Origin of the sequence: Variovorax boronicumulans (assembly GCF_009811375.1) — a bacterium.
Lineage (GTDB): Bacteria > Pseudomonadota > Gammaproteobacteria > Burkholderiales > Burkholderiaceae_C > Variovorax > Variovorax boronicumulans.
Map to the genome: position 1 here is coordinate 3,532,711 of NZ_BKDH01000001.1, position 57,671 is coordinate 3,590,381.

Annotated in this window: 45 protein-coding genes (2 of these 45 only partly in view); 29 read left to right on the top strand and 16 right to left on the bottom strand. The window is 68.1% G+C overall.

Features of this window, described 5'->3' with window-relative positions:
- The 12 genes from VHAB30_RS16270 to VHAB30_RS16325 all read left to right on the top strand — a co-directional run.
- Positions 1-13, top strand: partial view of a formate dehydrogenase gene (locus VHAB30_RS16270; protein WP_159277703.1) — the 3' end only. It extends 212 nt beyond the left edge of the window; the window shows 13 of its 225 coding nt (coding positions 213-225); its start codon lies off the left edge, out of view; its stop codon occupies positions 11-13.
- A 9-nt stretch (positions 14-22) separates the two neighbouring features.
- Positions 23-2,998, top strand: coding sequence for a formate dehydrogenase subunit alpha (locus VHAB30_RS16275; protein ID WP_159277705.1), 2,976 nt, complete (start codon positions 23-25; stop codon positions 2,996-2,998).
- Between the two features lie 9 nt (positions 2,999-3,007).
- Positions 3,008-3,628, top strand: a complete 621-nt coding sequence (gene fdh3B / locus VHAB30_RS16280) for a formate dehydrogenase FDH3 subunit beta (RefSeq protein ID WP_062470938.1) — start codon at positions 3,008-3,010, stop codon at positions 3,626-3,628.
- A complete protein-coding gene (locus tag VHAB30_RS16285; protein WP_082817975.1) occupies positions 3,625-3,876 on the top strand; it encodes a hypothetical protein in 252 nt (83 codons plus the stop codon). The genes fdh3B and VHAB30_RS16285 overlap by 4 nt, the downstream gene beginning before the upstream one ends.
- 12 nt (positions 3,877-3,888) lie before the next feature.
- Positions 3,889-5,145 carry a formate dehydrogenase subunit gamma gene (locus VHAB30_RS16290; RefSeq protein WP_159277707.1) on the top strand — a complete coding sequence of 419 codons (1,257 nt, stop codon included), beginning with the start codon at positions 3,889-3,891 and terminating at the stop codon, positions 5,143-5,145.
- Positions 5,142-5,531, top strand: a complete 390-nt coding sequence (locus VHAB30_RS16295; RefSeq protein WP_159277708.1) for a hypothetical protein — start codon at positions 5,142-5,144, stop codon at positions 5,529-5,531. Before VHAB30_RS16290 ends, VHAB30_RS16295 begins: the two co-directional genes overlap by 4 nt.
- A 150-nt stretch (positions 5,532-5,681) precedes the next feature.
- Positions 5,682-6,935, top strand: coding sequence for a molybdopterin molybdotransferase MoeA (locus tag VHAB30_RS16300; protein WP_159277710.1), 1,254 nt, complete (start codon positions 5,682-5,684; stop codon positions 6,933-6,935).
- Positions 6,932-8,851, top strand: coding sequence for a molybdopterin biosynthesis protein (locus VHAB30_RS16305; RefSeq protein WP_159277712.1), 1,920 nt, complete (start codon positions 6,932-6,934; stop codon positions 8,849-8,851). The genes VHAB30_RS16300 and VHAB30_RS16305 overlap by 4 nt, the downstream gene beginning before the upstream one ends.
- Before the next feature lie 42 nt (positions 8,852-8,893).
- Positions 8,894-9,718: a substrate-binding domain-containing protein gene (locus VHAB30_RS16310; protein ID WP_159277714.1), complete on the top strand. Its 825-nt coding sequence runs from the start codon at positions 8,894-8,896 to the stop codon at positions 9,716-9,718.
- A gap of 76 nt (positions 9,719-9,794) precedes the next feature.
- The gene (locus VHAB30_RS31345; RefSeq protein ID WP_159277716.1) at positions 9,795-11,288 is read left to right on the top strand and encodes an ABC transporter permease; all 1,494 of its coding nucleotides are present in this window, start codon (positions 9,795-9,797) and stop codon (positions 11,286-11,288) included.
- Positions 11,289-11,510: 222 nt separating this feature from the next.
- Positions 11,511-12,296, top strand: coding sequence for an exodeoxyribonuclease III (xth, locus tag VHAB30_RS16320; protein ID WP_159277718.1), 786 nt, complete (start codon positions 11,511-11,513; stop codon positions 12,294-12,296).
- 5 nt (positions 12,297-12,301) lie between these two features.
- Positions 12,302-12,832 (top strand): hypothetical protein, encoded by a 531-nt coding sequence (locus VHAB30_RS16325; RefSeq protein WP_159277719.1) that lies wholly within the window; start codon positions 12,302-12,304, stop codon positions 12,830-12,832.
- A 27-nt stretch (positions 12,833-12,859) separates the two neighbouring features.
- Here VHAB30_RS16325 and ntrC read toward each other — a convergent pair whose 3' ends face one another.
- From ntrC to VHAB30_RS16385, 12 genes are all read right to left on the bottom strand, one after another.
- The gene (gene ntrC / locus VHAB30_RS16330) at positions 12,860-14,380 is read right to left on the bottom strand and encodes a nitrogen regulation protein NR(I) (protein ID WP_159277721.1); all 1,521 of its coding nucleotides are present in this window, start codon (positions 14,378-14,380) and stop codon (positions 12,860-12,862) included.
- Positions 14,381-14,406: 26 nt separating this feature from the next.
- Positions 14,407-15,486, bottom strand: a complete 1,080-nt coding sequence (gene glnL, locus VHAB30_RS16335) for a nitrogen regulation protein NR(II) (RefSeq protein ID WP_159277722.1) — start codon at positions 15,484-15,486, stop codon at positions 14,407-14,409.
- Positions 15,487-15,500: 14 nt separating this feature from the next.
- Positions 15,501-16,031, bottom strand: coding sequence for a hypothetical protein (locus tag VHAB30_RS16340; RefSeq protein WP_070059802.1), 531 nt, complete (start codon positions 16,029-16,031; stop codon positions 15,501-15,503).
- A gap of 146 nt (positions 16,032-16,177) precedes the next feature.
- On the bottom strand, positions 16,178-17,593 hold the full coding sequence (gene glnA, locus VHAB30_RS16345; protein WP_062470904.1) for a type I glutamate--ammonia ligase: 1,416 nt from the start codon (positions 17,591-17,593) through the stop codon (positions 16,178-16,180).
- A 147-nt stretch (positions 17,594-17,740) separates the two neighbouring features.
- Entirely contained in the window at positions 17,741-18,541 is an 801-nt protein-coding gene (locus VHAB30_RS16350) for a competence/damage-inducible protein A (RefSeq protein ID WP_167394999.1), read from the bottom strand.
- Positions 18,538-19,443: an EI24 domain-containing protein gene (locus VHAB30_RS16355; RefSeq protein ID WP_159277724.1), complete on the bottom strand. Its 906-nt coding sequence runs from the start codon at positions 19,441-19,443 to the stop codon at positions 18,538-18,540. The genes VHAB30_RS16350 and VHAB30_RS16355 overlap by 4 nt, the downstream gene beginning before the upstream one ends.
- 57 nt (positions 19,444-19,500) lie before the next feature.
- Positions 19,501-20,475 (bottom strand): sterol desaturase family protein, encoded by a 975-nt coding sequence (locus VHAB30_RS16360; RefSeq protein ID WP_159277726.1) that lies wholly within the window; start codon positions 20,473-20,475, stop codon positions 19,501-19,503.
- 16 nt (positions 20,476-20,491) lie between these two features.
- Positions 20,492-21,322 carry a polysaccharide deacetylase family protein gene (locus tag VHAB30_RS16365; protein ID WP_159277728.1) on the bottom strand — a complete coding sequence of 277 codons (831 nt, stop codon included), beginning with the start codon at positions 21,320-21,322 and terminating at the stop codon, positions 20,492-20,494.
- Positions 21,306-22,319 (bottom strand): YncE family protein, encoded by a 1,014-nt coding sequence (locus tag VHAB30_RS16370; protein ID WP_159277730.1) that lies wholly within the window; start codon positions 22,317-22,319, stop codon positions 21,306-21,308. Before VHAB30_RS16370 ends, VHAB30_RS16365 begins: the two co-directional genes overlap by 17 nt.
- Positions 22,320-22,424: 105 nt before the next feature.
- On the bottom strand, positions 22,425-23,165 hold the full coding sequence (locus tag VHAB30_RS16375) for a pseudouridine synthase (protein ID WP_159277732.1): 741 nt from the start codon (positions 23,163-23,165) through the stop codon (positions 22,425-22,427).
- A 61-nt stretch (positions 23,166-23,226) separates the two neighbouring features.
- A complete protein-coding gene (gene ggt, locus VHAB30_RS16380; RefSeq protein WP_070059809.1) occupies positions 23,227-24,963 on the bottom strand; it encodes a gamma-glutamyltransferase in 1,737 nt (578 codons plus the stop codon).
- Between the two features lie 61 nt (positions 24,964-25,024).
- Positions 25,025-26,620, bottom strand: coding sequence for a methyltransferase regulatory domain-containing protein (locus VHAB30_RS16385; RefSeq protein ID WP_159277734.1), 1,596 nt, complete (start codon positions 26,618-26,620; stop codon positions 25,025-25,027).
- A gap of 145 nt (positions 26,621-26,765) precedes the next feature.
- Between VHAB30_RS16385 and VHAB30_RS16390 the strand changes: the two genes are divergently transcribed.
- Positions 26,766-26,972 (top strand): hypothetical protein, encoded by a 207-nt coding sequence (locus VHAB30_RS16390; RefSeq protein WP_159277736.1) that lies wholly within the window; start codon positions 26,766-26,768, stop codon positions 26,970-26,972.
- 150 nt (positions 26,973-27,122) lie between these two features.
- On the opposite strand, the gene VHAB30_RS16395 is transcribed toward VHAB30_RS16390, so the two are convergent.
- Together VHAB30_RS16395 and VHAB30_RS16400 are read right to left on the bottom strand one after the other, a co-directional pair.
- Positions 27,123-27,485, bottom strand: coding sequence for a hypothetical protein (locus VHAB30_RS16395; RefSeq protein WP_159277738.1), 363 nt, complete (start codon positions 27,483-27,485; stop codon positions 27,123-27,125).
- A gap of 140 nt (positions 27,486-27,625) precedes the next feature.
- The gene (locus tag VHAB30_RS16400; RefSeq protein WP_070059812.1) at positions 27,626-28,183 is read right to left on the bottom strand and encodes an ureidoglycolate lyase; all 558 of its coding nucleotides are present in this window, start codon (positions 28,181-28,183) and stop codon (positions 27,626-27,628) included.
- 187 nt (positions 28,184-28,370) lie between these two features.
- On the opposite strand from VHAB30_RS16400, the gene VHAB30_RS16405 reads away from it, so the two are divergent.
- Both VHAB30_RS16405 and VHAB30_RS16410 read left to right on the top strand, forming a co-directional pair.
- On the top strand, positions 28,371-29,696 hold the full coding sequence (locus tag VHAB30_RS16405) for an MFS transporter (RefSeq protein ID WP_062470888.1): 1,326 nt from the start codon (positions 28,371-28,373) through the stop codon (positions 29,694-29,696).
- A gap of 74 nt (positions 29,697-29,770) precedes the next feature.
- Entirely contained in the window at positions 29,771-30,478 is a 708-nt protein-coding gene (locus VHAB30_RS16410) for a FadR/GntR family transcriptional regulator (RefSeq protein ID WP_159277742.1), read from the top strand.
- Between the two features lie 4 nt (positions 30,479-30,482).
- On the opposite strand, the gene VHAB30_RS16415 is transcribed toward VHAB30_RS16410, so the two are convergent.
- Both VHAB30_RS16415 and VHAB30_RS16420 read right to left on the bottom strand, forming a co-directional pair.
- Positions 30,483-30,800 (bottom strand): antibiotic biosynthesis monooxygenase family protein, encoded by a 318-nt coding sequence (locus tag VHAB30_RS16415; RefSeq protein ID WP_159277744.1) that lies wholly within the window; start codon positions 30,798-30,800, stop codon positions 30,483-30,485.
- Complete coding sequence (locus VHAB30_RS16420) at positions 30,797-31,750, bottom strand: alpha/beta fold hydrolase (protein WP_159277746.1); 954 nt, start codon at positions 31,748-31,750, stop codon at positions 30,797-30,799. The genes VHAB30_RS16415 and VHAB30_RS16420 overlap by 4 nt, the downstream gene beginning before the upstream one ends.
- A 354-nt stretch (positions 31,751-32,104) precedes the next feature.
- On the opposite strand from VHAB30_RS16420, the gene VHAB30_RS16425 reads away from it, so the two are divergent.
- The 14 genes from VHAB30_RS16425 to VHAB30_RS16490 form a co-directional block, all read left to right on the top strand.
- Entirely contained in the window at positions 32,105-32,938 is an 834-nt protein-coding gene (locus VHAB30_RS16425; RefSeq protein WP_159277748.1) for a DUF6502 family protein, read from the top strand.
- Positions 32,935-34,281 carry a DUF5666 domain-containing protein gene (locus VHAB30_RS16430; RefSeq protein ID WP_159277751.1) on the top strand — a complete coding sequence of 449 codons (1,347 nt, stop codon included), beginning with the start codon at positions 32,935-32,937 and terminating at the stop codon, positions 34,279-34,281. Before VHAB30_RS16425 ends, VHAB30_RS16430 begins: the two co-directional genes overlap by 4 nt.
- Before the next feature lie 390 nt (positions 34,282-34,671).
- Positions 34,672-35,142, top strand: a complete 471-nt coding sequence (locus tag VHAB30_RS16435) for a hypothetical protein (protein ID WP_062470870.1) — start codon at positions 34,672-34,674, stop codon at positions 35,140-35,142.
- Between the two features lie 377 nt (positions 35,143-35,519).
- Positions 35,520-37,202 carry a sensor histidine kinase gene (locus VHAB30_RS16440; protein ID WP_159277752.1) on the top strand — a complete coding sequence of 561 codons (1,683 nt, stop codon included), beginning with the start codon at positions 35,520-35,522 and terminating at the stop codon, positions 37,200-37,202.
- Positions 37,203-37,239: 37 nt separating this feature from the next.
- The gene (locus VHAB30_RS16445) at positions 37,240-37,926 is read left to right on the top strand and encodes a response regulator (RefSeq protein ID WP_159277754.1); all 687 of its coding nucleotides are present in this window, start codon (positions 37,240-37,242) and stop codon (positions 37,924-37,926) included.
- Between the two features lie 859 nt (positions 37,927-38,785).
- A complete protein-coding gene (locus VHAB30_RS16450) occupies positions 38,786-39,559 on the top strand; it encodes a LuxR C-terminal-related transcriptional regulator (protein ID WP_159277757.1) in 774 nt (257 codons plus the stop codon).
- Between the two features lie 14 nt (positions 39,560-39,573).
- The gene (locus tag VHAB30_RS16455; RefSeq protein WP_159277759.1) at positions 39,574-40,026 is read left to right on the top strand and encodes a hypothetical protein; all 453 of its coding nucleotides are present in this window, start codon (positions 39,574-39,576) and stop codon (positions 40,024-40,026) included.
- 496 nt (positions 40,027-40,522) lie between these two features.
- Positions 40,523-51,517 carry a peroxidase family protein gene (locus tag VHAB30_RS16460; protein WP_159277761.1) on the top strand — a complete coding sequence of 3,665 codons (10,995 nt, stop codon included), beginning with the start codon at positions 40,523-40,525 and terminating at the stop codon, positions 51,515-51,517.
- Positions 51,514-51,828: a hypothetical protein gene (locus tag VHAB30_RS16465; protein WP_159277763.1), complete on the top strand. Its 315-nt coding sequence runs from the start codon at positions 51,514-51,516 to the stop codon at positions 51,826-51,828. The genes VHAB30_RS16460 and VHAB30_RS16465 overlap by 4 nt, the downstream gene beginning before the upstream one ends.
- Before the next feature lie 31 nt (positions 51,829-51,859).
- Positions 51,860-53,542 carry a type I secretion system permease/ATPase gene (locus VHAB30_RS16470; protein ID WP_159277765.1) on the top strand — a complete coding sequence of 561 codons (1,683 nt, stop codon included), beginning with the start codon at positions 51,860-51,862 and terminating at the stop codon, positions 53,540-53,542.
- A gap of 36 nt (positions 53,543-53,578) precedes the next feature.
- On the top strand, positions 53,579-54,916 hold the full coding sequence (locus tag VHAB30_RS16475) for an HlyD family type I secretion periplasmic adaptor subunit (RefSeq protein WP_062470848.1): 1,338 nt from the start codon (positions 53,579-53,581) through the stop codon (positions 54,914-54,916).
- 34 nt (positions 54,917-54,950) lie between these two features.
- Complete coding sequence (locus tag VHAB30_RS16480) at positions 54,951-56,735, top strand: multicopper oxidase family protein (protein ID WP_159277768.1); 1,785 nt, start codon at positions 54,951-54,953, stop codon at positions 56,733-56,735.
- A 29-nt stretch (positions 56,736-56,764) separates the two neighbouring features.
- Positions 56,765-57,418: an SCO family protein gene (locus tag VHAB30_RS16485; RefSeq protein ID WP_159277770.1), complete on the top strand. Its 654-nt coding sequence runs from the start codon at positions 56,765-56,767 to the stop codon at positions 57,416-57,418.
- Between the two features lie 86 nt (positions 57,419-57,504).
- On the top strand, positions 57,505-57,671 hold the start of the coding sequence (locus VHAB30_RS16490) for a TolC family outer membrane protein (RefSeq protein ID WP_095950017.1). Its footprint extends 1,195 nt past the window's final position; the window shows 167 of its 1,362 coding nt (coding positions 1-167); the start codon lies at positions 57,505-57,507; the stop codon falls past the right edge of the window.

The following is a 57,671-nucleotide window of genomic DNA, read 5'->3' on the forward strand; positions in this document are numbered from 1 at the left end:
CACGTCAGCCTGAGGAGACCCCGTGCTTCTGACCAGAAAATCCCCAGGCACCGCGAGCTCGCGGGCCTCCGACGCGTCGCCCTTCGTTCACAGCCTGCGGCGCGGTCTCGCGAACGCCTTGCCGACCATGGACCGGCGCGCCTTCCTGCGGCGCTCCGGCCTGGGTGTCGGCGTGGGCCTGGCGGCCAGCCAGCTCACGCTGATCCAGAAGGCCAAGGCCGCCGACGGCCGGCCCGCGGCCATCGGCGCCGGCAAGATCGAAGTGAAGCGCACCGTGTGCTCGCACTGCTCGGTCGGCTGCGCGTCCGACGCGGTGGTCGAGAACGGCGTGTGGGTGCGCCAGGAGCCGGTGTTCGACTCGCCCATCAACCTGGGCGCCCACTGCGCCAAGGGCGCGGCGCTGCGCGAGCACGGCCACGGCGAGTACCGCCTGCGCTATCCGATGAAGCTCGTGAACGGCAAATACGAGCGCATCAGCTGGGACACCGCGCTGGATGAAATCACCGCCAAGCTGAAGGAACTCACCAAGGCCAGCGGCCCCGACGCCATCTACTGGATCGGCTCGAGCAAGCACAGCAACGAGCAGGCCTACCTGCTGCGCAAGTTCGTGAGCTTCTTCGGCAGCAACAACTGCGACCACCAGGCGCGCATCTGCCACTCGACCACGGTCGCGGGCGTGGCGAATACATGGGGCTACGGCGCCATGACCAATTCGTACAACGACATGCGCAACGCGAAGATCGCGATGTACATCGGCTCCAACGCGGCCGAGGCGCATCCCGTGAGCATGCTGCACATGCTGCATGCCAAGGAAAACGGCTGCAAGATGATCGTGGTCGACCCGCGCTTCACGCGCACGGCGGCCAAGGCCCACGAGTACGTGCGCATCCGCTCGGGTTCGGACATCGCGTTCCTGTTCGGCATCCTGCACCACATCTTCAAGAACGGCTGGGAAGACAAGCGCTACCTCAACGACCGCGTCTATGGCATGGAAGAAGTGCGCGCGGAAGTGATGAGCAAGTGGACGCCGGACAAGGTCGAGGAGGCCTGCGGCGTGAACGAGGCGCAGGTGCTGAAGGTCGCGACCATGCTGCACGAGCACCGCCCCGGCACCGTGGTGTGGTGCATGGGCCAGACGCAGCACAGCATCGGCAACGCCATCGTGCGGGCCTCGTGCATCCTGCAGCTGGCGCTGGGCAACGTGGGCACCTCGGGCGGCGGCACCAACATCTTCCGCGGCCACGACAACGTGCAGGGCGCGACCGACGTCGGCCCCAACCCCGATTCGCTGCCGGGCTACTACGGCCTGGTCGAAGGCTCATGGAAGCACTTCGCCGCCACCTGGGGCGTGGACTTCGAATGGATCAAGGGCCGCTTCGCCTCGCCCGCGATGATGAGCAAGCCCGGCATCACGGTGTCGCGCTGGATCGACGGCGTGCTCGAGAAGAACGAGCTCATCGACCAGGACTCGAACCTGCGCGGCGTCTTCTACTGGGGCCATGCGCCCAACTCGCAGACGCGCGGCCTCGAGATGAAGCGGGCCATGGACAAGCTCGACCTGCTGGTCGTGGTCGACCCGTACCCCTCGGCCACGGCCGCCATGGCCGCGATGCCGGGCCGGCCCGAGGACGCCAACGCGAACCGCGCGGTGTACCTGCTGCCCGCGTGCACGCAGTTCGAGACCAGCGGCTCGGTGACGGCGTCGAACCGCTCGATCCAGTGGCGCGAGAAGGTCATCGAGCCGCTGTGGGAAAGCCGCACCGACCACATGATCATGCAGCAGTTCGCCGACCGCCTGGGCTTCGGCAAGGAGCTCAGCAAGAACTACAAGATGCAGAAGGTCAAGGGCATGGACGAGCCCGTGCCCGACGACATCCTGCGCGAGATCAACAAGTGCTGCTGGGCCGTCGGCTACTCGGGCCAGAGTCCCGAGCGGCTGCAGGCGCACATGCGCAACATGGCCGCCTTCGACGTGCGCACGCTGCGGGCCAAGGGGGCGGTCAAGGACAAGGTCAACGGCTACGACATCTCGGGCGACTACTTCGGCCTGCCCTGGCCCTGCTACGGCACGCCCGAGCTCAAGCATCCCGGCTCGCCGAACCTGTACGACCCGTCCAAGCACGTGATGGACGGCGGCGGCAACTTCCGCGCGAATTTCGGCGTGGAGCGCAACGGCAAGAACCTGCTGGCCGAGGACGGCTCCCACTCGCTGGGCGCCGACATCACCACCGGTTACCCCGAGCTCGACCACCTGCTGCTCAAGAAGCTGGGCTGGTGGGACGAACTCACCGAGGCCGAGAAGCCCAAGGCCGAGGGCAAGAACTGGAAGACCGACAGCTCGGGCGGCATGATCCGCGTGTTCATGAAGAACCACGGCTGCCACCCCTTCGGCAACGCCAAGGCGCGCGCGGTGGTGTGGAACTTCCCCGATGCGATCCCGCAGCACCGCGAGCCGATCTACGGCACGCGCCCCGACCTGGTCGCCAAGTACCCGACGCACGACGACAAGATGGCCTTCTGGCGCATGCCCACGCTCTACAAGACGGTGCAGCAGAAGAACATCGCTGACAAGATCGCCGAGAAGTTCCCCTACATCATGACCTCGGGCCGGCTCGTGGAGTACGAGGGCGGCGGCGAGGAAACCCGCTCCAACCCCTGGCTGGCCGAGCTGCAGCAGGAGATGTTCATCGAGATCAACCCGAAGGTGGCGGCCGAGAAGAACATCCGCAACGGCGAGCGCGCCTGGGTGCACACGCCCACGGGCGCCAAGCTCAACGTGCAGGCGCTGGTGACCGAGCGCGTGGGGCCCGACACGGTGTTCATGCCCTTCCACTTCTCGGGCCGCTGGCAGGGCGAAGACCTGCTGGCCTATTACCCGAAGGGCGCGGCGCCCATCGTGCGCGGCGAGGCCATCAACACCGCCACCACCTACGGCTACGACAGCGTCACCATGATGCAAGAGACCAAGACCACGGTCTGCAACATCGAGAAAGCATAAGGAATCACCATGGCAAGAATGAAGTTCGTCTGCGATTCCGAGCGCTGCATCGAGTGCAACGGCTGCGTCACGGCCTGCAAGAACGAGAACGAGGTGCCCTGGGGCGTGAACCGCCGCCGCGTGGTCACGCTCAACGACGGCCTGCCGGGCGAGAAATCGATCTCGGTGGCCTGCATGCACTGCTCCGATGCGCCCTGCATGGCGGTGTGCCCCGTGCAATGCTTCTACCGCACCGACGAAGGCGTGGTGCTGCACGACAAGGACGTGTGCATCGGCTGCGGCTACTGCTCGTACGCCTGCCCCTTCGGCGCGCCCCAGTTCCCGTCGCAGGGCACCTTCGGCGCACGCGGCAAGATGGACAAGTGCACCTTCTGCGCCGGCGGCCCCGAAGCCAACGGCTCCGAAGCCGAGTTCGAGAAGTACGGCCGCAACCGCCTGGCCGAAGGCAAGCTGCCGGCCTGCGCCGAGATGTGCTCGACCAAGGCCCTGCTGGCCGGCGACGGCGACGTGGTGGCCGACATCTTCCGCACCCGCGTCGTGCACCGCGGCACGGGCGCCGAGGTCTGGGGCTGGGGCACGGCCTACGGCTCGCAGCAGGCCGGCACGCCGCCCACCGGAGGCACCAAGTGAAGCGCGCGGTCGTGATGCTCGTCGCGCTCGCCTCGGGCGCGATGTTGCTGGCGGCCTGCAGCGAGAAGCCGCAGACGAACGCCGAGGGCGTCAAGCACGACGCGGTGCCCTGGAGCGGCACGGGCACGCAGGCCAACACCGGCACCGCCTTCACCGCGCCCGGCTGGAAGGTGGGCGACAAGACGGCGTGGGAGCAGCAGATCAAGACGCGCTCCAACGGCCAGAACGAGTACACCCGAGAAAACTGAACCGGAGGCCGCATGAGCGTCACCATTCGCACCAGGCACGCGTTCCACGCGCTGCTGGCGACCGCGCTCCTGGGCTGGGCGGCGGTGGCGCCGGCCCAGGAGGCCAAGCCGGCCGCGAGCGGCGCCGTGACCGCGGCGCCCGCCCCTGCTTCGCCTGCTGCAGCCTCCGCAGCGGCACCGAAGGCCGAGGGCGGCATCCGCAGCCAGAACATCTTCGACGTCAAGCCCGAGGCCAGCGCCGACCCCAACTACCTCAACCAGACCAACGGCGAGCGCAACAAGGTGCAGCCCGGCAACAACGCGCCGATGTGGCGCCAGGTGAGCGGCGGCGTCACCGGCTACAGCAGCCTGCCGGTGAGCCAGGCGCCCGAGGCCGGCAACCTGATCCAGCGCTTCGTGCAGTACCCGGGTTCGCGCTTCACCAACGCGGGCGAGGCCTGGCGGCAGGTGCGCAACGACTGGATCATCCCGTACGGCGCGGCGCTGCTCTTCGTGACGCTGCTGGCGCTGGCCATCTTCTATTTCACGCGCGGGCCGATCCGCCTGCACGGCACCGAAACCGGCCGCAAGATCGAGCGCTTCACGCCCTTCGAGCGCGCCACGCACTGGTCGAACGCGCTGGCCTTCGTCACGCTCGCGATCTCGGGCATCGTGATGGCCTTCGGCAAGTTCTTCCTGCTGCCGGTGCTGGGCAGCGCGCTGTTCGGCTGGCTCGCCTACGTGCTCAAGACCGTGCATAACTTCGTGGGGCCGCTGTTCGTGGTGACCACGCTGTTCATGATCTTCACCTTCATCCGCAGCAACTGGCCGAGCAAGGACGACTTCACCTGGCTGCGGCACGGCGGCGGCCTGTTCGGCGGCAAGGAGCCCGCGTCGCACCGCTTCAACGCCGGCGAGAAGGCGGTGTTCTGGGGCGGCGTGCTGTTCCTGGGCAGCATCGTCATCGCCTCGGGCCTGTTCCTGGACAAGCTGCTGCCCGGCTTCGTCTACACGCGCGGCGAGATGCAGATCGCGCACATGGTGCACGCGGTGGCCACGCTGCTCATGATGGCGATGATCATGGGCCACATCTACATCGGCACGCTGGGCATGGACGGCGCCTACAAGGCGATGCGCGAAGGCTATGTCGACGAGGCCTGGGCGCGCGAGCACCACAAGCTCTGGTACGACGACATCCAGGCCGGCAAGATCCCCGCGCAGCGCTCGCAACCGGCCGGCGCACCCGAGCCCGCACGGCCGGCGACGGCGCAGCAAGGAACCTCCGCATGAAGCACACGCTGACCCTTCTTCTGTGCGCATTCGCTGCGACCTCCGCTGTCGCCAAGCTCCCCCCGCCCACGCCGGAAGCGCAGGCCAAGGCCGCCGAGGCCGCGGCCCGCACCGCGTGGAGCGCCAAGACCGACGGCTACCTGCTGTGCAAGTCACAGGACCAGGTCGCCGCCAAGTACCGCGCGAGCGCGCAGGCCGCCGGCAAGCCGGCACCGGCCGCGGTGGCCACGCCGCCCTGCGTGGACCCGGGGCCTTACGCCGCCGCCCCCAAGGTTGAAACCAAGCCCATCGAAGCCTCGGGCGCCCACTCCCCGGCCCCCACGGCCGCGTCGCCGCCGAGTTCGAACCAGACCTCGGCACAGACGAATCCCGCACCCAAGAAGTAAGCCGGCGGTGCCGCGCACCTGCGCGGACGCAACCGAAAAAAACGACCGCAAATGGCCCGCCGGCAAGGTCCGGCACGGCCGCTCTTGCGCATGGCTGTCGGGTGCCATGCCCGACCACGCCGGCGACCTCCAACTTCTATACTGGCCCCGATGCCCACACCCGAACGAACTGCCTCGACCGATGTGCGTATGCGCGGCTTCACGCAGCGCGCCGAGGTGCCCACCGCCCTCGCCTGGATCGATGCCCACACGCCCTTGTTGCCCGGTGAATCCGTGGCCGTCGACGAGGCCACGGGGCGGGTGCTGCTGCAGGAGGTGATCGCGCCCATCGCGGTGCCCGAGTTCGACCGCGCGGCCATGGACGGCTATGCGCTGCGCGGCGGCGAGACCACGGGCGCCGGCGAATACAACCCGCTCGAATTTCCGATCGCGGGCCACGCCTGGCCCGGCCGCCCCTTCGAAGGCGAGGTGCCCGCGGGCGCCGCCATCCGCATCATGACCGGCGCCCCGGTGCCGCGCGGGCTGGACGCCGTGGTGCCCGCCGAGTACGCGAGCGAGCAGGACGGGCGCCTGGCCATCACGCGCGCCGTCGCGCCGGGCCAGCACGTGGGCCACGTCGGCGAGGACATCGCGCGCGGCAGCACCGCGCTGGCCACGGGCCGCCGCCTGCGCCCGCAGGACGCGGGGCTGGCGGCGTCGCTCGGCCTGGCGCAGCTGCAGGTGGTGCGCCGCCCGCGCGTGCGGCTGCTCGTCACCGGCAACGAGGTGCGCGCGCCCGGCACGCCCAAGGGCCCGAGCGAGATCTACGACGCCAACTCCGTCACCTTGCGTGGCCTCGTGGCGCGCGACGGCGGCCTGCTCGCGTCGCACCAGCGCCTGGGCGACGACCCGCAAATCATCGCGCAGGCACTGGCCGCGCCCGGCGCCGACGTGGTGCTCATCTCCGGCGGCTCCAGCGTGGGCGCCGAGGACCACGCGCCGCGCCTGCTGGCCGAGCTCGGCGAACTGGCGATCCACGGCATCGCGATGCGGCCCTCCAGCCCGGCCGGCATGGGGCGCATCGGCGACACGCTGGTGTTCCTGCTGCCTGGCAACCCCGTCTCCTGCCTGTGCGCCTACGACTTCTTTGCCGGGCGCGCGATCCGCCAGCTCGGCGGCCGGCCCGCCGACTGGCCCTACCCGCGCACGCGCGCCACCGTGGCGCGCAAGATCGTCTCGCAGGTGGGGCGCGTCGACTACGTGCGCGTGAAGATCGGCGCCGACGGCGTGGAGCCGCTCGCGCTCTCGGGCGCCTCGGTGCTGAGCTCGACCACGCGCGCCGACGGCTTCGTGATCGCCCCCGCCGAAAGCGAAGGCTTCGGGCCCGGGACCGACGTCACTGTTCATCTGTACGAGTGCCTGTGAAAGCCCAATCGCAATTTCTCGATGTCGTCACGCGGGACCAGGCCGAGCGCCGCTTCCGCGAACACCTGAGCCTCGCGCCGCTGGGCCGCGAGACCGTTCCCCTGCACGCGGCGCTGGGCCGGGTGCTTGCCGACGACGCGGTGGCCGCCATCGACGTGCCCGGCTTCGACCGCTCCAATGTCGACGGCTTTGCCGTGCAGGCCGCCGACACCTGGGGCGCGATGGAAGAACAGGTCCGCGCGCTGGCCCTCGTGGGCGAAACGTTGGCACCCGGCATCGTGCCGCAGCGCGAAGTGATGCCCGGGTGCGCCACGGCGATCGCCACCGGCGGCATGCTGCCGCGCGGCGCCGACGCGGTGGTGATGGTGGAACACACCGACCTCGACGACGGCAACGTGCAGGTGCGCCGCGCCGCCACGGCCGGCGAGAACGTGAGCTACGCCGGCACCGACATCGCACGCGGCGAAACAGTGCTGCGCGCCGGCCAGGTGCTGAGCTCGCGCGAGATCGGCGTGCTCGCCGCGCTGGGCCTGGCCGAGGTCGCCGTGTGGCGCAAGCCGCGCGTGGCCATCTTCTCCACCGGCAACGAGATCGTCGCGCCCGGTGCGCCGCTGCCCACGGGCGCGGTGTACGACTCCAACGCCGCCATCATCGGCGCCGCAGTCGAGGAACTGGGCGGCGAGCCGGTGCGCCTGGGCGTGATCCCCGACGACGAAGCGCTGCTGTCGGCCGCGCTTGCACGCGGGCTTGAATGCGACGCCGTGGTCTTCTCGGGCGGCACGTCCAAGGGCGAAGGCGACCTGTCGTACCGCGTGGTGGCCGCCCTCGGCGACCCGGGCGTGGTGGCGCACGGCGTGGCGCTCAAGCCCGGCAAGCCGGTGTGCCTGGCGGTCACGGGCGGCAAGCCGGTCGTGATCCTGCCGGGCTTTCCGACCTCGGCGGTCTTCACCTTCCATGAATTCCTGGCGCCCGTGATCCGCGCCTTCGCGGGCCGGCCGCCGCAGCGGCATGCGCACGTGGCGGCCACGCTGCCGATGCGCGTGAACTCCGAGCGCGGCCGCACCGAGTACCTGCTGGTGGGCCTGGTGCCCACCGACGACGGCGTGGCCGCCTACCCGATGGGCAAGGGCTCGGGCTCGGTCACCACCTTCAGCAGCGCCGATGGCTTCATCACCATCGGCCAGCACACCGAGATCGTCGATGCCGGCGCCCCCGTGCAGGTGCAGCTGCTGGGCCAGGGGCTGGACGCCGCCGACCTGATCTTCATCGGCAGCCATTGCGTGGGCCTGGACTGGCTGGCCGGCGAGCTGATGCGCCAGGGCATCCGCATCAAGGCCATGAACGTGGGCAGCACGGGCGGGCTGATGGCCGCCCGGCGCGGCGAATGCGACGTGGCCGGCATCCACCTGATGGACCCGGCGACGGGCGTCTACAACCGGCCGCTGCTCACGCCGGGCCTCGAACTGGTGACGGGCTACGGCCGCATGCAGGGCGTGGTCCATCGCCCCGGCGACACGCGCTTCGAAGGCCTGGACGCCGCCGCGGCCATCGCCGCCGCGACCGCGCAGCCCGGCTGCACCATGGTCAACCGCAACGCCGGCAGCGGCACGCGCATCCTCATCGACCGCCTGCTCGGCGGCGCGCAGCCGCCCGGCTACGGCGTGCAGACCAAGTCGCACAACGCGGTGGCGGTGGCCGTGGCGCAGCAGCGCGCCGACTGGGGCCTGGCCATCGACACGGTCGCGCGGCAGTACGGGCTGGGCTTCATTCCCGTGCAGGAGGAACGCTACGACTTCGTGGTGCCCCAGGCACGGCTTGCGCGCGCGCCGGTGCAGGCCTTCATTGCGCTGCTGCAATCGGCCGCGGCGCGCGAAGCGCTGGGCCGGCTCGGCTTTCGCGTCGACGCCGCAGCCTGATGGCCGAACCGCTTCTTTCTTTCACTCTCGAGGACTGACACGATGACGATGGCTTCGCGCAGACGCTTCACTCTTCTCGCCCTCGCCGGCGCGCTGCTCGCCCCGATGGCGCACGCACAGGACAAGTTCATCGTGCTGGCCTCGACCACCTCGACGGAGCAGTCGGGGCTGTTCAAGCACCTGCTGCCGCAGTTCACCAAAGCATCAGGCACCGAGGTGCGCGTGGTGGCGGTGGGCACCGGGCAGGCGCTGGACATGGCGCGCCGCGGCGACGCCGACGCGCTGTTCGTGCACGACCAGCCCGCCGAAGAGAAGTTCGTCGCCGAAGGCTTCGGCCTGCCGCGCCGCGCGGTCATGTACAACGACTTCGTGCTGATCGGGCCCAAGTCCGACCCGGCCGGCGTGCGCGGCAACGACATCGCGGCAGCCCTCAAGCGGCTGGGCACCACGGGCGGCGCCTTCGTCTCGCGCGGCGACAAGAGCGGCACGCATGCGGCCGAGCTGCGCCAGTGGAAGCTGGCCGGCATCGACCTGGCCGCCACCAAGCCGGCCGGCTACAAGGAATGCGGCTGCGGCATGGGCCAGGCGCTCAACATCGCGGCGTCGACCAATGCCTATGTGCTGTCCGACCGCGGCACCTGGCTCAACTTCAAGAACCGCGCCGACCTGGGCATCGTGGTCGAGGGCGACAAGCAGCTGTTCAACCAGTACGGCGTGATCGTCGTGAACCCGGCCAGGCACCCGCACGTGAAGAAAGACCTGGCGCAAGGCTTCTCCGACTGGGTCGTGTCGCGCGACGGGCAGGCCGCCATCGCCGCGTACAAGATCGGCGGCGAGCAGCTCTTCTTCCCGAACGCGGGCCAGTGACCGGCGCGCCGGTCGATGACGGGGCCGGGCTGCGCGATGCGCACGGCCTCGCGCTGGCGATGAAAGCCGTCTCTCGATGAACACCGTGACCGAAGGCTGGGCGCTGGCCTGGCGCCTCATCACCGGCGCCGACCCCGAACTCGTGCGCATCACGGCGCTGTCGCTGCAGGTGAGCGCCACGGCCTGCCTGATCGGCGCGCTGTTCGGCCTGCTGCTGGGCGCCTGGCTCGCGGTGGCGCGGTTCCCGGGGCATGTGCTGGCCGTGTGGCTGGTGAACACGCTGCTCGCCCTGCCCGCCGTGGTCGTGGGCCTGCTGGTGTACCTGCTGCTCTCGCGCTCGGGGCCGCTGGGCGAACTGGGCATTCTTTTCACGCCGTCGGCGATGGTGGTGGCGCAGAGCGTGCTCGTCACGCCGCTGATCGCCGCGCTGTCTCGCCGGCTCGTGATGGCGGCGCTGGCCGACGGCGGCGACCAGCTGCGCTCGCTGGGCGCCGGGCCGCTCGCCACCGCCCTGCTGATGCTGGTGCACGACCGGATGGGCGTGGCCACCGTGCTGCTCACGGCCTTCGCGCGGGCCATCGCCGAGGTGGGGGCCGTGATGATCGTCGGCGGCAACATCGCCGGCGTGACGCGCGTGATGACCACCACCATCGCGCTGGAGACCAGCAAGGGCGACCTCGCGCTGGCCCTGGCGCTGGGCATCGTGCTGCTGGCGGTGGTCGGCGCGGTCAACGGCGCCATCGGGTTGCTGCAATGGCTGGCCACGCGTCCGCTGAGCACCGCCCCGCCGGCGAAGCCGCGCGCGATACGCCGCGCGCCCGCCCCGCACACGCCGGCCGCGGCCGGCACGGTGCCGCTGATCCGGCTCGAGCGCGCCACGGTGCGCTTCGGCGCGCTGGTCGCATTGGACGACGCCTCGCTGACCCTGCACCGAGGCGACCGGCTCGTGCTCGTGGGCGCCAACGGTTCGGGCAAGACCACGCTGCTGCGGCTGCTGCACGGCCTGCTGCCCTGCGAAGGGCGCTGCGATCGCCTGCCGCTGCGGCCCGAAGGCCGCCTGCCGCGCGCGGCCATGCTGTTCCAGCGCCCGTTCCTGCTGAGCCTCTCGGTGTGGCGCAACGTGTGGGTGGGCTTGTGGCTGGCGGGCGTGCCGGCCGCCGAGCGCAGCGAGCGCTGCGGCCTGGCGCTGGCGCGCGTGGGCCTGCTCGAACATGCCGAGCGCTCGGCACGGTCGCTGTCGGGCGGCCAGCAGCAGCGCCTGGGCCTGGCGCGCGCCTGGGCGCTGCAGCCGGACATCCTGTTCCTGGACGAGCCCACGGCCAGCCTGGACCCCGGCGCCAAGAACGAGATCGAGTCCCTCATCGAAGAAGTCGCCCACAGCGGCGTGACGATCGTGATGAGCACGCACAACCTCGGGCAGGCCAAGCGCCTGGCCACGCGCGTGGCCTACCTGCACGCGGGGCGCATCGTGGTCGAGCGGCCTGTGGCGAGCTTCTTCGATTCGGACGATCTGCCGCCCGAGGCGGCCCAGTTCCTGCAGGGCGAGCTGGGCTGGTACCTTCAGCCCTAGCGCCGGCGGGCGGGTCGGCGGTTCCGCGCCCCTCGCCTTCGCTTACACGGCATCCCGATCCAGCGAGGCAAAATACCGCGATGGAAATCACTGTCGCGGTCTCGCTGCCGACACGCCTTCCTTCCGGGTCTGGGCGCGGCCACTTCCTTCGCCTGCACAGAGACCTCACCGACCGGCTGCGAACGCACGACCGCCCCCGATAACCGAATACGCAGAGCCCTCATGAAAATAGCCACCTGGAACGTCAACTCCCTCACCGCGCGCCTGCAGCATGTGCTCGACTGGCTCATCGCCAACCCGGTCGATGTGCTGTGCCTGCAGGAGCTCAAGATGACCGACGACAAGTTTCCGCTCGAGGTGCTGAAGTCGGCCGGCTACGAGGCGGCGGTGTTCGGGCAGAAGACCTACAACGGCGTCGCCATCCTCAGCCTGGCGCCGCTGCGCGACGTGGTGAAGAACATCGACGGCTTCACCGACGAGCAGTCGCGCGTGATCGCCGCCACCCTCGACACACCCTCGGGCCCGCTGCGCGTGGTGAACGGCTACTTCGTGAACGGCCAGGAACCGGGCAGCGAGAAGTTCGTCTACAAGATGAAGTGGCTCGACGCGCTGCACGACTTCGTGGCCCGTGAGCTCGCGGCGCACCCGAACCTCGTGCTGCTGGGCGACTTCAACGTCACGCCCGAAGACCGCGACAGCTTCGACCCCGTGGGCCTGAAGGAAACGATCCACCACACGACCGAAGAGCGCGACCACTTCAAGGCGCTGCTGGGCCTGGGCCTGACAGACAGCTTCCGCATGTTCGAGCAGCCCGAAAAGAGCTTCTCGTGGTGGGACTACCGCATGCTGGGCTACCAGAAGAACCGCGGCCTGCGCATCGACCACATCCTCGTGAGCGAGCCGCTGCGGCCGCTGGTGAAAAGCTGCGTCATCGACCGCGTGCCGCGCAAGTGGGAAAAGCCGAGCGACCACGCCCCGGTGGTGCTCGAACTCGGCGGGGGCGCCTGACGGCCATGACGACGCCGATCGCCGCACGCCTTGCCCGTTCTGCCGCGATCGCCGCCGCGGCGCTCGCGCTGGCCGCCTGCTCGGTGCTCAAGCCGGGCGGCGGATCGGAAAGCGGCACGGGCAGCACATCGCCCGGCGGCGCAACCGCCACCGAAGGCAGCCGCGACGTGCCGACTGTGCGGCTCATCACCGCGCAGACGCCCGCGATCCGCACCTACCGCAAGACCGGCGCGCGCCACATCTACAAGGCGTATGCCAGCCGCATCTACAAGGGCAAGATCCCGCCGCTGGTGTACGCCGTGGTGGTGGTCGAGACCGAGATCGATGCGAACGGCAAGGTCACCAACGTCACCTTCAGCCGCGTGCCCAGCCATGCGCCCGAAGTGCCGCCGATGATCGCGGAGCTGGTCAAGGCGACCTCGCCCTTGCCGAGCCCCGGCAAGCTGGGCGGTCACACGTATGTCGACACCTGGCTCTGGGACAAGAGCGGCAATTTCCAGCTCGATTCCCTCACGCTCGGCCAGCGCAGCCGGTAATAAAAAAAAGGCCCTGGGAGGGCCTTTTCATTCGATACCGAGTTCCTGGATTTTCCGGGTGATGGTGTTGCGCCCGATGCCCAGCTTCTGGGCCGCCTCGATGCGCCGGCCGCGCGTGTTGGCCAGGGCGGTGAGGATCAGCCGCGATTCGAAGCGGCGCGTGAGCACGTCCCACACGTCGGTGCGGCCTGCGGCCAGCAGCGCCTGAGCCTCGGCTTCGAGGCCGCTTTCCCAGGCGCTGGGGCCGGCGGGTGCGCCTGGCACCGCCTCGGGAGCCGCGACCACCGGTGCGGACGCGTCGCGCTCGACGGCCAACGGCGCTGCAGCCTGCACGGGCGCCGCCACCTCGGCCACCGCCGCATGCACGTCCGCCCCGCTGCCCGCCATCACTTCGGGCGGCAGGTCTTTCGACTCGATCAGCTGCGCGGGCGCCATCACCGTCAGCCAGTGGCAGATGTTCTCGAGCTGGCGCACGTTGCCCGGGAAGTTGAAGGCCGCGAGCCTGGCGAGTGCCGCGTCGGAGATGCGCTTGGGCTCGACGCCCAGCTGGCGCGCGCTCTGCTGCAGGAAGTGGCGCGTGAGCGCGGGCACGTCCTCGCCGCGCTCGCGCAGCGCCGGCAGGCGCAGGCGGATCACGTTGAGGCGGTGGAACAGGTCTTCGCGAAAGCCCCCGAGCTTCACGCGCTGCTCGAGGTCCTGGTGCGTGGCGGCGATGACGCGCACGTTGGCCTTGACCGAGTTGTGGCCGCCCACACGGTAGAAGTGGCCGTCGCTGAGCACGCGCAACAGGCGCGTCTGCAGGTCGAAGGGCATGTCGCCGATTTCGTCGAGGAACAGCGTGCCGCCCTCGGCCTGCTCGAAGCGGCCGCGGCGCATGGTCTGCGCGCCGGTGAAGGCGCCGCGCTCGTGGCCGAAGAGTTCGCTCTCGAGCAGGTCCTTCGGAATGGCGGCGGTGTTGATCGCCACGAAGGGGCCGTTGGCGCGCGGCGAGTGCTTGTGCAGCGCGCGCGCCACGAGTTCCTTGCCCGAGCCCGATTCGCCGGTGATGAGCACCGTGACGTTGCTTTGCGACAGCCGGCCGATGGCACGGAACACGTCCTGCATCGCGGGCGCCTGGCCGAGCATTTCGGGGGCGGCGACCATGCGCTCTTCGGACACCTCCTCGCGCTGGCTTTCGTCGACGGCGCGGCGGATGAGTTCCACGGCGCGCGGCAGGTCGAAGGGCTTGGGCAGGTATTCGAAGGCGCCGCCCTGGAAGGCCGAGACCGCGCTGTCCAGGTCGGAGAAGGCGGTCATGATGATGACCGGCAGGCCGGGGTGCTTGGCCTTGATCTTGTCGAGCAAGTCGAGCCCCGAGCCGCCCGGCATGCGGATGTCGCTCACCAGGACCTGCGGGCCCTGCTGCTCGTCGCCCTCGGCCTGTTCGAGCGCGGCCAGCACTTCGCGTGTGTTCGTGAAGCTGCGCGTGGGCAGGTCTTCGCGCAGCAGCGCCTTCTCGAGCACGAAGCGTATCGATTGGTCGTCATCAACTATCCAGATCGGCTTCATGCATCTCCTCTGTTGCCGGGGCTGCGCTAGGGCAGCGGAATCAATATCTTGAAATCGGTTCGGCCCGGGACGCTGTCGCACTCGATCACGCCGTGATGCTGTTGCACAAAAGTTTGCGCAAGCGTCAGTCCCAGCCCGGTCCCGCCTTCCCTGCCCGAAACGAGCGGGTAGAAGATGCGGTCCTTGATCGTGTCCGGCACACCCGGTCCATTGTCGATGACATGCAATTCCAGTGCCAATCGATACCACTGCTTGTTGAAGATCACCTGGCGGGCCACGCGGGTCTTGAAAGTGATCTGCGCATCGCCCGCCGCGCGACGCTCGGACAGGGCCTGCGCCGCGTTGTGCGCGATGTTGAGGGTGGCCTGGATGAGCTGCTCGCGGTCGCCGCGGAACTCGGGAATGGAGACGTCGAAGTCGCGCTCGATGTGCAGGTCACGCGGAAACTCCGCCAAGATGACCGAACGCACGCGCTCGCAGACCTCGTGGATGTTCACGTCGCCCACCACGTGCGGGCGCCGGTGCGGCGCCAGCAGCCGGTCGACCAGCGTCTGCAGCCGGTCGGCCTCGTGGATGATGACCTGGGTGTATTCGATGAGGTCGCGCGACTCGACCTCCATCTGCAGCAGCTGCGCCGCGCCGCGGATGCCGCCCAGCGGGTTCTTGATCTCGTGCGCGAGGTTGCGGATGAGTTCCTTGTTGGCCTGCGCCTGGTCGATCAGGCGCTCCTCGCGGTCCTGGCGCACCTGCTGCTCCAGCGGCGACATCTCGATGATGAGTTCGCCCTTCTTGTCGCCGTGCGCGAGCGTGACCTGCACCGGCATCAGCTCGTGGTTCACGCGCCGCAGGAAGGCCTCGTAGCGCAGCGTGGCGAAGTCGTTGCTGCTGGCGCCGTCGAGCGCGGTGCGCAGCACCTGCGGCTCATGGAAACAGGCGCCGAACTGCGAGCCCTCGAGCGTGCGCCGCGAGGTACCCAGCGCGTCTTCGAGGCCCGCGTTGGCGAACAGCACCGAGCCGTCGCTGTTGACCACCGCGATCAGCGTGGACAAGAGGTCGAAGGCGCGAAAGCGCGGATTGGCGCCAGTCGCCTTCTTGCCGAACACCATGGACTGCGCGCCGCTTACTGCGCTTGCGGCTTGCCGGGCAGGCGGCCGATTTCGCGGCGGATGCCGGCGATGTCGCTCTCGTTGCGCGCGAGTTCGGCCTTCATCTCGGCCACGCGGTCCAGGTACTTCTGGTAGTTGCGGCCTTCGCTGCCCTGCTTCTCGGGCTCGCCGTTGTTGTATTCCTTCTTGAGCTCGGTCTGGCGGGCCTCGGCCTTGCGCAGCTCGGCCTCGAGCACCGAGCGCGCCTCGCCGTCGCGGGCACGCTGGTCGACGCCTTCGACGCGTGGGCTGCCCGCCGGGGCGCGCGCGGCGGATGAACCGCCCGAGCCCGAAGACGCGCTGCCACCACCACCGCCGCCCGAAGGCTTCGTGCCCTGCACGACGGTGACGTTGCCGCCTTCCATGATCTTGCAGCCCTTTTGCTGGGCCACGGTCGCGTTGTTGGTGTACTCGTTGCCGCAGCGCCAGACGCGCTCTTGCGCGAGCGCCGCCGTGGCGGTGGCGAACGAGGCGGCGGCCAGGAAAATCAGGGAAGCAGTCTTCATTTGGATCCGGAGAGGGCGCGACAAACGCGCATTTTGATGCAATTCGGGCCCGCTCACGACAGGGTGTTCCGCACCAAGGAAAAAGGACGGCCGGGGCCGTCCTTTTGTCTTACTTGCCCGCCGGGGCGGGCTCGTCGTGGCGCTTTTTACAGCGAGTAGTACATGTCGAATTCGACCGGGTGCGTCGCCATGCGGAAGCGCGTGACTTCCTGCATCTTGAGGTCGATGTACGCGTCGATGTACGAGTCGGTGAACACGCCGCCCTTGGTCAGGAACGCACGGTCCTTGTCCAGGTGCTCCAGGGCCTGGTCCAGGCTGTGGCAGACGGTCGGGATCAGCGCGTCTTCTTCCGGCGGCAGGTGGTACAGGTCCTTGCTGGCGGCTTCGCCCGGATGGATCTTGTTTTCCACGCCGTCCAGGCCGGCCATCAGCAGCGCGGCAAAGCCCAGGTACGGGTTCATCAGCGGATCGGGGAAGCGCGCTTCGACGCGACGGCCCTTCGGGTTGGCCACGAACGGGATGCGGATCGAGGCCGAGCGGTTCTTGGCCGAGTAGGCCAGCTTCACCGGGGCTTCGAAGCCGGGCACCAGGCGCTTGTAGCTGTTGGTGCCGGGGTTCGTGATGGCGTTCAGGGCACGGGCGTGCTTGATGATGCCGCCGATGTAGTGCAGCGCGAAGTCCGACAGGCCTGCGTAGCCGTCGCCGGCGAACAGGTTCTTGCCGTCCTTCCAGACCGACTGGTGCACGTGCATGCCGGAGCCGTTGTCGCCGACGATGGGCTTGGGCATGAAGGTGGCGGTCTTGCCGTAGGCGTGGGCCACGTTGTGGATCACGTACTTCTGCAGCTGGACCCAGTCGGCGCGCTGGACCAGCGTGCTGAAGCGGGTGCCGATTTCGAGCTGGCCGGCGTTGGCCACTTCATGGTGATGCACTTCGACCGGGATGCCCAGCGATTCGAGCACCAGGCTCATTTCGGAGCGCATGTCCTGGAAGCTGTCGACCGGGGGCACCGGGAAGTAGCCGCCCTTGACTGCGGGACGGTGGCCGCTGTTGCCGTGCTCGAACTCCTTGTCGGTGTTCCACGAGGCTTCTTCGGACTCGATCTTCACGAAGCAGCCCGACATGTCGTTCTTCCAGCGCACGCCGTCGAACACGAAGAATTCGGGTTCCGGTCCGAAGTAGGCGGTGTCGCCCAGGCCGGAAGCCTTCATGTACGCCTCGGCGCGCTTGGCGAGCGAACGCGGGTCGCGCTCGTAGGCCTTGCCGTCGGCCGGGTCGATCACGTCGCAGGTCAGGATCAGCGTCGTTTCTTCGAAGAACGGGTCGATGTTGGCGGTGTTCGGGTCGGGCATGAGCTGCATGTCCGAGGCTTCGATGCCCTTCCAACCGGCGATGGACGAACCGTCGAACGCGTGGCCCGAGGTGAATTTGTCTTCATCGAAGTGCGACACGGGCACGGTCACGTGCTGCTCTTTGCCGCGGGTGTCGGTGAAGCGCAAGTCGACGAACTTGACCTCGTTTTCCTTGACGAGCTTGAGTACATCGGCGACGGTCTTTGCCATCAGTTTCTCCTGAGTTGGATGGTGGTTAGGAATACAGGGACGGGAGGATGCAGTTTCTGTGCCATTGTCACCCCGCCGGATGAGGCCCGGGTGACGGCCCAGGGGCTGCCGGAAAAGGAAAAAATCACCAAATTGGTGCAATGCAGATTAACGCACCAATTCGGGGCCTAGCTTCGCATCGAAAGTGTGCAGGCCTTCGATCAGCTGGCCATAGGCGGCATCGAGCTTCGCAGGGTCGCCCTTGACGCCCAGCTCGATGTGGCGCCCGTACTGCGGGTGATCCACGCTGGGCAGGCTGAACACCTTGATGCCGGCGTGGGCCTGCTCGATGGCCTGCATCAGGGGCGTGAGGGTGGCTTCCATCGCACCGAAAACGATCACGGACTTCTCGGCGATGGCGTTGCGGGTGAACAGGTCGGCATAGCGGCTGTCGAGCACCGACTCGATCATCGGCCAGGCCATGACCGGAAAGCCCGGCACGAAATGCACGTGCTCGACGCTGAACCCCGGGATCTTGTTGTACGGGTTGCGGATGATCGACGCGCCCTGCGGAAACACGCCCATGTTCAGGCGGTGGATGTTGTCAGGCCGGTCGGGTTCGTAGGGCACGCCCTGCTCCAGGGCCGTGTCCTGCATGCGCTCGCGGATCAGCGCCTCGGCCTCGGGGTGCAGCGCCAGCGGCACGCGCAGGGCCTGGGCGGCGCACTGGCGGGTGTGGTCGTCGGGCGTGGCGCCGATGCCGCCGGTCGAGAACACGATGTCGCCCGAGGCGAAGGCGCGCATCAGGGCCGCGGTGATCCGCGTGGGCTCGTCGCCCACGTACTCGGCCCAGCCCAGCTGCAGGCCGCGCGCGGCCAGCAGCTCGATGACCTTGGCCATGTGCTTGTCGGCCCGCTTGCCGGAAAGGATCTCGTCGCCGACCACGATGAGACCGAATGCGCGTGTCATGGAGAACTCCATTGAGAAAGAGCGGCCTTGTTGGCCTCGGTAGCTTCGGCCGCCTCGATCGCCTGCTGCTGCGCGTCGCCGCTGCCGGCCGCGGGCTGCTGCGCCGCGCGCTGGGCGCGCAGCTGGGTCAGGGCGTCGAGGCAGTAGTGCGCGAACCAGAGCGCAGAAAAGGCGAAGACCAGCGTGTAGATCCAGATGGCGATCGGCACCAGCACGAAGAAGGCGGCGGCGAACAGCAGGCCCGAGGCCCAGACGATGCTCGGCGCCGCGCCCAGGTAACCGCACAGCACGCCGATGCACAGCAGCGGCAGCCGGTGGGCGCGCAGCAGCGCGGCGCGTTCCTCGGGGCTGGCGTGCTCGGCCAGCGCGTCGAAGCTCATCACCCGGTAGGTGAGCCAGCCCCAGATCAGCGGCGGCAGGATCAGCACCAGCGGCGGAATGAGCCACAGCGGCATCGACACCACCAGCGCGATCAGCGCCAGCACCGTGGCACCGAGCGAGCGCAGCACACTGCCGAAGAAGGAGGCGCCCTTCTTCTGTTCGAGCGTGGGAAAGCGCCGTTCGGCCACGAGCTTGGTGAGCGCCGGCGCCATAAAGCCGGCCACGATGAGCAGCGACAGCACCACGATCAGCGGCGTGACGCCGAACACCACCACCAGCGGCGCCAGCGCGGCCGTGACGTCGCTGGAGAAGAGGCGCCCGATCCAGGCCCAGAAGCTGGACAGCAGCGGCCAGGCGTCGAGCGCCTCGCGCGTCCAGGCGACGGCCGCGTCCCAGTAGAAGTAGCCGAGCCCCGCGGCCAGCAGCACCATGAGCGCCAATGGCAGGAGCGACAGCACGATCACGCGCGGGAGCATGCAATAGGCCACCGCGCGCCAGAAGGAGTCGAGGAGCAGGCGCATGAGGTTCGAGGATAGCGCAAGGCCCCGGCCCGCCAGGCGTCGGCCCCTCGCCCCGGTTCAGGCGCGGCCGAACAGCCGCTTCAGCCCCAGCCACTGCTGCGACCAGAAGCCCTGGCCGTAGTCGCGCGGGCGGCCGTCGGCGCCGGGCTCGACCTGGTCGCGGATGCCGGTCGGGTCGTAGCGGTTCTCGAAGTTGGCGGTGCGAAAGAGCATGTCCCACCAGGGCAGCAGCACGCCGAAGTTGTGGCCGCCGAGCGTGCTCCTGCCGTGCGACTCGTGGCCCAGCCCGATGCTGTGGTGCAGCCGGTGAAAGCGCGGGCTGACCCACAGCCGCTCGCCGATCGCCCCGAAGCTCAGCCGCAGGTTGGCGTGCTGCAGGCTTTCGCTGAGCTGGGTGAAGGCCACGACGGCGATGAACTGACCCGGCGCCACGCCGATCAGCTGCGCCACGATGACGATGAGCGTGTCGTGGATCACGTCGTCCAGCAGGTGGTTGCGGTCGTCGCTCCACATCGTCATCTGGCGCTGCGAGTGGTGCAGCGAATGCAGGCTCCACCACCAGTTGAACTGATGCTGGCCCCGGTGGATCCAGTAGCCGACAAAGTCGAGCACGACAAGGTAGATGGCAAAGGCCACCCACGGCACGTCGGTCACGCCGGGCCAGACTTCGTCCAGGTGGAAGGTGCCCCACCCCGCCATGCGCAGGCTGCCGAGCAGGTCGTCGAACACGGGCTGCAGCACGAAGAACAGCGCCAGCCGGAACAGGCCCAACCGGTGGATCAGCGTGTAGATCACGTCGGTGCGGATGGCGCGGCGGTCGGTCACGGGCTCGACCGCGCGCCAGCGCTGCAGCGGGCCGATCACGGCCAGCAGCACCAGGATCTGGATCACGCCGACCAGCAGCCAGCCGGTGGCGTCGAAGGCGTCCTCGGCCCAGCCGCCCAGGCCGATGGCGTACACCAGCGGCTGCACGGCGGTCTCGAAGAGCCAGCCCTGCATGGCGGATAAAACGTCAGTCAACCAGTCGATCACGGCGAAAACTCAGGATTCAAGGGTGGGAGGCGATCCAGGCGCGGTAGTCCGGGTGCTGGCGCAGGGTGCGAAAGCAGAAGCCCTTGGCCTTCAGGCCGACGATCAGCGGCTCGAGGTTGGCGGGCGCCCACGGGTCCTTGCGCGACCAGATGCCCAGGTGCGCCAGCAGGATGTCGCCGGGGCGGATGCCTGCCAGCGCCTGGGCCAGCAGCTTCTGGTTGCTGAACGTTTCGCTCGGCAGCTCGTCGCCCAGGAAGCCGGCGGGCGACCAACCCACGTGCGCATAGCCGCAATCCTTGGCGGCCGCCAGCAGCGCGGGCGAGGTCTTGCCACCCGGCGCGCGGTACATCGGCAGCGGCTTCTTGCCGGTGATGGCAGCCAGCCGGTCGGACGACTTGCGGATGTCGGCGCAGTACTGGGCCGCGCTCCAGACCGACTCCTTGCCGGTCTGCAGGCCGGCCGACGGCTTGATGCGAAAGCTCGGCGGCGTGCCCTTGACGTCGCCGCGCCAGTAGGCGTGGTCGTAGGTGTGCGAACCGAACTCATGGCCCTCGGCCGCCCTCGCCTTCCACCACGGCGCCCAGTGGTCGTCCAGGCTGTCGCCGTCGGTCTGGGTGCGCTCGGCGGCGGCGAAGAAGGTGACGCGCACGTCCTGGCGCTTGAGCACGTCGGCCACCAGCGGGGCGATGCCCATGTGGCCGGTGTCCAGCGTCAGGTAGACCGGCTTGTCGCAGGCGGCGGCTTCCTGGGCACCGGAGGCCGGCACGGTGGCGCAGGCCAGCGCCGCGACGGCGAAGGCCACCCCGGCGGTGCGTAACCCACGCACGCGCTCAGATGCGCTTGGCATGGTCGAGGGTCCAGACGCCGTGCGGCGAGCGGCCGACGTTGATCTGCCGCACGACCTTCTGGCTCGCGAGATCGACCACCGTGAGCTTCTTGGCCCAGCGCGAGGTCACGTACAGCGTCTTGCCGTCGGCCGACACGTCCATGCAGTCGGGGCCGCCAGGCACGTTGTAGTTGGCGACGACCTTCAGCGTGGTCAGGTCGATGCGGCTGATGGTGTTGGCCACCCGGTTGCTCACGAACACGGTCTTGCCGTCGCCGGCCGAGCGGAAGGCGTGGGCGCCCTTGCCGGTGGGGATCTTGCCGACCAGCTTGGGCTGGGCGCCGGCCACGTCGAACACCTGCACGCCGTCGCTGCCCGTGAGGCCCACGAGCAGCGTCTTGTCGTTGTGGGCGCCGAAGATGTCGGCCGGCATGGCGCCGGTGGCCATGCGCCAGCGGATGGTCTGCGTCGGCAGGTCGACCGCGATCAGCTCGTCGCTGTCCTGCATGGTGACGTAGGCCACGGTGCTGGTGTTGTCGATCCAGATGTGGCTGGGCGTCTTGCCGGTGGCGATGCGCTTGACCAGCTTCAGGTCCTTGCCGTCCCAGCGGTACACGTCGACGTGATTCAGGCGGTTGGCCGCCGTGACGAACCACTTCATGTCGCGCGAGAACTGCAGCTGGTAGGGATCGATGATCCCGTACACCACGCGCTGCACCTCGGCCGTGCGCGGGTCCAGGAAGGTGAGCGAATCGCCCGCCGAATTGGCCACGATGACCGACTTCTCGTCGGGTGTCATGTAGATGTGGTGCGGCTCCTTGCCGGTGGGAATGCGCTGCTTCTCGGTCCAGTCGACCGGGTTGATCACGCTCACGCTGGCGTCCAGCGAATTGAGCACAAAAACCGGTGGAGGGGCCGGCGGCGCCGCCGCGGCGGGGAGGGTCACCAGGGCTGTCAGGCACAGGCAGGACAGCAGGAAGGCCGCGATGCGGCCGTTCGGGCGGGCAGGGAGTCGCAAGGGAAGGTTCCGGGAGAGGGTTAACAATCTTAACGGTCGAACCCGACGAAAAGCTGACCGCGGGCGCCCCCTCACCCGCTGTTTAGCCCGGCGCCTTGACCTATGTCACGCGGCGCGAGGCACGGGCGCCCGCAGCTGGGCCACCTGTTCGGCCGTGAGCCAGCGCCATTGCCCCGGCGCGAGGTCGTCCGGCAGCGCCAGGCCGCCGATGCGCGAGCGGTGCAGCCCTTCGACCCGGTTGCCGACCGCGGCCAGCATGCGCTTGACCTGGTGGTACTTGCCCTCGGTGAGCGTGAGCCGCAGGTGCAGCAGGCTGTCGGACTCGCAGGCGGCCGCGCGCACGGGCTTCGGGTCGTCGTCGAGCACCACGCCGGCCAGCAACTTGGCGATCTGCGTTTCGTCGATGGGGTGCTTGGCCGTCACCTCGTAGACCTTGGGCACATGGTGCTTGGGCGAACCCATCTTGTGGATGAACTGGCCGTCGTCGGTCAGCAGCAGCAGGCCGGTCGTGTCCTGGTCGAGCCGGCCGATGGCCTGCACGCCCTGCACCGCGCCCTTGTTGGGCCGCAGGCGCAGCGGCGACGGCAGCAGCGTGTAGATGCTCGGGTAGGTCGAGGGCTTCTGCGAGCACTCGGTGCCGGCCGGCTTGTGCAGCATCAGGTAGGCCTTCTCGTGGCAGGCCCACTCGGTGCCCTGCACGGTGAACAGCAGGCCTTCGGGGTCGAGGTCGGCAAAGGGGTCGGTCACGGCCGCGCCGGCGATGCTCACGTGGCCTTGCTGGACCAGGCCCGCGCACACGCGGCGAGTGCCGAAGCCCTGGGTATAAAGGATGTCTTGCAGGTGCATGAAAAATGAAAAAAGCGGCCGTGCCGACAGGGGCACGACCGCCTTCAAGTGTGCCGCAGGTTCAGTAGCCTGCTGCCAGGCCGGTGTTGCGGCGCGGGTCGTTGGCGCCGTAGAAGCGGTTCGCACCCACCGGCTTGCCGCCCAGCGAGGGCGCGCCGACGATGATCGCCGCCAGGTGGTTGGCCGGCTGCGGCACGCCCAGGTTGTGACCCATGTCGGTCAGGATCTTGCGGGTGTCGGGGCTGATCGCGAAGGTCTCGACGTTGGTCACGTCGGGCAGCCACTGCTGGTGGAAGCGCGGCGCATCCACGGCCTCCTGCACGTTCATGCCGTAGTCGACCACGTTCAGGATGGTGTGCAGCACCGCCGTGATGATGCGGCTGCCGCCGGGCGTGCCGACCACGAACACGGGCTTGCCATCCTTGGAGACGATGGTCGGGCTCATCGAGCTCAGCGGGCGCTTGCCCGGGGCGATGGCGTTGGCCTCGCCCTGCACCAGGCCGTACATGTTGGGCACGCCGATCTTGGAGGTGAAGTCGTCCATCTCGTTGTTCAGCAGCACGCCGGTCTTGTCGGCCGTGACCTTGGCGCCGAACCAGTCGTTCAGCGTGTAGGTGACCGAGACGGCATTGCCCCACTTGTCGGTGATCGAGTAGTGGGTGGTGTTGCTGCCTTCATGCGGCGCGACGCCGGGCTTGATGTCCTTGGACACGCCGGCCTTCTTGGGGTCGATGGCGGCGCGGATCTTGGCGGCGTAGCCCTTGTCGAGCAGGCGATCGAGCGGGTTCTTCACGAAGTCGGGGTCGCCCAGGTAGCTGTTGCGGTCCACGTAGGCGTGGCGCATGGCTTCGATCTGGTAGTGCACCGACTCCGCCGAGCGAAAGCCCAGGTCCTTGAGCGGATAGCCCTCCAGGATGTTGAGCATCTCGCAGATGATCACGCCGCCCGAGCTCGGCGGCGGCGCCGACACCACGCGGTAGCCGCGGTAGTCGCACTCGACCGGCGCGAGTTCGCGCGTCTTGTACTGGTCGAGGTCGGCCTGCGTGATGATGCCCTTGCCGGCCTGGCTCGACGCCACGATGGCCTTGCCGACCCAGCCCTTGTAGAAGCCGTCGGTGCCCTTGGCGCTGATTTCCTTCAGCGTCTTGGCGAGGTCTTTCTGCACCAGCTTCTGGCCGACCGCGAAGGGCTCGCCCTTGTTCAGGAAGATCGCGCCGGAGACCGGGTCTTTCTTGAAGTCGTTGGTGGCCGTGAGCAGCATGTCGATGTCGCCCTGCTCCAGCGCGAAGCCCTTGTCGGCCAGCTGGACCGACGGGGCGATGAGGTCGGCGCGCTTCATGGTGCCGTACTTCTCGCGCGCGTACTCCATGCCCGAGACCGAGCCCGGCACGCCCACGGCGAGGTGGCCGTGGGTGCTCAGACCCTTGACGACGTTGCCGTCCTTGTCGAGGTACATGTTGGCCGTGGCAGCCAGCGGGGCCTTCTCGCGGAAGTCGAGGAAGGTCTTGCGGCCATCGGCCAGCTGCACCGTCATGAAGCCGCCGCCGCCGAGGTTGCCGGCGGCCGGGTACACCACCGCCAGCGCATAGCCCACGGCCACGGCCGCATCGACCGCGTTGCCGCCGCGCTTGAGCACATCGACGCCGACCTTGCTGGCCAGGTGCTGCGCGCTCACGACCATGCCGTGTTCGGCCGCCACCGGCGCCTGCGACGCGGCCTGCGCGCCGCCGGCCGCCGCCAGGGTGAGCGCGGCCGCGACGGCGGCGCGCAGGGTGGGGGTCCACTTGAAGTGCTGCATGGAAAAGTCTCCTCTGTGCGTTGGATGAAGAATGAGGGAGGGGTGAATGGATAGTGGCCCGTCAGGCCGTGAGCAGCGCCTTGCGCCGCAGGCTTTGCAGCGCCTGCGCGACCTGCTCCTGCGCGAAGGCGTGCAGCGCCGACGGGTCGGTCAGCGGCTGGTCGTCCTTGAGGAAGCGCAGGCGTTCGGCGCGCACCTCATCGAGCAGGAAAGCGGCCAGCGCCTCGTGCGAGTGCGCCCCGTCGAGCAGCGGCAGCAGGCTGCGTTCGAGCACCGAGAGCGACACCGGCTCGTGCCACTGGTTGCAGAGCACGGCCGTCGCCTGCGACGCGGGCAGGCCGGCCAGCGCGCGGCGCACCGGGGCCAGCACCTGCGGCAGCGCCGACACCGAGGCCGCCGCCGACACCGGCGTGCGGCGGATGCGCAGCGCGCCGAGGATCAGCAACTCCTCGAGCATGGCGAGCACGATGGGCTCGACGGCCGCGCGCGGCTCGCCGGTGAGCGTCACCACGGCGGCCAGCAGGGCCTCGGTCGACATCGAACACGGATAGCTCGCGTCGAGTGCCTGCGCCACCGCCTTGTGCGCCGGCAGCCGCAACGTGACCTTCAGGTCGCGCAGCGCGGTGCAGGGCTGCTCGCGGGCGTCGATGGTGAGGGCCTCGCCGCCATCGACGCGGAAGACGCCGGCGAATTCCAGCGCGCGCAGGCGGGGCACCTCGAGGCGGTAGCGGATGTTGGCGGCATTGCCCTGCTTCACCAGCAGCGTCTGGCGGAAGGTGCGGTTGACGAGGAAGTCGAGGTACTGCTCCATCATCACCTGGCTGCCGCCGCACTCGCGCAGCAGCGGGTCGCGCACCTTCTCGCCGTAGTTCTGCACGAACATGGTCGAGGGCTCGGCGTCGCACAGGTAGGCCAGCCCGCGCGCCTCGGCACGCGCGACGAACTCCTTGAAATAGCAGGGCTCGTTGCAGGGCTCGAGGAACTCGTGCAGCAGGTAGTAGTTGCCGGAGTTGCGCACGATCGGCATCGTCTCTTCGAGCGTCTTGCGCAGCACGCTGTCGGGTCGGGCCGACTGCTCGAGAAACTCGAGCATGCCGCGCGCGTAGGAGAGCTTTTCTTCGGGCGTGTCGCGCGGGCCGCCGCGCAGGATCATCGCGTCGCGCACGATCTCGCGCGCCTTCCAGCCCGGGTACACGTTGTAGCTCACGTAGACCACGCCGTTGGGCGCCAGGTTCTCGGCGCACACGCGCAGGATCGCGTCCTGCACCGGCCCCGGCACCCAGCTGTAGACGCCGTGGCAGACGATGTAGTCGAACAGGCCGAACGAGGCGTCGATGTCGGCGATGTTGAAGGTCTTCAGTTCGATGTTCGACAGCCCCGCCTGGTCGAGCGCCGCGGCGCCCTGGGCCACCTGCACGCGCGACAGGTCGACCCCGACCGCGTGGGCTTGCGGATGGCGCGCCGCGAACGGGATCAGGTTGCCGCCGGCGGCGCAGCCCAGCTCGAGCACGCGCGCCTTGTGCGGCGGCGGCGCCTCGAGTCCGAACAGGAAGGCCAGGGCTTCCAGGTGCTCCACGGCGGACTGGGGAAACGGGTGCGAGTCGTAGGGCACCGCATCGTAGTAACTGGTGAGCGTGGAAGTCAGAGAGTCCGGCACGAACGTCCTTTGGGGATCGGAAGGGGCTGCAGCAGTGCTCGCAGACTATAGCCCCGCGCCCTCGCAAAAAGAAGCCGGCGCGGGTCGAGCCGCCCTGCCCTGGCCGCAGGCTCATGCGCTTGCACGACCTCTTTAGAATGGCCCGATGAACTGGCGCATCACACTGTTTCCCCTGGCTTTGGTCATTGCCGGCTGCTCGACGCCGCCCAACCAGATCGTTCCCTTCCGCGACGGTGTGCTGCGTGCCATGACCTACACCCAGGCTTCGGACTACTGCAGCGCCAAGGGGCAGGACCCGAAGTGGCTCGGCAAGGCACCCGCCGAATCCGGCGTGCTGTTCCAGTGCCAGTAAGGCACCGCATCACGCAGGGCTGACGCCCGACCGCACCGCTCAGGCGTCGATGTCGATGAGCGCCAACCCGCTCTCGCGGTCGCAGGTCTTGCGCAGGTAGCCCGGCGACTCGACCATTTCATGGCGAGGCGTGTCCTTCCGTTCGAAACGTCAGCGCGGGGAGTTCTGCCTGCAGTCCTCGGCGGTGCCCCGACAGTCGTCCTGACGCGAGGGCGCGCCAGGGTCGTCCACGCGGGGCTTGTCCTCGCCGGCCGGCTTCGCGTCCACCGGCGGCTTTTTCACCATGCCGGGGTCGCGGTCGGGTGGCGCGGGCTTCACCAGCCGCGGATGGCCATGGGGCGGCGGCTTCACGAGGAGTTCGGGGTCGGGCCCAGGTTGCGCTTGCGGCTTGACCGGCGGTGGCGGCGGCCTGTCGGTCGACTGCGCGGCAGCCGGCCCGGCAACGAGCGCCGCGACGCCCAGGACCCCGATGGCGAGGCTTCCGGCAAACATCGATTTCGTTGGATTGCGCATGGCGTTCACCCATGGCCCGAAGGTTTCACCGGGGCGTTCCCGGCGGTGTAGGCCTCTTTCGCCAATGGCCGCAAGTCGGCGTCGCGGTGCCTGCGACGCTGGCGCAGCCGCCGGGCGATGGCCGCAGGGATGGCGCGCGCTCAGCCCGCCAGGCTGACGCGCACCACGCACGCCGGCGGCACCAGAATCTCGTCGCAGTTCGGCCCGGCCCCGCCGCGGTCGATCACCACGAAGCTGGCCGGCTGCTGCGTGACCACCAGCGGGTGGTGCCAGACGCCGCGCGCATAGTTCACGCCCTGCCGCCCGTCGGTGACGAAGGCGCGGATGTCTTCCACGCGCACCGTGTCGCCCGCCGGCGCCACCACCACGAGAAAGCGGCTGCCGTCCATCGGCACGAAGGCCTGGCTGCCCAGCGGGTGGCGCTCCAGCATGCCCACCTGCAGCGGCATCGCGTAGGGCTGCGTCTCGAAGATGTTCACCAGCACGCGGCTGTCGCCGGGGCCCGGGTCCACGCGCGCCAGGTCGTGAAAGCGCGTGGTCATGCCCGCGTTGATCGGCATCGACCGGGCGTGCGCGCTCTCGATGACGTCGCCGAACGCGGCGAAGGCCTCGCGCGTCAGCGGCTGCGCAACGAGCGCGAGCGCCGCGGGCGTGCCCGGCGCCGGGGGCAGGAAGGTGGGGCTGGCAATCGTCAACAGAAACTCCTCGGCTTTTTTGGTCCAACTGGTATTACCAGTATCCTTGTGATGCATCCTGGCCGTCAATCTCCCGGCGTCAGGGAAATCGCTAGTGTCCAATGGCGCATGAGGCCTTAAGGTCTCGGTCGCGTTAAATCATACCGGTAATACCAGTTAATCCACCCCATCGACGCCTTCGAGGACCGCCATGTCAACCACCACCCTTCATGCGCCGCTGCAGCCGGCCACCACCTCTGCTGCAGCGGAGAACGCGCTCTACAAGAAAGTGGCATGGCGACTCATGCCGTTCCTGATGCTCTGCTACGTGGCCGCCTACTTGGACCGCGTCAACGTCGGCTTCGCCAAGCTGAACATGCTCAGCGACCTGCAATTCAGCGAAGCCATGTACGGGCTGGGCGCGGGGCTGTTCTTCATCGGCTACTTCTTCTTCGAGGTGCCGAGCAACCTGCTGATGCACCGCATCGGCGCCAAGGCCACCATCTCGCGGATCATGATCACGTGGAGCCTGATCTCGGCCGCGATGATGTTCGTGACCACGCCCACGCAGTTCTACGTGCTGCGCTTCCTGCTCGGAGCGGCCGAGGCCGGCTTCTACCCGGGGATGATCCTGTACCTCACCTACTGGTTTCCCTCGCACCGCCGCGCCAAGATGGTGGCGGTGTTCATGTGCGCGATTCCGGTGTCGGGCGTGCTGGGCGGGCCGCTGTCGGGGCTGATCATGGACGCCATGCACGGCATGGGCGGGCTGCGCGGCTGGCAATGGCTGTTCCTCATCGAGGCGCTGCCCTCGCTGGTGATCGGCCTGCTGGTCATCGTCTACCTCGACAACAGCATCCAGGGCGCACGCTGGCTCACCGCGGAAGAAAAGGCCGTGCTCGCACGCAACATCGCCGCCGAGAACGCCACCAAGGGCGGCACCAGCCACATGACGCTGCGCGCGCTGTTCGCCGACCGCCGCATCGTGAAGATGGCGTTGATCTGCTTTTGCACGGTGATGGGCCAGTACGGCCTGACCTTCTGGCTGCCCACGCTGGTGCGCCAGTCGGGCGTGTCGGGCGCGCTGAACATCGGCCTGCTCACCGCCATTCCCTTCGCCGTGGCCATCGTCTCGATGCTGCTGGTGAGCCGCAGCTCCGACCGCATGCGCGAACGCCGCTGGCACCTGATCGTGCCCTTCTGCTGCGGCGCGCTGGGCCTCACGCTGAGCGCCATCTTCAGCAACAACGTGTACCTCTCGCTGGCCGCATTGGCCCTGGCCGCGGGCGGCAGCCTGGCGACGTCGCCGCTGTTCTGGAGCCTGCCGACGGCCATTTTGTCGAGCGCGGGTGCAGCAGCCGGCATTGCGCTCATCAACTCCTTTGCCAACCTGGCGGGCTTCGTGAGCCCCTACATGATCGGCCTGATCAAGGACGCCACGAAGAGCACCGACATCGCCCTGTTCGTGCTGGCCGGCGTGCTGCTGTTCGGCGCCTTCCTCACCTGGACGGTGCCGGCCAAGCTGGTCAACAAGTAGGGAAGGCCCCGAGGTGCGGCCACAGTAAGATTTCCAGCTCCCGCCACTGCCGCACTTCGCACCGAAAACCGCCCATGCTCGCCTCCCCCGCCGTCGCCGCCACCGCCGCCCGCCTGATCCAGCAGCGGATCGCGGACGGCACCTACGCGGCCGGCGGGTTGCTGCCTTCGCAGCGCGACCTGGCCGAGCAGCTCGGCATCAGCCGCACCTCGCTGCGCGAGGCGCTGTCGACGCTGCAGGGCACGGGCCTCGTCATTCCGCGCCCCGGCAAGGGCATGTACGTGGCCGAGGACGGCGGACAACAGGCGCCGTCGGCCTCCCCGGCCTGGAAGTTCGCCACCTCGCATTCGCTGCAGGACGTGTACCAGCTGCGCTTCGCGGTCGAGAACTTCACCGCGCGGCTGGCCTGCCTGGTCATCGAGGCGGACGACCTGGCGGCGCTGCGCGCCAATGCACAGGCGATGCGCGCATGCATCGACGCCGGCGACTTCACGCAGGCCACGCAGCTCGACTTCGACTTCCACATGCAGATCATCGGCATCGCCGGCAACCAGGCCATCGCCGAGATCCTGCGCAACAGCGCCGAGGTGATGCAGGAGAGCCAGCGCCTGCCCTTCTACAAGCGCGGCGCGCGCCATGCCACCTACGACGAGCACATGGCGATCATCGAGGCGCTGGCGCAAGGCAACCCGGCGCTGGCGCAGCAGGCGATGACGCAGCACATCGTGCAGGCCGCGCAGCGCGCGGGCGTGCACTTTCCGACGGGGCTCGAGGCAGCCTGACGCTTCAGGCCCGCGTGTCGACGACGATGCGCAGCACCTCGACACGCTCGGGCAGCTCGATCAGGAACTCCGCATCGCGCGGCAGGTGATGCACCCCATTCGGGTCGCCGCCGGTGAACGCGCTCATCGCGGCCACGTCGGGCCAGTAGGAGGTCGTGACGAACTCGGTGTCGGTGGCGCGGTCTTCGCGGAACAGCTGCACCGCGAGCGCCGTCTTGCGCAGCGGCGGAATGCCTTCAGCCAGCAGGTAGCGTTCGTAGGCCTCCGCGCGATCGGGCGTGACGCGGCCGCGCCAGATGCGCGCGATGGTGGCGACGCTCATACCGGCACGCCTTCGATCGTCCGGGTGGATGCAGACGCCGGCACCGGCAGGTGCCGCCCCAGGAAATCGCGCAGCGGCGGCAGCACCTCGGCCAGGTGCGTCTCGAGCAGCCAGTGGCCCCCGTCGTCGAACGCGTGGAACTGGGCGTCGGGCAGGTCCCGCAGGTAGGCGCGGCCGGCCTCGATCGGCATGTAGCCGTCCTGCGGACCCCACAGGATCAGCGTGGGCGGGCGGTACGTGCGCAGGTAGTCCTGGTAGCGCGGGAACCACCGCAGGTTCTCCTTCAGGCCCTTCATGAGACCGAGCGCAATGCCGCGCCGCGCGGGCGTGTCCATCAACGGCCAGTGAAGGCGCCAGAGATCGGGCGCGAGCCGCGGGGCCACGCGCGACGACACCTCGCCGATGAACTCGTCGCGAAAGCCTTCTTCGCTCACGGCGCGCTCCAGCGCCGCGAGATGGGCCTCGCTCGGGTCGTTCCAGTACGCCCGGATCGCCGCGTACTTCGGCCCCAGCGCGTCTTCGTAGATGTCGCCGTTCTGGACGATCAGCGCCGTCACCCGCCCGGCCCGCCGCATCGCATGGCGCAGGCCGATCTGCGAACCGTAGTCGTGCAGGTACAGCGCGTAGCGGCGCAGCGCGAGCGCGGCGGTGAAGCGGTCGAGGAAGTGCGCGTAGCCATCGAAATCGAACACGAAGTTCTCCTCGGGCGTGCCGCTGTAGCCGAAGCCCGGGAAATCGGGCGCCACCACGCGCCAGCGGTCCGCCAGCGCCGGCATCAGCGCGCGGTACTGGAACGAAGAACACGGATAGCCGTGCAGCAACAACAGCACCGGGGCACCCACCGGACCGGCCGCGCGATAGAAGACCTCGACGCCATCGATCTGCACCGTGCGGTGCGTGACGGCGGTCGTGCCGGCCGCGTCGTTCTTTCGGGGGTTCGCATTGGCCATCTCGGCTCCTTGAGACATGCAAAGAAACAGAGGTGTCTTTGTCGCCTCCGGCGCGGGGCCCGCATGTGGGAAAGGACCGACCCTGGGTGTCGTCCAGGCCGCGCGCGCCCTGCGGCAGGCACGTTGCAGGGCGACATAGGCAACCTGGCCAGCCCGTTGGCCGATCGGCCTTGGCAGCACCGGCCGGACGGTCGCCCCGCGCCTGAACATGAAACTTTGGCTCACTGGCCGTCAAACCGCAGTCCAAAGCTTTCACTGCAGCGCGGTGCGCAGGACAATGGGGCGTTGATGGTGGTCGGGGCGCCGCCTCCGATCCTGTCGGCATCGCACTTTCAGGACTACACACGTCGCGTCATGGAACAACGGCTGGAATGGGCCCTGGCGGCCTGCTCACGCATCCTTCGACCCGTGGTGAAGCTCGCCCTCGCGATGGGGGTCAAGCACCCCCACCTGGAGGAGTTGCTGCGTGACCTGCTGATCGAGGAGGCGCAGCACTCCTGGCGCAGCCAGGGCGTTCCCAAGCCCAACCTGAGCCAGTTGTCGGTCACCACCGGCCTGAACCGCAAGGCCGTGACCGCCAAGGTCCGCTCCACCGTCGACCCCCTGCCCCACACCGAACTCTCGGCCGCGGCCAAGACCTTCACGCTGTGGCTGCAAATGCTGACCGAAGACGCTTCGTTCCGGCGCCTGCCCGTCACCTCGGGCCACACGGCGCCCTCGTTCGAGGCGGTCGCCCGCCTGAGCAGCCGCGGCAACGTCCACCACCGCACCATCCTCGACGAGCTGATCCGGTTGAACATGGTGACCGAGAACGAAGGCATGGCCGAGCTCACCGCAGACGGTTTCGTGCCCGTGCAGGACCTGCAGTCGATGCTGGCCTTCATGGGCGACAACGGCCGGGACCACCTGCTGGCGGCCGTCGCCAACACGCTGGGCGAGCAGCCCCGCATGCTCGAGCGCGCGGTGTACGCGCGCGGGCTGTCGCTGAACGATTGCGAACAGATCCACCGCCTGGTGCGCGACCGCTGGTCCGCCCTGCACCACGAGCTCGCGCAGGAAATGGCACAGGCGGTCAGCCGCGCGCCGGCCCGCGCCAATGGACGAATCCGTGTCGGCATCTACACGTACTACGAGGACGAGGGCACGCCGCCCCCGCCCGCGTCCTCTGAAAGCGAGCGCCCCTCATGAGCACGATCCAAACACCCCGCCGCCTCCTGCTGGGCTTGCTTTGCGCCGGCCTCACGGTCCTGTTGATGTCCTGCGGAGGCGGCGGTGGTGCCTCGGCCGGGAACCTGGGCCTGGGCACCGGCACCGCGATCGGCGGTGACAGCCCCGGCGGCGCGGGCACGGGCACAGGCGGGGATGGGACCGGGTCCGGCTCGGGCAACGCCGGCACGGGCGGCTCCGGCGACACCGCCAGCAACGGCAACACCGACGGCTCCGGTGTCGGCTCGGGCGGCACCGGCGTGACTGCGGACGCCGCCGGCATCGGCGCCGCGGACGGCCTGGGCAGCATCATCCTGAACGGCCTGCGCTACACCACGGACACGGCCACCATCACCGTCGAGGACGCCACCGAACTCCAGATCGGCATGAGTGCGCGGGTCGCCGGCAAGGTCGACCCCGACTTCACCCGCGGCATCGCGACGCAGGTCGTGTCGGGGGCCGAACTGCGTGGCGCCGTCTCGCGCATCGACGTGGGCGCCGGCAGCTTCGTCGTCATGGGCATCAACGTGACCATCGATGCGGCCACGGTCTGGGCCGACGCGAACGGGCTTGCCAATGTGGCCGACGGCAGCCTCGTCCAGGTGTGGGGCCTGCCCGGTGCGCCGGGCACGCTGCGCGCCACCCGTGTGCTGACGGCGCCCACGCTGACCGCCCCGCTGGTCACAGGCGCCATCCAGAACCTCAATGTGACGAGCCAGACCTTCACGCTCGGCCAGCTGACGGTCAGCTATGGCGGCGCCAGCTTCGCGGGCATCGACGCCTCGTCGCTGGCCAACGGTGTCATCGTGCGCGCCCGCGGCACGGTCGCGCCGACCGGCAACGCGTTCACGGCGACCAAGGTGGAGGGCTGGTACGCGATACCGACGAGCAACGGCATCGCACTGCAACTGGCGGGGGACATCACCGATTTCGTCTCGCGCGGTGCCTTCAAGGTGCTGGGCACGCCGGTGGACGCCACCAATGCGCAGATCACGGGCGGCCCCGTCGGTTCGCTCGGCAACGGCGTGAAGGTCGAGGTCGACGGCTTCATGTCCGGCGGGGTGCTGGTCGTCAAGAAGCTGCGCATCCGCCATGTGCCCGGCACAGGCGGGCCGGCCTCGTTCACCCTCATCGGCGCCATCGGCGGCTACGTGTCCCCTGCCAGTTTCAGGGTCCAGGGCCAGCCGGTGGACGCCAGCGGACCGGGTACCACCTTCGAGAACGGTACCGCCGCGAACCTGGCCAACGGCCAGCGCGTGACCGTCGTGGGAGACCGGGTGGTCGACGGCGTTCTCATTGCCCAACGGGTGACATTCAACCCCTGACCTGAAGCGGCGGCGCAGCGCCCCGCCGTCCGGTCGCATCGCCCGCCCCTTCTGGCGGCAGGCGAAGCCGGGCTTTCGCACACATCCAGTTCCAGTTCGACACCGCCGCACCGCGGCGGGCGTCGGCCTGCGCGCACGCGGGCCGGATAGCACCTTCGGCCATCTATCTCCAAATCCATGGCGAAAGTACGAAAAAGGGACTAAAGTGAAAAAATCACATTTCTTACATTGGTGGCTTCCGTGTCTGTTCCCGCGAGTTCAGTGCGACCGTTGCTCCCCGTTGGCATCGCAGGCCCACGCCTGACGGATGCCTCCCTGTGCGGGGCTGCGCATCGGGTGCCTGTTCGTCGCCGGGCCAGCCGGCACCGCTGACATTGCGAGGAGTACCGCATGCCGCTCGTCCTTCTTCTTCGGCTCATGAACAAGCGTTTTCCGGTCATGCTCACGGCGGACGCGGACATCCGGCATGCCTCGGTGCTGGTCGCCACCGGACTCATCGAAGCCGAGTTCCATGTCGACAACTTCGGCTACCAGCGGTACGAAAGCGCCCAGGTCTTTGCCATCACGGACGAGGGGCACGCGGAGATCGCCACGCTCTGCGGCAACGGCGCTTCGGTGCATGAAGAACGCCCCCAATGGAGCGTCATGCCGCTCGATTACCTGCGCAGGATCGGCAACTCGACCTTTCCCCTGCACACCGAGGACCCGTCGGAGATCAACTCCGTGGCGGTTCTTGAGGCCGCCGGCATGGTGGAGGCCACCCTCCCCCCGATCTGCCGCGCCCGTCAGAAGCTGCGCCAGGCCACCGTCCTGCGGGTCACCCCCCTGGGACGGACGGCGCTGGTGCCACGGCGAGGCTGAATCCGGGTTCGGGTCGAACGCCCGGCGTGCCAGCCCTGGCGCGCCGGGATCGGTGCGTCCGGCGCGCACGAACACCGCCCCTCGCGTTCCCCTTGCCCCACACCTCCATGAATCGGGTACCCGTTTGCCGTGCGACAGCCCCCGGCCGAGGGGAAGCGCCTCGTACAGCGATGAAAAAAGCCCGCCCACGACACAATTGAAACCAAGCGCAACAGACGTCACAGATCGCCCACAAGGTTCCTTTCGAGTACCAAAGAAGTAATGTGAAACCTTCACATACACCGCGTTATTGGCACGAAGAAATGAACGCCAGGCTGTTACCACCGAACGTCGGCCCCTGCCGTGCATGAAACAGTTCATGCGAAGGATGTCTTGCCATGCGCGCCCCCGTCTCCGCCCCGAGCCTCGACAGCAGCCTGTCGACGGATGCGCTCATGGCCGCCCGCATGCGGCTGGTGCTGTCGATCTCGGCGGTGCTGGCCATGGCGGTCGATGCGGGGCCCACGCGGCAACCGGTGGCCAGCGCGGTCTGGCTGGCCTTTTGCGGATACCTCCTGCACAGCGTGCTGGTGCACGCCTGCACGCAGGGGGGATGGCGCCATGTCCAGGGCAAGGCGGTCCACTGGTCCGACGTGATGTGGTTCACGCTGATCGTCTTCGTGACGGGCGGCGTGCACAGCCTGTTCTTCCTGTTCTATTTCTTCGCCATCCTGACCTCCTCGTTCCGCTGGGGCTTCGAGGAAGGCGCCCGCGTGACGATCGTCTCGGTCGCGTCGTTCGCCGCCTGCGGGCTCGGCACGAGCACGGGCGACGACGCGCCGCAGCTGCTGATGCGCACGACCTTCCTGCTGGCGCTGGGGCACATGATCGTGCACTGGGGCGGCTCCAAGCTCATCCTGCAGCGGCGCCTGGCCCTGCTGGGTGACATCAGCCAGCTGTCGAACCCGCGCTTCGGCGCGGGCCGCACCATCGCTCGCACGATGGAAAAGACGCTGGCCTTCTTCAAGGCCAGCCACTGCATCCTCATGACGCGGGACACCGCCACCGGCAACTGGACCCTGCGCACGCTGCGCAAGGACGACACCTGCGAGCACGTCGGTGTCGAGACGCTCGGGGGCATCGCCGAGTCGCCGCTGATGGCGCTGGAGCATCCGCACACCGTGCTGAGCAACCGCCTGCCCTGGCCCCTGAACCTCTTCTTTGCGCGCAGCCACATGCACGGCCCCGGTGCGATCGGCTGGCGCCCCGAGGGCCGCGACGGCGCCAAGCGCAGTGCCGCGGTGGCCGCCATGCTCGAGGCCCGCGCGTTCATCAGCGCCGCGCTGCCGCTGCGCCTGGGCGAGGGGCGCGTGTTCATCTCCTCGCGCAACGGCCACTTCAGCAAGTCCGATGCGCTGTTCCTCGCGCACCTCATGGAACAGATCTTCCCGGTCATCGAGACCATCGAGGTGCTCGACCGCATGGCCTCCGAAGCGGCCGCCACCGAGCGCCTGAAGATCTCGCTGGACCTGCACGACACGGCCGTGCAGCCCTACATCGGGCTGCGCATGGGCCTGTGCGCCCTGCGCAAGAAGGCCGCCGCGGACAACCCGCTGCTCGAGGATCTGGACAAGCTCGCCGAGGTGGCGAGCGGCGTGATCGCCGACCTGCGGCGCTTCGCGGGCGCGGTCAAGGCCGGCCCGGAAAGTTCGTGCGGCCTCGTGCTGCACCAGCTGTACAGCCAGGCCGCCCGCATCCAGGGGCTCTACGGCATCGAGATTTCGGTGAACGTCGAAGGCCACGTGCGTCTTGACGACCGCATGACCGCGGAGGTTCTGCAGATGGTGGGCGAAGGCCTGAACAACATCTGCAAGCACACGCAGGCCCGCCGCGGCAGCGTGCGCATCGGCTGCCGCAATGGCTGCCTGCACCTGCGCATCGAGAACGAAGGCGACGAAGAGAACTTCGCGCCCTTCCGGCCACGCTCCCTCAGCGACCGCGCAGCGGCGCTCGGAGGCCGCGCGCAGGTCAGCCGGTGCCGGGGCGGCGGCACCGAGGTGCTGATCGAAATCCCCATCTGAGCCCCCAAAAGCACGACAACAGTCCGAGGAGCCCCTCATGCAAACCGAAGCCCATCCCATCGGCGTCCTGCTGGTGGACGATCACCAGACCATGCTGTGGGGCCTGTCCCGGCTGATCGACGACGAACAGCCGCGCATGAAGGTCGTCGCCACCGCCAGCTGCTGCGAAGAGGCCGTGGCACACACGCAGAGCCTGGCTCCCGACGTCATCGTGCTCGACCTCGACCTGGACGGCCATTGCGCCCTCGACATCCTGCCGCAGCTGCTGTCGAACGAGGTCTCGCGCGTGGTCGTGCTGACCGGCGAACGCGAGCAGCGCACGCTGGACCTTGCGGTGCTGCGCGGCGCGCGCGGCGTGATGCGCAAGGACGCCTCGGCCGAGCAGGTGCTCGATGCGATCGAGCGCGTGCACCACGGCGAACTCTGCGTCGATGCCCCGACCATGGGCCGCGTGCTCTCGGAACTCACCTCGGTGAAGAAGCCGCCTAAAGCCGACCCCGAGTCCGTCAGGCAGGCCAGCCTGACCCAGAAGGAGCGCGACATCGTCCGCACCGTGGTGCACGGTAGCGGCGCCTCCAACAAGACCCTGGCCGGGCAGGCCTTCGTCACCGAGCACACGCTGCGCAACCATCTCACGTCGATCTACCAGAAGCTCGGCGTGACGAACCGGCTCGAGCTGTACATCTACGCGGTCAAGCACCACCTCGACGCCATGGCGCACTGACAGCGCCCTGCCCGCCCCGTCCTTCGGGGCGCCCGCTGCGGGCCGCTCAGCGTCGGCATCCCCCCTCCGGGACCCGCCATTTCCCCGCTTTTCCGATCCCCGCCTGCTGCGATCAGCTGGCGTGCGGGAGCGCACCGGACTGGCAGAGGAGGAAAAGATTCGGCACCGTATTTCGCGCCACCTCAAAGAAATTGAATTTCAATTGAATTGAAAAATCATGATCGGACGAGAGAATAAATTCCAAAAATAAAAATCGGATAGCAGGCAATTTGGTTAATAGAATATTTCATTCAATTCAAATATCATCGGAATTTCAATAATCAAATTATTTCCGCAGTTTCAATTGGTTTTTTGAATATTTTATTTCATCGAAAACCAAATACCCATTTAAAAATGAATTTCATGTTTGATTAATTTCATTCTTTTCAAAATTTCCATGCATAAATAAGCCCATTCCACTTTTCAACCAGCATTGCTCACTTGGCGAACAATGCGTCGTTTTTCACGATCCGCCTCAAAAACATAGAAATTAGGTATATCGAACGTCATGGTTCAGGTAGTTCCATTTTGAAACACTCATGTCTTTCCACAAACAGGAGCAAAAGACCCGCGCAACCGTCCCGTCAAGTTCATAGGATTGCGCAAGCCTCGGGCCGAATTGAATTTCAATTAAAACTCACAGAAAACATTCAATTCGGCACTTGCCTTTCATTTTTCTATTGAAAATGTATGAAACCCCAACCTGCTTTGCCGCCGATGGGGAAAGTGGCCCCGGAGCGCTCGATGGACGACCTTTGCGTCTCCCCGCCCACGCTCGCAACGACCGGCCTGCGTCGCTCACGCCAACCGGGGCAGGCACATGCTTGATCACCGGCTCATCAGCTCTGGCGAGAAGGCCTCCGTCGGCGTCTGCGCGCCCGCCGCGAGGCTGTGGCCGGACTTCCTGATCGGCCAGGAAAAATCGCCGGTGCGCGTGCTGCTCGTCGACGACGACGAGTACATGCGCCGGGTGATCGCCCAGGAGTTGCTGTCGGACCTGCGCATCCAGCTCGAAGGCCAGGCCGACAGCGTTCGCGAGGGACGCCGGCTGCTGACCACGCACACCTTCGACGTGTTGATGCTCGAGCTGCAGCTGGGGGACGAGATGGGCTTCGAGCTGATCACCGAGGCACGCCGCCTGCACCGCAGCAGCGAGGTCATCGTGATCTCCTCGCTCGAGGACGACGCCCACGTGCTGCGCGCCTTCGAACTGGGTGCCATGGGGTACCTCCTGAAGAACGCCTGGTTGCAAAGCTTCGCCGATGCCGTGCTGCACGTGGTGAACGGCGGGGCGGCGATCACGCCCCGACTCACGCGGCGCCTGCTGCACCGCCTGGACTACCACCCCCGCGAGCCGGTCGCCGACAAGGCGCCGGCGCCGCCGAGGCCGCCGTCGCGCGACATGACACTGACGCCGCGAGAGAGCGAGGTCCTGCGTTGCGTGGCCTCGGGTTACGTCTCCGCGGAGATCGGCGCCAAGCTCGGCATCACGGGCCAGACCGTCAATGTGCACATCAAGAGCATCTACAAGAAGCTGCATGTGCATTCGCGCGCCCAGGCGGTGAACTTCGCCGTTCACACGGGCCTGATCTGAAGGGCAGCGACCCCATGACTTCGATCGATTGCCCCTTCGCCGCCGGATCGCGCCCTCGCCGCGCGCTCGACAAGCGGCCCTTCGTCCAGGCCATGCTTGTCGCGGCCTGGGCCACGCAGGTCATGTGCGCCGACCTGGCGATCGCGACGGAAGCGACGTCGGCCGCCGTTGCGGCGCACGAGAACCCGGATGGCGGCGTTGCGGACGGCGAAGCCGCAAGCGACGCGGCCGTGGTGACGGCCTCTCCCGACGATCCGGCGGCCACCACAGGAAGCGGTGACCCGGAGCGCCCCGGCTCCGCCGTCTACAGCCCCTTCGCGAGCCCGCTACACGGCAATGAACGCCCTCCCGCTTTCGCTGCGGCGTCCCAAAAAAGCAATGGCGGCCATGCGGAAATGGCGCTGATCGCCCTGATTTCGGCCGGTGTCGCCGCGGCCGCTGTTTTTTTTTGGCTCTGGCGCGCGTAGTCAGGTTCTCGTCAGTTAATTTGTATGTGAGAAAGTTGCATTCCTGAAGATGGCCTCTCATAATTAGCACCTTCGTTTTCGAAGACAACCAATCGACCACCGGTTGCCGTCCGCTTACAAGCGGCAACGACTTTCGGCGCGCCGACCTAGATTCTTTTTGACAGGATCCATGGTGGGGGTATCGCATGAACAAGTGTCGAATCAAGGTCCGCATGAAATGCGGGCTTCATCTCCATGCCGGCATCGCGCCTGACCGGCATCGCGCAATGGATATTTGCTGCACCGCCCCGCTGCGGTGCCTGAGCGGCCGACGACGACCCTAGCCGCTCCCCAGGCGTGACCGCCACCGGGTCACGCGCTGCATCACTTCCTCGAAAAACCCGCGGCTGGCAATTCCAGGCGCGCGGTCACTCCTGAGCCACGCTACATGAGCCTTTTCGCCATGTAGGCGGGACCGGGGCTGCATTGAAAGTCGTTCGTCTTGAGGAGAATAGAAATGGCCACGCTGATCAGGTCCGATCTCGAATTCATTCTTCAACAAATTCTCATTGCGGAAGCACAAGCAGCGGGAGCGGACCCCGCGAGCCTCGTCCCGAACGCCTTTGCGCCTTTCGGCCTCCGGACGGTCGACGGGTCCTACAACAACCTGATGCCGGGCCAGAGCGACTACGGCTCCGCAGACAACCCGTTCCCGCAGCTGGTGCCGCAGACCTACAGCAACGAGCAGGACGACGCCTTCGCAGGGATCACCAACACGGACTACAGCAGCGCCGGGAACGTGGTCGATGCCGACCCGCGGCTGATCAGCAACCTGGTCGCCGACATGACCAGCAACAACCCCGCGGCGGTGAGCGCCTTCGTGGCCGCGGGCCTCGGAACGCTCGACGCAGCCGGCGTCCTGTACGACCTCCAGGGCGTCGTCATTCCCCCCGGCACGCTGCTGGAGATTCCGAACACCAGCCCCGACGAAGGCCTCTCGGCGCCCTTCAATTCATGGTTCACCTTCTTCGGCCAGTTCTTCGACCACGGCCTCGACCTGGTCAACAAGAGCAGCACCGAGATGATCTTCATGCCGCTGCAGCCGGACGATCCGCTGTTCAGTACGGCCCCCGGCGCCCCGAATTTCATGATCCTGTCGCGCGCCACGCGCGATGCGAACGGCGACCAGACCAACCAGACCACGCCCTTCGTCGACCAGAACCAGACCTACACCTCGCATCCCTCGCACCAGGTGTTCCTGCGCGAGTACGTGCTCGACGCCAACGGCCGTCCGGTGGCCACGGGCAGCCTGCTCGATGGCACCGACGGCGGCCTTGCCAACTGGGCCCAGGTCAAGGCGCAGGCGCTGATGCTCGGCATCCAGCTCGACGACGCCGACGTGCTGGACCTGCCCCTGCTGGCGACGGACCAGTTCGGCAAGTTCATTCCCGATCCCGTGACCGGCTTCGCGCAGATCGTGCTGCGAGCCGCCGACGTCGGCGGGCCGCTGGACCCGGACGGCAACGGGCTCGCCTCGGGCACGCCCGGCGCGCCCCTCGACGCCAGCGTGGGCGTTCGCACCGGCCATGCTTTCCTGAACGACATCGCGCATGCCGCGGCGCCCGTGTTCGTGGGCGGAGTGCTGGCGCCCGACAGCGACTCGGCCGTCGGCCTCTCGGAACCCGGCACCTATGACAACGAGCTGCTGGACCGTCACTTCATCACCGGCGACGGCCGCGGCAACGAGAACATCGCCCTGACCTCCGTCCACCACGTCTTCCACTCCGAGCACAACCGGCAGGCCGAAGAGATCAAGGCCACCGTCCTGGCCACCGGCGACGCTGCGTTCATCGCCTCATGGCAGCTGCCCGACGGCTCATGGAACGGCGAGCGCATCTTCCAGGCCGCGCGCTTCGCGACGGAGATGCAGTACCAGCACCTGGTGTTCGAAGAGTTCGCGCGCAAGATGCAGCCGGCCGTCGACGAGTTCCTGGCCGAAACCAACTACCAGACGACGATCAACCCGGCGATCGTCGCCGAGTTCGCACACGCGGTCTTCCGCGTCGGCCACACGATGCTGACCGAGACCGTGGACCGGCTGGACCCCAATTTCCTGTCGAGCGATCTCGCGCTGGTCGATGCCTTCCTCAACCCGATCGGGTTCAACAACGACGGCGCACTGACACCGGAGCAGGCGGCCGGCGCCATCGTGCGCGGCATGACCCGGCAGGTGGGCAACGAGATCGACGAGTTCGTCACCAACGCGGTGCGCAACCAGCTCCTGGGCCTGCCGCTGGACCTCGCCGCCATCAACATCGCGCGCGGCCGGGACACCGGCATTCCCACGCTCAACGAAGCGCGGCGGGAGTTCTACACCTCGACCGCGGACCCGCAGCTCAAGCCCTATACGAGCTGGGTCGACCTCACGCAGCACCTCAAGCACGAGGCCTCCGTCATCAACTTCATTGCGGCGTACGGCACGCATGGCGCGCTGACCGCCGCGGACGTCGACACGATGGCCGAGAAGCGAGCCGTGGCGGCCGCACTCGTCTTCGGCGGCACCGTGGTTCTCAACGCCGGCACGGCCGCGGAGCGCAGCTTCGTTGCAGACGAAGCAGACAGGCTCGCCTTCCTGAACAGCACGGGCATCTACGCGATGGTCGGCGGTGTCACCACCACGGGCGTGGACGACATCGACCTGTGGATCGGCGGCCTGGCCGAAGAGCAGATGCCCTTCGGCGGCCTGCTGGGCTCGACCTTCAACTTCGTCTTCGAGTCGCAGATGGAGGCGCTGCAGAACGGCGACCGCTTCTACTACCTCTCGCGTCTGGCCGGCCTCAACTTCCTCACCGAACTGGAGAACAACACCTTCGCCAAGCTGGTGATGCTCAACACCGACGCCACGCACCTGCCGGCCGACATCTTCTCGACCCCGGGCCTGATCCTCGAAGTCGACCCGCTGCGCCAGTTCACCGGCATCGGCGTGGACGGCCACGGCGACCCGACCGAGGGCGGCACCGAACTCACACCGCTGGTGATCCGTGACGATCCCACGACCGCGGCCGTGGAGACCACCTACCTGCGCTACACGGGCGACGAACACGTCGTGCTCGGCGGCACCGCCGGCAACGACACCCTGATCGCCAGCATCGGCGACGACACCGTCTACGGCGATGGCGGCAATGACCGCATCGAGTCCGGCGACGGCAACGACCAGGTCGAGGGCGGCGCGGGCGACGACATCATCACGGACCGCGGCGGCGACGACGTGCTCAAGGGCAACGAGGGCAACGACGTCATCCACGGCGGCAACGGCGCGAACCTCATCATCGGCGGGGACGGCAGCGACTTCATCATCACCGGCGAGGACGTTTCCGAGGTCTTTGCCGGCCAGGGCAACGACTTCGTCCTGGGCAGCAAGGGCAACCTGCCGACATTCGGCAACGAGGGCCACGACTGGATCGAGCTGGGAACCCAGGACGGCACCACGGGCGACAGTTTCGACCCGCTCGTGCAAGACAGCGTCATCGGCAACGACGTCCTGATCTCCGGCGGCGGCTTCGACGAGCTGATCGGCGAAGGCGGCGACGACATCTTCACCGGCTCCGACGGCGAAGACCACTTCGACGGCGGCTCCGGCTTCGACTGGGCCAGCTACAAGTTCGACAAGTACGGCGTGACCGCCGACATGATCGTCAACGACTTCGTGGTGCCCCCGGTGGTCAACTCGAACGCCGCGATGATGGACCGCTTCGCCTTCACCGAAGGCCTGTCGGGATCGGCTTTCGCCGACTTCCTGCGCGGCGACGACGCCGACGCCGTCGAGATCCTGCAGGCCGGCTGGACCGGCAGCGTGCTCACCAACATCGCGCTCATCGACGGCCTGCAAGGCCTGCTGCCCGCGGGCATGACCTCGTTCGGCGAAGGCAACATCATCCTGGGCGGCGACGGCAGCGACCTCATCGAGGGCCGCGGCGGCAACGACATCATCGACGGCGACGCCTGGCTCAACGTGCGCATCGCCGTCTCGGGCGTGCCCGGCCTCACCAGCGTCGACAGCCTGAAGGAGCTGGTGCCGCGCATGCTCTCGGGCGAGATCAACCCGGGCCAGCTCAGCATCGTGCGCGAGATCCTGATGTCCGACAGCGCCGACTACGACACCGCGATGTTCTCCGGGCTGCGCGCCAACTACACCGTCACCACCGGCGCCGACGGCCGCACCACCGTCACCGACAACGTCGGCACCGACGGCACCGACATCCTGCGCAACATCGAGCGGCTGCAGTTCTCCGACGCCGTCCAGCTGCTGTCCGGCAGCAACAACGCACCGGGCGGCTCGGTCACGATCAGCGACGACACGCCGCAGATCAACCAGCTCCTGAGCGTGTCGGCCGCCCTCACCGATGCGGACAATCCTGGCGGCACCGTCACCGGGCCGATCAGCTACACGTGGCAGTACGAGGCCGACCCGACGCGCGCGCCGGGCGTGTTCCGCGACATCATCGACCTGGGCGGCGGCCAGCCCGCCACGGTGAACGGCACGACCTTCCGGGTCACCGCGCCCTTCGACGGCCTGGCCATCCGGGTGCGGGCCGTCTACCGCGATGCCGACGGCGTGCTGGAAACCGTGTACTCCACGCCCACCGCGGCGGTCACCGGCGTGGCGGCCGTCGTGCCGCCGGCGCCCCCGCCCTCCTCCGCGCTGGTCGACAGCGCGGGCGTGCGCTTCCTGCAGTCCGACCTGCAGTTCATCCTGGAGCAGATCAAGATCTCGGAGCGGCATGCGAGCGGCGAGGCGCTGACCGACATCCTGGACAACGCGCGCGCACCGCTGGGCCTGCGCACGGTGGACGGCTCCTACAACAACCTGGTGCAGGGCCAGTCCGGCTTTGGCGCCGCGGACCAGGTGTTCCCGCGCCTGGTCGATCCGGTGTTCCGCAACGACCAGGACGGTGACAGCATCAACCTCGGCCCGGGAGGCACGCTCACCAACACGGACTACGGCCCCAGCGGCAATGTGGTGGACGCCGACCCGCGCATCATCAGCAACCTGATCGTCGACATGACGAGCAACAACCCGGCGGCGGTGAGCGCATTCGTCGACGCGGGCCTGGGCACGCTGGTGGACGGTGTCCTGTACGACCTGGACGGCGTGGCGATTCCCGTCGGCACCCTGCTGGTCATTCCGAACACCGCGCCGGACGAGGGCCTGTCGGCGCCGTTCAACGCCTTCATGACCTTCTTCGGCCAGTTCTTCGACCACGGCCTGGACCTCGTGGCCAAGGGCGGCAACGGCACCATCTTCGTCCCGCTGCAGCCCGACGACCCGCTCTATGTGTCGGGCAGCAACAGCAACTTCCTGGTGCTGACGCGCGCCACCCAGGTTGCCGGACCCGGCGCCGACGGCGTCATGGGCACCGCGGACGACACCACGCACGAGGCCACGAACCTCACGACGCCTTTCATCGACCAGAACCAGACCTACACGTCGCACCCCTCGCACCAGGTCTTCCTGCGCGCCTATGAGCTCAACGCCGACGGCAAGCCGGTCGCCACCGGGCGGCTGATCACCAACCGCGACCTCGGTGCCGACGGCCTCTTCGGCACGGCCGACGACATCGAGCTGGGCGGCATGGCCACCTGGGCGGTGGTCAAGGCGCAGGCGCGCGACCTGCTGGGCATCGCGCTGGACAATGCCGACGCGCTCAACCTGCCGCTGCTGGCGGCCGACGAGTACGGCAACTTCATTCCCGACCCGGTGACCGGCTTCGCGCAGATCGTGCTGCAGGCCGGCGGCACGCTGGCCTCGGGCTCGCCGGGCGCGCCGATCGATGCAAGCCTGGCCGTGCGCACGGGCCACGTGTTCCTGGCCGACATCGCCCACACCGCCAACCCGGTGAACAGCCAGGGCGTCGCGCTGACGGCCGATGCCGACGACCAGATCGGCGGCACACCGGCCGCGGGCTTCTACGACGACGAACTGCTCGACGCGCACTACATCGCCGGCGACGGCCGGGTGAACGAAAACATCGCGCTGACCAGCATTCATCATGTGTTCCACGCCGAGCACAACCGGCTGGTCGAACACACCAAGGCGGTGATCATGGCGTCGGGCGACGCGGCCTTCATTGCCGAATGGCACCTGCCCGATGGCTCGTGGGACGGCGAGCGCCTGTTCCAGGCCGCCCGCTTCGGCACCGAAATGCAGTACCAGCACCTGGTGTTCGAGGAGTTCGCGCGCAAGGTGCAGCCGCAGATCGACATCTTCTTTGCCGCCACCCAGGTCTACGACACCGAGATCGATCCATCGATCGTCGCCGAGTTCGCCCACACCGTGTACCGCTTCGGCCACTCGATGCTGACGGAGACGGTGGACCGCTTCGACGTCGACTTCAACGTGATCGGCGGCACGGCCGATCCCACGCAGCAGCTCGGGCTGATCGAGGCCTTCCTCAATCCGCTCGCGTTCGCCGCCAGCGGCATCACGGCGGATGAAGCGGCCGGCGCGCTCGCGCGCGGCCTCACGCGGCAACAGGGCAATGAGATCGACGAGTTCGTGACCGAGGCCCTGCGCAACAACCTGCTCGGCCTGCCGCTCGACCTGGCGACGATCAACATCGTGCGCGGGCGCGACACCGGCGTGCCGACACTCAACGCCGCGCGGCGCGACTTCTACGGCGTGACCGGCGACAGCCAGCTCAAGCCCTACGCGAACTGGGTCGACTTCATGCAGCACATCAAGCATGAAGCCTCGGTGGTCAACTTCATTGCGGCCTACGGCGTGCACGCCAGCCTGGCCGCCGCCGACACCCTGATCGAGAAGCGCGCGGCGGCGGTGGCGCTGGTCTACGGCGGCATCGGTGCGCCGGAAGACCGGCTCGACTTCCTGTACGGACGCAATGCCTACGCCGACGAGGCCGGCATCACGACCACCGGCGTCGACGACATCGACCTGTGGATCGGCGGCCTGGCCGAAAAGCAGATGCCGTTCGGCGGCCTGCTGGGCTCGACCTTCAATTTCGTCTTCGAGGAGCAGATGGAGAAGCTGCAGGACGGCGACCGCTTCTACTACCTGGAGCGCACGCAGGGCCTGAACTTCCTCACCGAGCTGGAGAACAACTCCTTCGCCCGGCTGGTGATGGCCAACACCGATGTCGAGCACCTGCCTGGCGACATCTTCACGACGCCGGGGTTCACGCTGGAGGTGGACCCGTCCCGGCAGTTCACGGGCCTGGGGCTCGACGGGCGCGACGATCCGACGGCCGAGGGGAGCCTGACGCCACTGGTGCTGCGCAACAACCCCGGCACCGAAGCGGCCGATCCGAACTACCTGCAGTACAGCGGTGAGGACCACGTCGTTCTGGGCGGTACCGCAGGCAACGACACCATCATTTCCAGCATCGGCGACGACACGCTCTGGGGCGACGCCGGCAATGACCGGCTCGAAGGCGGGGACGGCAACGACTTCGTCTTCGGCGGGGCCGGCGACGACATCATGACGGACCTGGGTGGCGACGACAACATGCAGGGCGGCGACGGCAACGACGCCATCCACGGCGGCAACGGCATCAACCTGATCCTGGGCGGCCACGGCAACGACTTCATCGTCACCGGTGAAGACCCGTCCGAGGCGTTCGGCGGCACGGGCAACGACTTCATCCTCGGCGCCCGCGGCAACGAGTTCGTGTTCGGCAACGAAGGCGACGACTGGATCGAGAAAGGCATGGCCGACGGCAGCGCCGGCGAGAACTTCGACGCCTTCGCCCGCGACCAGGTGGTGGGCCACGACGTCTTCATCGGCAACTCGATCTCCGACCGGATGGACGGCGAAGGCGGCGACGACATCATGTTCGGCAACGGCGGCCAGGTGGACCGCTACGAAGGCGGCTCCGGCTTCGACTGGGCCGGGTTCAAGGACGACGCCTTCGGCGTCACGGCCGACCTGTTCCTTCGCGCCTTCGACGAGACGCCCGTGCCGATCTCGAACGCGACCGTGCTGGCGCGGTTCACCTCGGTCGAGGGCATGTCGGGTTCTGCGCACGCCGACGTCCTGCGCGGCGACGACAACGATGCGGCCGCGATGGCGCTGTCGGGCACCACGGGCAGCGTGCTGACCCACATCGAACTCATCGACGGCCTGCAGGAGCTCCTGGACCAGGTGCTCGGTGTCGGCATGGAGATGGACGGGCCGGTGACTTCGTTCGCCGGCAACATCATCCTGGGCGGCGGCGGCAGCGACCTGCTGGAGGGCCGCGGCGGCAACGACATCATCGATGGCGATGCCTGGCTGAACGTGCGCATCAGCGTGCGGGAGAACGCCGACGGAACGGGCGCCGAGATCGCGAGCTATGACACCATGACCGACCTCGAGCTGCAGGGGCGCGTCTTCGACGGCACCTACAACCCGGGTCAACTCACCATTGCCCGCGAGATCCTGATGTCGGATGCGCCGGACTTCGACACGGCCGTCTTCTCGGACGTCTTCGGCAACTACGAGATCACCTTCCTCGAAAACGATGTCTGGCGCATCAGCCATGTGGTGGACGGCGTGGCCGGCGCCGACGGCATCGACGTGGTGCGCAACATCGAGCGCCTGCAGTTCTCCGATGGCGCAGCGTTCATTGCGGAAGAAGGCTTCAACCTCGATCCCGAAGGCCAGCTGACCCTCAGCGACACCACGCCCACCCTGGGCGCGACCCTCACCGTGTCGGCCCTGGGCGTGACCGATCCGGACAACGTCAGCGCGACCAACCCCGACGGTGCGATCACCGGCCCCATCGCCTACTTCTGGCAGGCCGAGGTCCGCCCCGGCATCTTCGAGGACATCCTGATCGAGAACGCCGGCGGCGAGGTGGCCCGGGCCACGGGCACGAGCTTCACGCCGCGGACCTTCGAGCTCGGCCTGGCGCTGCGCGTGCGGGCGGTCTACAAGGACGCCAACGACGTGCTGGAGAACGTGTACTCCGCCACGACCGCGCCGCTGGCCCTCAACGCCGCGGCCACCGGGCAGCCGACGATCAGCGACACCACGCCGACCGAAGGCCAGCTGCTGACGGCATCGACCCTCGGCATCAGCGACGTGGACGGGCTGACGGGTGCCGTCTTCAGCTACCAGTGGGAACAGGCCGTCAACACGGGCGTCGGCGGCGGCGGCGCCGGGTTCACGCCCATCGCGGGCGCCACCCTGGCGACCTTCACGCCGGGCGCCGACCAGGTCAACCGCGAACTGCGCCTGACGGTGAGCTTCACGGACGATGCGGGCGCGCTCGAGACGGTGCGCTCCGCGGCCACCGTGGTCACGGGCGACTTCATCGCGGCCAACAACGCCGCCCAGGTCCTCACGGGCACTGAAGGCCAGGACGTGATCTTCGGCGGCGGCGGCGCGGACGCCATCAACGGCCTCGGCCAGGACGATCTCATCGACGGCGGCGCGGGCAGCGACAGCATCGCCGGCGGCGCCGGCAACGACACCATCAACTACACGATGGGCGAAGGCACGGACACCGTCGACGGCGGCGCGGGGCTGGACACCCTGAACGTCATAGGAACGGCCGCGGCCGACGCGCTCGCGGTGAGCTACAACGGCACCGCGCTCACGGTGGTGGCCGGCGGCACGGTGAGCAATGTCGAGTCGGTCACGGCCGACCTGCTGGCCGGCGTGGACACGCTGACCTACACCAGCGCCGCCGCCATCTCGGTGAACCTCACGGCCGGAACGGCCTCGGGCTTCACCTCGATCGCCGGCATCGAGAACGTGACGACAGGCGATGGCGCCGACGTGCTCGTGGGCAATGCGCTGGCCAACGTGCTCAACGGCGGCGGCGGCAACGACCGCTTCGTCGCGACGGTGAACGACGGCAACGACAGCTACGCCGGCGGCGGCGGCACCGATACGCTGGACCTGTCCGCGATCTCGGCGGGCGTGACGATCACCCCGACGACCGCCACGGGCGCGCAGACGGGCACCGATGCGCTGTCTTCCATCGAGAACTTCATCGGCAGCCAGGGCGCTGACAGCATCGTCGTCAACGGCGGCGCGAACGTGATCGACGGCCAGGGCGGCAACGACGTCATCGACGCCGGCGGCGGCAACGACACCGTGACCGGTGGCGAGGGCAACGACACGCTCACCGGCGGCGCCGGCAACGACACGGTCAGCGGCGGCGCGGGAGACGACCTCTTCCACTACCTCGTCGGCGACGGCGCCGACACGATCAACGGCGGCGCGGGTGCCAACGACCGGCTGACCATCGCCGGCACGGCGCTGGGCCAGACGCTCGCGGTGGTGCTGACGGGAACGGCGATCGCGTCCCTGGCGGGCGGCACCGTCACCGACATCGAGGCGGTCACGGCCGACCTCCAGGGCGGCGTCGATACCCTGAGCTACGGTGCCACGACCACGGCCGTCACCGTGAACCTGGCCACCGGCACGGCCACGGGCTTCGAATCGGTGGCGAACATCGAGAACGTGACCGGTGGCGCCGGCAACGACACGCTGACCGGCAACACCGGTGCCAACGCACTGAACGGCGGCGGCGGCGACGACCGCTTCGTCGCGACGATCGGCGACGGCAACGACAGCTATGTCGGCGGGGCCGGGGTGGACACCTACGACCTGTCGGCCACCACGGCCGGCGCGACGGTGACGGTCAACCTCGCCACGAGCGCGCAGATCGGCTCCGACACGCTCAACACGATGGAGAACATCATCGGCAGCCAGGGCAACGACATCATCGTCGTCAATGGCGGCGCGAACTTCATCGACGGCCAGGGCGGCAATGACACCATCAGTGCCGGCGCCGGCGACGACATCGTGCTGGGTGGCTCGGGCAACGACACCATCAACGGCCAGGCGGGCGACGACAGGCTCACGGGCGGGCTGGACAGCGACACGGTGGACGGCGATGCGGGCGCAGACACCTTCATCGCCACGGTGGGCGACGGCAACGACAGCTACGCCGGCGGCATCGGCAACGACACCTACGACCTGTCCGCCACCTCGGCCGGTGCGACGGTCACGCCGACCTCCGCCACCAGCGCCGAGACCGGCACCGACACGCTGAGCTCGGTGGAGAACGTGATCGGCAGCCAGGGCAACGACAACATCAGCTTCGCGCCCGTGGCCCTCCTGAATGCCGCGAACGTGGTGGATGGCGGTGGCGGCAACGACACCCTCAGCACCGGGGCGGGCGCGGACCGGCTGACCGGCGGCACGGGCAACGACACCATGGACGGCGGAACGGGAGACGACGTCTTCGTGTTCGCGCCGGGGTTCGGCAACGACACGATCCTCGGCTTCGATGCCAGCGGGAACCTGCTCAACGGGCAGGACCGGCTGAACATCTCCGCGATGGGGATCAACGCCGGCAACTTTGCCGCCAACGTGTCCATCACCGACCTGGGCGCCGACACGCTGGTCGAGTTCGACGGCCTGGAAAGCATCCTGCTGATGGGTGTGAACGGGGTGGGAACGAACACCATCACGCAGGCCGACTTCGTGCTGTCGACATGAGCACCGCCGACGTTTCAACGACCTTGACCACGGAGAACGACATGGACGAGAAAAACAACGCAAGCCCGCAGCAGGCCCCCCGTTCCATCTCCGACCCGCGCGAGGTGGCGACGTTGATCATGTCGCGCATCGGCATGGTCAACGCGAAGAAGGACGAGCTGAGCGTCGCCATCCAGGGCCTGTGCGACGCGACCCAACAACTGTCGCGCGCCTACTCGGCGCAGATGGTGACCATCGACCGGCTGGTGCGGCGGGTGAAGTCGCTGGAAGCCGCGGCGCAGGCCGCGGCCCAGGACCAGCAGGTCAACTGAGCAACGCCCCACGGAACCACAGGAGACACACATGAAAACCCTGTGGATGGAACTGCGACCGCTGCTGCTGTACATCGCGGCGTTCTCCTTCTTCATCAACCTGCTGTTCCTGGTGCCCGCGTTCTTCACCCTGCAGGTGTTCGACCGGGTCATCTCGACCAGCAGCCATGAAACGCTGCTGGTGCTGCTCGCCGGGACCGGCGTGGCGCTGTTCATCCTGCTGCTGCTGGACTACCTGCGAACCCGGTTGCAGAACGTGGTGGGCATCATGGTGGACGAGCGACTCTCCCCACCGGTGGTGAACGCCATCGTGGAGCGCGCCGCACGCGCCCCGAGCGGCGTGAGGACAGAAGGAATCCGCGACGTGGCCGCGCTTCGCGCCGTGTTTTCCGCCAATGGTCTGATCGCGGTGTTCGATGCGCCCTGGGTGTTCGTGTACGTGTTCGTGATCTGGATGTTCCACCCCGCGCTCGGCGTGGGCGCTGCGTTCTCCGCGCTCCTCATGCTCGGCCTGGCCTGGCTCAACGACCGCATCAGCCGCCGGTCGCTCGAAACCCTGCAGAACGAAGGACGACGCGCCGCGCAATACGTCGAGAGTTCCTTGCGCAACGCCGAAGTGCTGCAGGCCCTGGGAATGACACAGCGCCTGCTGGTGCGCTGGCGGGCGCTCCAGGACCAGATCGCGACCATGCAGACCAGCGCCAGCCGCAGCACCGTGGCGTTCACCGCCGGGACCAAGGCCGCGCGCCAGGCCATCCAGATTCTCATGCTGGCCCTGGGCGCGTACCTGGTGCTGAGCCAGCAGGCTTCCGCCGGCGTGATGATCGCCACCAGCATCCTGCTGGGCCGCGCGGTGCAGCCGGTGGAGCAGCTCGTGGGCAGCTGGCGCACGCTGATCGAGGCGCGGGCGGCCTACGGGCGCCTGCTGGAACTGTCGAAGGACTTCGAGCGCACCGAGCCGCATGTCGCCATGCCGCGCCCCGAAGGACGCCTGAGCGCGGAGAACATCTCGTACCGCGCGGCCGGCTCGGACACCCTGGTGCTCTCGAACATCGTCTTCGCGCTGGCGCCCGGCGAGGCCCTGGCCATCGTCGGCCCGAGCGCGGCCGGCAAGTCGACCCTCGCGCGCGTGCTCACGGGCGTGTGGCGCCCCAGCAGCGGCAAGGTCCGCCTGGACGGTGCCGACGTGTCGTACTGGCCGCGCGAAGAGCTGGGCCCCTACATCGGCTACGTGCCCCAGGACGTCGAGCTCTTCGACGGCAGCGTGGCGGACAACATCGCGCGCCTGGACAAGGTGGACTCCGAAGCGGTGGTTGCCGCCGCCGTGCGCGCCAATGCGCACGACATGATCCTGACCCTCCCGAAGGGCTACGACACGCCGGTGGGCGAACACGGCTCGCGGCTTTCTCCGGGCCAGCGCCAGCGCATCGCGCTCGCCCGTGCGCTGTACGGCAACCCGCAGCTGGTGATCCTGGACGAGCCGAACTCCAACCTCGACGGCGCGGGGGAAGTCGCACTCGCCCAGGCGATGAGCGGCCTGCGCCAGGCGGGCGTGACCTCGGTCGTCGTCACCCACCGCCCGTCGCTGATCGCCCACGTGGACAAGATCCTGGTGCTCGCCGCGGGCCGCATCCAGCAGTTCGGCCCGGCGAGCGAGGTGATGCGCGACATGCAGCGCCAGGCCCAGGCCATCGTGGACCAGAAGGCCGCCTGAGCGCCGCGCCGCCGTTGCGAACAAGGACCCCGCACCATGAGCACCGCCACACTCCCGATGCCTCCCGTTGCCGCCCCACGCAGCAGCCGGGAGCACGCACGACGCCTCGCGCGAAGCGGATGCTGGGTCATCCTCGGCGCGATCCTGCCCCTGGGCCTGTGGATGGGCCTCGCCCCGCTCTCGATGGCGGTGGTGGCCCCCGCGTTCGTCAAGGTGGACCTCAACCGCCGTCCGGTGCAGCACCTGGAAGGCGGCACCGTGCGCGAAGTCATGGTGCGCGACGGCCAGCATGTGAACGCCGGCGATCCGATCCTGGTCCTGGGCGACGTGCGCGTGGACGCCGACCGCAATCGCCTGAGCTACCGCGTCCATCTGGAGCGCGCCATGCTGGTGCGCCTGGAGGCCGAGCAGTCCGTCGCCAAGACGCTCGCCTTCCCCGAAGACCTGCTGCGCGCGGCCCGGCAGGACGATCGCATCGGCCAGGCCCTGCTCAAGGAGACGGCGCTGTTCCAGGCCCAGCGCCATTCGCTGGACAGCGCGGCCTCGCTCATGAGAACGCAGCGCGATCGCGTGCAGCAGGAAATCGTCGCCGTGCACGCGCAGATCGCGCAGGCGCAGAACTCGCTCGTCCTGCAGCGCCAGGACCTGGAGGCCAACCGCGGCCTGATCCAGGAAGGCTTCATTTCGTCGAGCCGGATCTCCCAGCTCGAATCGGTGGTGATGGAGTACGCGGCCAAGCTCGAAGAGCGGCGCACGGAACTGGCGCGCGCCGCCCAGCGCCTGGTGGAGATCGACCTGAAGATCCAGTCGATCCGCAACGACTACGTGAAGGCCGCGAGCGACCAGCTCAAGGCCACCACCCAGCGCCTGGGCGAGATCGAGCAGGAGCAGCGCAAGTCGAACGACGCGGCGCAGCGGCAGGTCGTCGTGGCCCCGGCCAGCGGCGAGGTGATCGACCTGAAGTTCACCTCGCCCGGCGCGGTGGTCGGGCCCGGGGAGTCGATCGCGGACATCGTGCCCAGCGATGCCCAGCTGATGATCGAGGCGCGCATCCGTCCGGAAGACATCAGCAACGTGCACCTCAACCAGCGCGCGCGGGTGAAGTTCACCGCCTTCAAGTACCGCAACACCTCGATGGTCACGGGCAAGGTGACCTATGTCGCCGGCGACCGGTTGATCGAGCGCCAGACCAACCTGCCCTACTACAGCGTGATGATCCTGGCCGACGCCGAGTCGCTCAGGGCCATCGGCGACTTCAAGCTCCAGGCGGGCATGCCCGCCGAGGTCTACATCGCGGGCGTCTCGCAGACCGCGCTGCAGTACGTCATCGAGCCCATCACCTCCACCATCCGCCGATCGGGACGGCAGATGTAGCGGGGCTGTTCTCTGTCAACGAGGGGAATACATCATGCGCAAGGATTCCAACCACCACGACCCCGTGACGCCTGTCGCCCACAGCAAGAGACGCACGTTCCTGAAGGCCTCGCTGGCAGCCACGGCCGCCCCCCTGGTCCTGACACCGGGCAAGACCCGCGCACAACCCACGCCCCTGCCGCCCAGCCCGCCGACGACACCGTGGGTCGAGGACCTGCCCAACCAGGTCACGCCGCTCACACCGCTGGCCACGCTGACCCCGGCCCCGACCCTCAACGCGAACATCGCGGGCGGCGAGTGCGGGCGTGCGCCGCACCAGCGCTACGCGGAACTGACCGTGCCCGGCAAGGCCGGCACGCCGCTGCTGTACCAGCTGACGGCCAAGGAGAACCCGGCCTGGCTGTTCAACGGCAACAACCCCTACTACCCCCCGCAGCCCATCTGGGGCTACGAAGGCAACACGCCGGGGGTGACCACGCCGGGCCCCACGATCCACGCGCGCTACGGGCAGTCGGTCATCTGCCGCATCCGTAACCAGCTGCCGCAGAACCACACGGGATTCGGCTCGCCTGAGATCAGCACGCACCTGCACAACATGCACACGCCGTCGGAGAGCGACGGCTTCGCGAGCGACTTCTACAGCGCCGTCCAGGGCGGCGTGACGCTGACCGCGCCGGGGACCTTCAACGACCACTTCTACCCCAACCTCTACGCCGGCTTCGACGAGTTCGGCGGCCTCGGCGACTCGCGCGAAGCCCTGGGCTCGCTCTTCTATCACGACCACACGGAAGGCGTGACGGCACCGAACGTGCTCAAGGGCATGTTCGGGCGCTACATGGTCTTCGACGCGCTCGACACCGGCGACGAGACCACGGGGCTGCGTTTGCCCAGCGGCGCGTACGACTACCCCCTGAGCTTCTCGGACAAGCGGTTCGACTCGGGCGGCCGGCTGACCTTCGACGAGCTCAACCCCGAGGGCGTGCTGGGCGACAAGATCGTGGTCAACGGCAAGATCGAGCCGGTGCTGCGCGTCGCACGCCGCAAGTACCGGCTGCGGCTGCTGAACGTCGGGCCGTCGCGCTTCTACGAGTTCGTGCTGCAGAACACGGGCGGCACCATCGTGTACCCGTACACGCAGATCGCCAGCGACGGCAACCTGCTGCCGGCACCGATCCTGAACCAGCTGAGGGTGCGGATCGCCCCGGCCGAGCGCGCGGACATCGTGGTGGACTTCTCGCGATTCCCGCTGAACACCACGCTGTACCTCGTCAACCAGCTCACGCAGGTCGACACCCGCAAACCCGGCGTGGTGCAGTCGCCGGGCACGCGCGTGCTCAAGTTCATCGTCGATCGCCAGCCCCCGACGCCCGACCTGAGCGTGGTGCCAAGCGTGCTGCGCCCGCTGCGCGACCTGCCCAGTGCCAGCGAACTCGCGGCCCTGCCGGTTCGCACCTGGGTGTTCCAGCGCAACAGCGGCATGTGGAACGTCAACGGGCTGTTCTTCGATTCGCTCACTGCCAGAGCCAGGGTCACCCGGGGCACCGCCGAAATCTGGGAGTTCATCAATCCCGACAACGGCTGGCAGCACCCGATCCACGTGCACTTCGAAGAGGGACGGATTCTCAGCAAGAGCGTCAACGGCGTGAGCCTGCCCATTCCCGTGAACGAGCGCGGACGCAAGGACGTCTTCGTCGTCGGCGAACTCATGACCGTGAGGGTGCTCGTGCGCTTTCGCGATTTCTCGGGCAAGTACCTGATGCACTGCCACAACCTCACCCACGAGGACCACGCAATGATGGTTCGCTTCGACATCGTGTGAAGAACGCCGATGACTTTCAGGAGATTCTCATGAACCACCGCAGACACTTGATCGCCGGACTGGGCGTCGCGTCCTTGTACGCGTTCGGCCTGCCCGCCTCCGCCGAGGCGCCGGCAACGGCTGCACGCCCGGGGCGTCGCATGCCGAACGTCGAACTGAAGACCCACACCGGGGCGAAGGTGAACTTCTACGACGACCTGGTCCGGGGAAAGATCGTCGCCATCAACATGATGTATGCGGACTGCGAAGGCATCTGTCCGCTCATGACCAACAACCTCCTGCGCGTGCAGGAGCGCCTGGCTCATCGGGTGGGCCGGGACATCTTCATGTACTCGATCACCATCCGCCCGGAGATCGACACCGCGGAGCACCTGGCCGACTACGCCGAGATGCACAGCGTGAACCCGGGCTGGCTTTTCCTGACCGGGAGCCGGAGCAACATCGACCTCGTGCGCTTTGCCCTGGGCTTCTACGACCCGGACCCGAAGGTCGACAAGGAGATCAATCGCCACACCGGCATGGTGCGCATCGGCAACGACGTCTATGACCGCTGGTCGATGGCGCCGGCGCTGGCGGCGCCCGAGCAGATCGTGGCCGCCATCCTGCATGTCGATCGCAGCCCGGCCGCGGTTCGCCGCGCGGGTGGCGCCATCTTGCAGGCCGACCCTCGGAGCACGGTCTGAACCAGCGCCTGCGCCGACCCCCACCCGGTGGACAGGGCTCACGGGCCCCCGCCACCGGGAAGCGTCTCGTCCCGGCATGGGGCGCCGTGCTCGCAGCGAGCTTTGCGTGGCCCGTCCATGGCCAGAGCCTGGTCGAGATCTACACGTCGGCGCGCGGCTACGACGCCACCTACCAGGGCGCGCGGGCCCAGTACGAGGCCACGCTGGCGCGGGCGGCGCAGTCCAGGGCCGGCATCCTGCCCACCGTCGGCCT

Coding starts and splice junctions, on each gene's coding strand:
- fdh3B (WP_062470938.1), top strand. CDS start 3,008: ATGGCAAGAATGAAGTTCGTCTGCGATTCCGAGCGCTGCATCGAGTGC.
- VHAB30_RS16290 (WP_159277707.1), top strand. CDS start 3,889: ATGAGCGTCACCATTCGCACCAGGCACGCGTTCCACGCGCTGCTGGCG.
- VHAB30_RS16295 (WP_159277708.1), top strand. CDS start 5,142: ATGAAGCACACGCTGACCCTTCTTCTGTGCGCATTCGCTGCGACCTCC.
- VHAB30_RS16300 (WP_159277710.1), top strand. CDS start 5,682: ATGCCCACACCCGAACGAACTGCCTCGACCGATGTGCGTATGCGCGGC.
- VHAB30_RS16310 (WP_159277714.1), top strand. CDS start 8,894: ATGACGATGGCTTCGCGCAGACGCTTCACTCTTCTCGCCCTCGCCGGC.
- VHAB30_RS31345 (WP_159277716.1), top strand. CDS start 9,795: ATGAACACCGTGACCGAAGGCTGGGCGCTGGCCTGGCGCCTCATCACC.
- xth (WP_159277718.1), top strand. CDS start 11,511: ATGAAAATAGCCACCTGGAACGTCAACTCCCTCACCGCGCGCCTGCAG.
- VHAB30_RS16325 (WP_159277719.1), top strand. CDS start 12,302: ATGACGACGCCGATCGCCGCACGCCTTGCCCGTTCTGCCGCGATCGCC.
- ntrC (WP_159277721.1), bottom strand. CDS start 14,380: ATGAAGCCGATCTGGATAGTTGATGACGACCAATCGATACGCTTCGTG.
- glnL (WP_159277722.1), bottom strand. CDS start 15,486: ATGGTGTTCGGCAAGAAGGCGACTGGCGCCAATCCGCGCTTTCGCGCC.
- VHAB30_RS16340 (WP_070059802.1), bottom strand. CDS start 16,031: ATGAAGACTGCTTCCCTGATTTTCCTGGCCGCCGCCTCGTTCGCCACC.
- glnA (WP_062470904.1), bottom strand. CDS start 17,593: ATGGCAAAGACCGTCGCCGATGTACTCAAGCTCGTCAAGGAAAACGAG.
- VHAB30_RS16350 (WP_167394999.1), bottom strand. CDS start 18,541: ATGACACGCGCATTCGGTCTCATCGTGGTCGGCGACGAGATCCTTTCC.
- VHAB30_RS16355 (WP_159277724.1), bottom strand. CDS start 19,443: ATGCGCCTGCTCCTCGACTCCTTCTGGCGCGCGGTGGCCTATTGCATG.
- VHAB30_RS16365 (WP_159277728.1), bottom strand. CDS start 21,322: ATGCCAAGCGCATCTGAGCGCGTGCGTGGGTTACGCACCGCCGGGGTG.
- VHAB30_RS16375 (WP_159277732.1), bottom strand. CDS start 23,165: ATGCACCTGCAAGACATCCTTTATACCCAGGGCTTCGGCACTCGCCGC.
- ggt (WP_070059809.1), bottom strand. CDS start 24,963: ATGCAGCACTTCAAGTGGACCCCCACCCTGCGCGCCGCCGTCGCGGCC.
- VHAB30_RS16390 (WP_159277736.1), top strand. CDS start 26,766: ATGAACTGGCGCATCACACTGTTTCCCCTGGCTTTGGTCATTGCCGGC.
- VHAB30_RS16395 (WP_159277738.1), bottom strand. CDS start 27,485: ATGCGCAATCCAACGAAATCGATGTTTGCCGGAAGCCTCGCCATCGGG.
- VHAB30_RS16405 (WP_062470888.1), top strand. CDS start 28,371: ATGTCAACCACCACCCTTCATGCGCCGCTGCAGCCGGCCACCACCTCT.
- VHAB30_RS16410 (WP_159277742.1), top strand. CDS start 29,771: ATGCTCGCCTCCCCCGCCGTCGCCGCCACCGCCGCCCGCCTGATCCAG.
- VHAB30_RS16415 (WP_159277744.1), bottom strand. CDS start 30,800: ATGAGCGTCGCCACCATCGCGCGCATCTGGCGCGGCCGCGTCACGCCC.
- VHAB30_RS16420 (WP_159277746.1), bottom strand. CDS start 31,750: ATGGCCAATGCGAACCCCCGAAAGAACGACGCGGCCGGCACGACCGCC.
- VHAB30_RS16425 (WP_159277748.1), top strand. CDS start 32,105: ATGGAACAACGGCTGGAATGGGCCCTGGCGGCCTGCTCACGCATCCTT.
- VHAB30_RS16430 (WP_159277751.1), top strand. CDS start 32,935: ATGAGCACGATCCAAACACCCCGCCGCCTCCTGCTGGGCTTGCTTTGC.
- VHAB30_RS16435 (WP_062470870.1), top strand. CDS start 34,672: ATGCCGCTCGTCCTTCTTCTTCGGCTCATGAACAAGCGTTTTCCGGTC.
- VHAB30_RS16440 (WP_159277752.1), top strand. CDS start 35,520: ATGCGCGCCCCCGTCTCCGCCCCGAGCCTCGACAGCAGCCTGTCGACG.
- VHAB30_RS16445 (WP_159277754.1), top strand. CDS start 37,240: ATGCAAACCGAAGCCCATCCCATCGGCGTCCTGCTGGTGGACGATCAC.
- VHAB30_RS16450 (WP_159277757.1), top strand. CDS start 38,786: ATGCTTGATCACCGGCTCATCAGCTCTGGCGAGAAGGCCTCCGTCGGC.
- VHAB30_RS16455 (WP_159277759.1), top strand. CDS start 39,574: ATGACTTCGATCGATTGCCCCTTCGCCGCCGGATCGCGCCCTCGCCGC.
- VHAB30_RS16460 (WP_159277761.1), top strand. CDS start 40,523: ATGGCCACGCTGATCAGGTCCGATCTCGAATTCATTCTTCAACAAATT.
- VHAB30_RS16465 (WP_159277763.1), top strand. CDS start 51,514: ATGAGCACCGCCGACGTTTCAACGACCTTGACCACGGAGAACGACATG.
- VHAB30_RS16470 (WP_159277765.1), top strand. CDS start 51,860: ATGAAAACCCTGTGGATGGAACTGCGACCGCTGCTGCTGTACATCGCG.
- VHAB30_RS16475 (WP_062470848.1), top strand. CDS start 53,579: ATGAGCACCGCCACACTCCCGATGCCTCCCGTTGCCGCCCCACGCAGC.
- VHAB30_RS16480 (WP_159277768.1), top strand. CDS start 54,951: ATGCGCAAGGATTCCAACCACCACGACCCCGTGACGCCTGTCGCCCAC.
- VHAB30_RS16485 (WP_159277770.1), top strand. CDS start 56,765: ATGAACCACCGCAGACACTTGATCGCCGGACTGGGCGTCGCGTCCTTG.